Here is a 56,515-nt window from a genome sequence, read left to right as displayed (position 1 = left end):
CGCACGGCAATATTTCTCCGTACATCATGGCGTGGTTGATAACCGTGCTGATTCGTCTGGCAACCGGTCAGGGCGTGGTTTCAGCCATGACGGCGGCGGGAATTATCAGCGCAGCCATCCTCGACCCGGCAACCGGTCAACTGGTGGGCGTCGATCCGGCGTTACTGGTGCTGGCAACCGCGGCAGGCTCCAACACCCTGACCCACATCAACGATGCCTCGTTCTGGCTGTTCAAAGGCTACTTTGACCTGTCGGTGAAGGATACGCTGAAAACCTGGGGTCTGCTGGAGCTGGTGAACTCCGTGGTGGGCCTGATAATCGTGTTGATCATCAGCATGATTGCATAACGTATGTCCCGCTCTGGCCAGTCGCGCCAGAGCGGTTTTCCATCCTGTCTTAGCAATCCTCAATAATCAGATACACCGCCTTCACCGGGCCATGCACCCCAACCACCTTGATAAGCTCAATATCCGCAGTCGAACTGGGTCCACTGATAATGTTAATGCACGACGGCATCCGCTCACCGGCCTGCGCTTTCTGATGCAGTTTTTCTGCCAGTTGCGCTACGCGCGGCAGGATGGTGCTTTTACGCAGCACGAAAATCGACGACTCCGGCAACAGGCTCAGGGAACGCCCGCGCTCCGGTGCGGAAAACAGCACTACGCCGCCGGACTCGGTCAGGCCATACTCGGCATAGACCACGCCCACTTTCGCCTGCTCGGCCTGGGTAATATTGTCGCTACCGCGAGCCGGGTCCCAGACCACGGCGTTGCATGCCTGCTGCAAGCGTTCAGTGATGCCCAGTTCCACCAGGCGACTGTCGCCGCTCAGTACCACCGGTTGCGGCCCTAGCTCCTCGCACAGGCGTAACGCCGCTTCTGCGGCCTGGTCCTCGCGGGTCAGTTCGCAGCGGGCCAGCATCACCTCGCTGGCAAACTGGATAAACGCCTCGCAGCGCTGCTCGGGGCTCAGTTCGGTCAGGCGCTCGTTGGCATAGTTGTTAACCGGCGCGGCATCCGCTTGCGGTTCAATACGCAGCGGGCGACCCAGCGCCTGGGCGACGGTATTTAAAAATGCGGTACGGTTATCCATTCTTTTTCTCCTGCGCCTGATGTTTCTTAAACCAGCTGCGGAAACTCTCGCCGTCAGCATCAGGCAGATCGCGCGCCTCCATCCAGTCACCAATCGCGCCAACCTTAAGCGGCGTTTTACCGCCATTGATAAACCAGCTCGCCGCATGGGCTCCGGCCATCATACCGACCTTCCACAGTCCTGGATGGCTGTTGGCATAAGCGAACATTTTGATCGCCCGTCGCTCGGCTTTCGGTGTAATGCCCTCCTCGGCCATCACCCGGCGATGGCGCAGGATCAGTTTTGACAGCGGAATCCGCACCGGACAGACGCTGTCGCAGGCCGTGCAGAGCGAACAGGCGTACGGCAGATCTTTGAAATCTTTATAGCCACCGAGCAGCGGAGAGATCACCGCACCGATGGGACCTGGATAGATGGAGCCATAGCCGTGACCACCGATATGACGATACGCCGGACAGGTGTTCATACAGGCTCCGCAGCGGATGCAGCGCAGCACATCACGAAACGCTGAGCCCAGCACCTGCGAGCGCCCGTTATCGACAATCACCAGATGAAATTCTTCCGGTCCGTCAACGTTTTCCGCCTCGCGCGGGCCGGTCAGCCAGGTGTTGTAGCCCGTCAGACGTGCGCCCACGGCGCTGCGCGCCAGCATCGTGATCAGCACATCCACATCGGCAAACGTCGGTGCGATACGCTCCATACCCATCACCGCAATATGCGTTTTCGGCAGCGTGGTGCACATGCGCGCGTTGCCTTCGTTGGTCACCAGACACACCGAGCCGGTTTCCGCCACGGCAAAGTTGCAGCCGGTAATGCCGATTTCAGCACTGAGGAAATCCTCGCGGATCTTCTGGCGAATGAATAAGGTCATGGCTTCCGGTGTTTCCGGGCCGTCGTAACCCAGACGTTCGTTCAGCACACGGCGGATCTGATAGCGATCTTTATGAATAGCCGGGACCACGACATGCGAAGGCGGATCCTGATCCAATTGCAGGATGTACTCGCCAAGATCGGTTTCGATCACCTGAATTCCGGCATCCTGCAGCACATGGTTGACGCCGATCTCTTCGGTCACCATCGACTTGGACTTCACCACCTTCTTCGCATTTTTATTCTGCGCGACCTGCAGAATGTAGCGGGTGGCCTCTTCTTTGGTTTTGGCGAAATAGACGTGCCCGCCGTTTTGCGTCACTTTCTCGGAGAGTTGATACAGGTAAGCGTCGAGATTGCTCAGAACGTGATCGCGGATCTGACTGGCACGATCGCGCCAGTCTTCCCAGTGGCCTAACTCATCGACCATTTTTTGTCGATTCGCGCCGATACGCTCCTGCGCATTAGCCACGGCTTTGCGCATGATTGGGTCTTCAATCTGCTGACGAATGCGCAGTTTAAATTCTACATCGCTGGTTTTTATCGACATTTCTTTCCCCTCAGCGGCTCATCAGCACTTCAGCAATATGCATAACTTTGACCGGCTGACCTTCCCGTTGCAGTCGACCGCCAATGTTCAGCAGGCAGCTGACGTCTGCGCCAATCAAATATTCCGGCTTCGCATCCATCAGGTGAAAAACTTTCTCTTTCACCATCTCGCCGGATATTTCAGCCATTTTGACCGAGAATGTTCCGCCAAAGCCGCAGCAGGTGTCCTGATCGGCAAACGTCAGCAGCTCCAGCCCGCGCACGTTTTTCAACAGAGTGAGCGGCTCTTCCTTCACACCCAGCTTGCGGGTCAGGCTACAGGAGGGGTGATATACGGCGCGGCCCTGCAGACTGGCGCCGACATCCACCACGCCCAGTTTGTTGACGATAAAGGAGGTGAGATCCTGCATACGCGCGGCAACGTTCTCAGCACGGATAGCCCACTCAGGTTCATCGGCCAGATAGGTCGGGTAGCTTTTTACCGCATAGGTGCAGGAGCCAGCCGGAGAGATAATTGGATCGTCGTTGTCTTCCAGCGCGGCGATCAGGTTTTTCATTCCGGGGATCGCTTCTTTGATGTAACCGCTGTTGATGGCTGGCTGACCGCAACACCCTTGCTTCTCGGGGAAATTCACGCGGCAACCCAGTTTTTCCAGCAGCAATACGGAGTCTCGTGCCATCCGTGATTTCAGTGCGTCACCAATGCAGGTGACAAAGAAATTTACATTCACAATAACTACTCCATTGCTTCATTTCTGTTTATTGCGCTTGATAGTGCTGTATCAAGCAAAGGTTCAATCGCCTTTCACGCCCGGTTTTTCTGTTTGCTCGTTTTACTAATGCCCGGGTTCATGGTGGTGCTCAGATCGTTTTCCGTTGATGGCGACTCTCCGCCTCTTATATCAGGACAATCGTAAATGTCTGCATTTTCATTTGTATGACAAAACAAAATAATCCTCTAATCGACTGGTACATGCAATAGCCAGGTTTATTTATTTCGGCATCGCTCACATTTTTATATTTAAAACCACAGCATTTTGAACACCTTAAAAATAGTTTCAGGAGATAACTATTCTCGTCACTACCATTATCAAAGAGGTTGTTAAATAACTACTTATAAGTATTTCGCTTGCTCTTAAGTATATTTACCTGGCGATATATTTTAATTAAAAGATTACAATAGTTACAAAACCACAAATCATAATTACTTTATTTACTGAAGCGATTCAGTTTACAGCTTTTATTAATCCAGCCATGTAGCCTCCCCACCATAAATATAAATCAGGTTTAATGAACCAATCGGGAATAGCAATGAACGAATATTTTATGTTTGCCCTGGCACTCTCTCCGTTACTACTGATGGTATTTTTAATATTAAAACTGAAAATGCCCATCCATTATTCCGTGCTAATCTCTTTAGTTTTCACCGCCGCGCTATCGGCACTATTCTGGGAAATGCCTATACAGAATCTGAAAGCCGCAATAGGCTATGGCGCAGTGAAGGGATTATGGCCGATCGTGATAGTGATCCTCGGCGCCATCTTCAGTTATAACGTCATGCAGGCGACCAAAGCGCTGGATATTCTGCGCGATATTCTCGCCAGCATTAGCGAAGATAAGCGTATTCAGGTGCTGCTGATTTCATGGTGCTTTGGTGGATTTCTTGAAGCTGCAGCGGGTTATGGTACGGCGGTCGCCATTCCGATCGGTATTCTTATTGCGCTCGGATTCAATCCGCTGAAGGCGGCGATCGCCTCTCTGGTGGCAAATACCGTTCCCACCGCATTCGGCGCGGTCGGGATACCGGTTTCTATTCTGGCGGAACAGGTTAATCTGCCGGTTTATACTTTAGGCGGAACCATTATTTTGCAGCTGGCGCTGTTTAATATCCTGCTGCCGTTTGTCATTGTCTGCATAATTGGCGGCGGCCTGAAAGCCATTCGCGGCGTATTTCTGATCACGCTGATTTGCGGCATCACCACGCTGGTTCCGCAATATTATGTCGCTGTCCATCTTGGCGCGGAATTGCCCGCCTTTGCCGGGAGCCTGGTCAGCCTGCTTGCCGTGGCGATGGTCAGCCGCCTGCGCAAAGGGAAAACCGATCCCGAATGGCGCATTGAGGTCAGCCATACCCGCGAAACCACGCCGCGCTCGGCAAAAGTGTTGTTCCGCGTGGGCTCTATCTATCTGTTTATTTTTGTTTTTATCCTGCTGTGTTCGCCGCTGTTCCCGACGATAAAAGCTGCGGCGTCCCAACTGGCCTCGGTGCTGCATTTCACGTTGGCTGACGGTAAAACGCTGGCGCTGAAAGTTGAATGGGTGACCACACCGGGGATGCTGATCATCTTTGCGACCATTATCGGCGGTTTTATTCAGGGGGCATCGGCACGTGGGATGCTGGAAGTGTTTATCAAAACCATTTTCCAGCTTAAAAATTCCATAGTGGCGATTATGGCGATCGTCGCGCTGGCCACGGTGATGGATCTCAGCGGAATTATTTCCACGCTGGCCCAGTCGATTGTCGATCTGACCGGCAGCTCATACGTCTTCCTCGCCCCGGTGATTGGCGCGCTGGGCACGTTTGTGACCGGCAGCGATACCAACTCGAACATTCTGTTCGGTAAGCTGCAAACTATTGCCGCCAGCAAGCTGCATATCGATCCCAACTGGCTGGCAGCGGCCAACACCTCCGGCGCAACGGGCGGAAAAATGATATCGCCGCAGAGCATCGCCATCGCAGTTTCAGCCACCAAAATGGACGGTCAGGCCAACCAGATAATGTCTGGCACCATGAAATACTGCTGCGCCTACATTGTGATCCTCGGCCTGAAAGTCGGTCTGTTTTATTACTGGTTTATGGCGTAACCCGTTGTCAACCCCGCCGAATTCGCGGCAATCGTATTTGACGACGCGGTGACCATAAAGGTTTACACCGCCCCGGGATCGGAACGAGGCGACAGGCTTTACGATTTGTCGGCGCTGACTAAAATAGCGCCGATGTTTCAAATCGAGGATTGTTGTTATGTTGTTCTGGAAAAAGATGGTGAAGAAGTTCGACGCCTTTTCTGCGTTGATCCCACCACGCTACTTCCGCGTGTAATGCCTGATGGCGCTTCGCTTATCAGGCCTACGTTTCACGCTCATTTGTCGGCCGGATAAGGCGCAAGCGCCGCATCCGGCAACGAGTCCCCTTTCACTTACGCAGCCCGCACGCTCTTAACACCCTGACCCACAGACGAAGCCACGCAAAACGGTAGACCAGCGGATGCTGAAATCGTAGCAATGTCAGAAACATAACGCCCCCGTGCTAACGAAACGTTGGCAGCAGACCAAATACGTCCAGAACAACCGTCAGATAAACAATCGCCCCACAGACAATCACCAGATTGAGCACGGTGTTATTACACGGCGCGGTATAGCTGGCGGTCGGAAAACGTTTCCGCGCCGCTTTCACCAGGAACGGCGGCAGGATCACGCTCCAGATAGTAAAGGCCAGACCGGCGTAACCAATCGCGTGCACAAAACCGTTCGGGAAGAAGAAGCACACGGCGGCTGGCGGGAAGTAAGTCACCAGCGCGGTTTTCAGGCGGCCCATGCCGTCATCCGGGAAGTGAAAAAGATCGGCGATGTAATCGAACAGGCCAAGCGTCGCCGCCAGCAGGGAACTGGCTACCGCGAAGTTGCCGAAGAAGGTCAGGATCAGATCCATATAACGGCTGGTGAACAGCCCGCTGATGGCCTCGACAAACACGTCGATATTGCCGCCTTTGGCGATAATTGGCGGGAACGAGGAACGGCTAATGTTGCCCATCGTAACGCCCAACCAGAAGATATACAGCAGCAGGGCAAACAGCGTGCCGATGATAATAGAACGCGTAATATTCGAAATCCCGCTCCGGCCATATAGCTTGACCAGGCTCGGCACGTTACCGTGAAAACCAAACGAGATAATGCAGAACGGCAGCGTCATCAGGATATACGGCAGATACTGCGAGTTGGGCAGCGCCACCGCCACACTGTCGACGAGTTTTGCCACTTCGATATGGCCCACCAGTCCAGAGAAGGTGGCAAAAAACGCGACAAACTTACCGATAATCAGCACGGTAGTGATGCGTCCAACCAGCAAGGAGCTGTACCAGGCAATTGCCCCAACCAGCATACTGACGATAATCACCGAGATATTTGCCGGAAAGCGTACGCCACTGTATTTAAATACGGTTTGCGCCATCACCGCCGATGAACCGGAGATATAGGCATAGGTCAGAATATACAACACAAAGCCGAAAGCGATACCCACCACGATATTCCACTTACGGCCTAATAAATCCTGGGTAAAGGTATTAAAACTGGCACCAGCGCCATAATGCAGGTTAACTTCAACCAGCATCAGACCGGTTAATAACATCATGATGGCAATAAAGAGAAGAATAACCGACGCACCGGGGAACCATACGCCAGCCATCGCAATCGGCAGGGAAAACATTCCGCCACCCACTACGGTCGCGATAACCAACATGGTTCCGCTAATCAGTCCGGGGGTACTACTCTGTCGCTCAATGGCATTAATATCCATGATAAATGTTCCTGTAGACTATTCGTTATAATTACAGCTGTCATTTGTACATCATGCGGATAATAAAAATGTCGGAGTCAGGGTTTACTTTTTATAGTTATGTCACGGTAACGGGCACCGCAAAGGCTTCCTGTTCATGGAAAAAGAAGACAAAAAAGCCCCATCGCCAGATGGGGCCATAATGATTATTTAGATATAATCAAAGCGTGCAGTAAAGAAACGCAACTGCTTCGGCTCATAAATAAACTTCAGCCCGCGAATATCTTCTTTGTGCTGGTAAAGTTTAATAATACCGTCAGCCACGACATCCATATGCGCGTAGGTATAAACGCGGCGCGGAATCGTCAGACGCACGGTTTCCAGTTTCGGTCTGTGGTGTTCACCGGTCACGTTATTACGGCCCGCAGAGATAATTCCACGCTCCATACTACGTACGCCAGTTTCCACATAGATGCTGGCAGCCAGGCTTTGCGCCGGGAACTCGTCCTGCGTCAGATGCTCGCAGAAGCGGCGCGCATCGAGGAATACCGCGTGACCACCCACCGGTTCAACAATCGGTACGCCAGCGGCTTTCAGCTTGTCACCCAGGTAGCGAACCTGCTTCACGCGGTGCTCAATGTACTCATACTGCATGGCTTCGCGCAGGCCAATCGCCATAGCTTCCATGTCGCGTCCGGCGAGGCCGCCGTAGGATGGCATCCCTTCGTAGACCACGACTAATTCTTTGGCAGCAGAGAACATTTCGTCATCATTCATGCACAGGAAGCCGCCAATGTTCACCAGACAGTCTTTTTTACCACTCATGGTACAACCGTCTGCGTAGCTGAACATCTCATGCACGATCTCTGCGATGCTCTTGTTCTCAAAGCCCTGCTCTTGCTCTTTGATAAAGTAGGCGTTTTCTACGCAGCGGGTAGCGTCGTAGAACACTTTAATGCCGTGCGCTTGTGTCAGTTCACGTACCGCACGCATGTTAGCCATCGATACCGGCTGTCCACCCGCGAGGTTAACCGTCACCGCCAGGCAAATATAGGCAATATTCTCGGCACCTTTTTCATCAATCAGCTTTTGTAATTTTTTAAGATCGATATCACCTTTAAATGCAATATTCAGACCGGCATCGTGCGCTTCGTCACGAACGATATCGACAAACACCGCGCCATTTTTTTCCTGATGATAACGGGTAGTGGTGAAATACATATTCCCGGCAACATATTGCCCAGGTTTAATAGCCAGCTGCGATAACAGGTTTTCAGCGCCACGCCCCTGGTGAGTCGGAACAATATGTTTAAAGCCAAACAGTTCCTGAACCGTTCTTTCCAGATGGTAGAAGTTTTCGCTGCCCGCGTACGCTTCATCACCCATCATCATTCCGGCCCACTGCTTGTCGCTCATTGCGTTGGTGCCACTGTCGGTCAGCAGGTCAATATAAATATCTTTCGAATTTAACAGGAAAGTATTGTAACCCGCTTCCTGCATTTTCTTAAGGCGTTCATCACGCGGGATCATAGATACAGTTTCAACGCTTTTAATACGGAAGGGTTCTGCCGGATAATTCATTTTGTTTCTCCAGTAACAGTGGTCATGTACGTATTAATGTGAAGTAAAGCATACCTGGTTCATCAATAAAGCCTGATGAAATATAACTATTCGCCTCCTGAGTCAGGGGGAGAAATAATGTGAAGGCACTATGCAAGATTTAATTGATTATGGAAATAGTCCGAGCAACATTAATCACTGGCAATAATTCAAAAAGCTGTAAATGTGAGTGATGCAAATCACACGTCATTTTTTTACCTATTCATATTCAACAAGTTTTTTTTGCGTGTTGTTTTGTCGTTCGCTGTTGAGCGTTACCTGCGACGGAAAATACTGAAAACTTTACTTTCCAGGCTGTTCTCATTTTGTATTGGTGAATGAGTACACCCCATTTTGTGAGAGTCGGATCACTTCGCGGGTCACTATTTGTGATTCACATCACCAAAAGTGTAAAGCAAAGTGTACAAATTAGTGTTGTTTCAGAGTTTGCTATTTGCTTCAGTGAGTTAGATCGCATTTTTGCTCTGATACCGACAGGCGGTGTTTTCTGAAGCGTGGGGATATTCAGGCGTGTGAAAGATAATGAATAAATACGATGAATAATACCGGATTTATTGGGATGAAGGTGTTTTCTATTTATTCCGAAAGCGTGCTATTCGCGCTTATTTCATCTTATTTACATCTGGTCTTTCGCAAGATTACTGGGGTAATTCACAGGGGTTTTATTAGCGCGATGCGAAGGTGCGCCAACACCTGCGCATCGCTGATCGCAGTAACTATTAAAGGGAATAGTCACCATGACTGATACGCATTGTATTGCAGTTTCATTTGATCCAGAAGTGCACGCCGCAGATAACCGTTGCCTGAAAGTGGGTTATGCGAGCCGTTATCCTGATTACAGCCGTTTGCCGGTGAAGTACGTCCAGTTTCCATCCATCGTGATGAAGGGCCTGTGGCTGAAAGCCGCCGGATTCGACACCGGCACCCGCGTTGATGTGCGCGTAATGCAAGGCTGCATCGTGCTCACCGCCCTTGCCGTCGAATCCGAAGAGTCAGCGCTGATGAAGTCGCTGCGCAAAGTAGAAAAGTTGTCGGCACGCAAACAAAAGCAGGTGCTGGAGTTTATCACGGTGATTGCGGGGAAAGGGTCGAAGGGGTGAGAGTGTAATTGTCATTGAGGCGCCTGTGGGCGCCTTTATGAGTGGGTATTGCGTCATCTTTGTTATGCCGTAGTACGTTCGTTCCAGGCATCGGTATATTGAATATTGCCATCTACAATACACCAGGTGATTTTTTCATAGCGCAGTTGTACGCTTTCCAAATGCCCGGTTCCCGTTACCGTACGTGTGTCATGCACGATTGGTGTCACTGATACAACTTTTACACCTTCAAGCAGGGTATTAAAATATTCCACTTCCTGGCCTGCATCATTTATGTGAAAGAACTTAAGTTCCGCACTTTGAAGTGTTTGACCTGTCGCAACTGCTTTGTAAAGGTATGGGCTGGAGGAATCGATCTCCTTGTCAAATAGGAATGGGCCATGTTGGCGTGTACCGGTTAGCTTTCCAGTGGCACCATCGGTTGGAATGCTAAGGTTATGCGTTAAACCACGTAACTCAATACTGCCTTCACGTCCCCGGACATCCGAGCCTCCACGAATCATCGCGCCACCATCGTCTTTAAAAAATAAATGAACGGGTACAGCCATTTTCAACACTCCTTGTAATCAATCATATAACCAGTGACCTGCTCTGGCTGATTCTGCGAACATACGCACAGTAAGCGGTTTTGACACTTGCTTGATGGGTTCTTTGGTAAACCACTTTCGATAGACCGATTCTCTTTCCCACGGGTAATAGGCCTCGAAATTAATCACAGAAACATCAACGTTATATTTCTCTCCAAAATCTTCAATAGCATACGGTAACTCATCCCATTCAGCGTAACCTTGCAGCGGCGTATCAAGTTCAATCGGGATAGGTTTGAAAGTAAACGTTACCTCGAGAGATAACTCCCCCCGAAAAAATTCTAATACCTCGTTATCAGTCACCATACGCGATCATCCTCTCTGGCAATGGTGTTGTAGGTATTCAGCGTTTTATAGACAATTTGGGCGACATCACTTGCGAGTAATGCCCAACCAATCACAGGAATTGTTCGTCCAACGAATGCCCCCAGATTGTTAGTCATCATGGGTTTTAAATATTTGATACTGGCATTGGTGATGGTAGGAAGCCTGACGGGCAATCTTACGTTAAGAAACTCACGAGAATATTTCGAGGCAATTGATGTACCTTGTGTTGCCCCATATGGCTTACCCCGTGTTTTCAACAATGGTAGCCCAAGAATGATACATGACATTTCTACCACATCTTTAATTCCCCCAAATTGTTCATCAATCTTGTCGAGGAAAATCCAGAAAAATAGCTCACCTGCAGAAATGTTGCAGACCCCTTTATAAAAGTATGTTCCGTTAAGTTCCTCAACTGTGTCCACCAGAGATCCTTCGATATGCAATAATTTGCATACTTATCGTACTCCTGCGTACCCAGATGGGGGAACGGGAACTGCCGTGGCGTATGTGTTTTTCAGAAAACATAAAAGTGACGTCGATAGCGCATCTACCCGTCTTTTCTTGATCAGGTGATATTTTGCGAGCATCATCGCAATTATTTACCTGATAATGAAATCAATGACTTCCAGTAACCCCCTGCAACAGGCAATTGCCGACATCACCATCTGGCGTAAAGGCGAGCAACGTGCGCCGCACAAACCTCTGCTGCTGCTTCACGTGCTGGCGGGTTATCAGCAGGGCCATGGCCGCCTGTTTGATTACGGTTCAGAAGTTCGCGACCCCTTGCATAGCCTGCTGGAGCGATTTGGACCACAGCGCGCGCAGTACCGCCCGGATATGCCCTTCTGGCGCTTACAGGGCGATGGATTCTGGGAGCTCCAAAACGCCGAGCATTGTTCAACATCCGGCAGCAGCAAACAGCCCCCTGCCGGAGAACTGGTGGCGCATAACGTTGCAGGAGGTTTTGATGAACAGCATTTTGCCCTGCTGAAAAAGAGCAACAACCTCATTAACACCCTGGCACAGCAAATTCTCGAGGCTCACTTCACCGAAAGCATCCAGGAAGAGATCGCGGATGAACTGGGGTTTGATATCCTGCAAATCCGCAAACAGCGGGACCCATTGTTCCGCCAGCAGGTTCTGCGTGCCTATAACTATGAATGCGCCATTTGTGGCTTCAATATGCGCCACGACAGCACTTCGGTTGCCCTGGAAGCCGCCCATATCAAATGGAAACAGCACGGCGGTCCGTGCGAGATTTCAAACGGCCTGGCGCTGTGTGCAATCCACCATAAAGCATTTGATAAAGGTTCGATTGGGCTGGATGAGAGTATGCGAGTTCAGGTGTCACCCGCAGTGAATGGCAGCGGTATGGTGGGCAGACTGTTCTGGGATTTCGACGGTAAATCGATAGCGCTGCCGATGATGTGCGAGAATTATCCAAAAGAAGGGTTTGTGGAGTGGCACAGGAAAGAGGTGTTTAGAAGGTGAGTGCGAAGGCCGGACTCGAACATCGCAACTATCCTTATGATTTTTAGTGAATAAAGCATATTACATTAGCGAAGATACCATCATTCATACCAACAAAATTGGTTTGATTTACCAATTCTAATATGACCACATCATAACCAGATTAACAACCAGCTTCAAAACATAGCCTTCTATAGATCAAATAAGAAATTTGACCAGCAGAGCATTCTTAAAGACTATAAAGTTGTATTATTAGTCAAAATGAGCCGACACAATGGAAAGGGAGCTTATGGTCGTTGAAAATTTTTCAGGAAAATCAGTTGATTACCAAATTCACGTAGGGATTGACTATGCTAAAGTGGTTGACTTGCAGAGCAAATGGGGTGCCTATCGTGCTGATTTATTGTCAGCTCTAATTACTGCTAACCCCGGTATGGCCACTGATAACGAGTTAGCAAGGAAAATTCTGGCAGATAACAGCCTTTCTGATTGGCATTGGGACTGGTGCCGCAAGCTTTTGCAATGTAATGGTGATGATTATCAGTGGTTTTTTCTGCAAATAAACGACGCAGTTCAAGGTGTTTGTGTTCTTTACCATCCAAAAGAAAGTCGATTTGATAATAATAAAATTTTCTACGTGGATTATATTGCAACAGCATACTGGAATCGTCCTCGTCCTAACTTTACCCCTAAATATAGTGGAGTAGGCAAAGAGCTTATCCAACATACAATTAATTATGCCTGTTCAAACTGGGGGTATAGACCTGGTTTTTGCCTACATGCACTCCCAAGTGCAGAGGGTTTCTATAACCATCTTGGCATGACTGATTTTGGCGTCGACCATGAAAAAGAAAATCTCCGATTTTATGAGGCATCACAGGTTGTCGCATCAACTCTCGGAGGAATTTCAAATGCCGCATGAGAAAGATTTCTTTGTATCAAATCAGTTTAGTGAGTCTGATTTGGAAATTTTACTAAATTTCCAAAAGATAAAAAACAGCAAAAAAATAAAAGATATTATTTCCCGTAAACCAGAAATGGAAAACGAAAATCAATTCCTACTTGATGTAGCAAAAAATTTAACATTTAACAAAAATAAACTATTTAGAAAAAGAGATGATGCTAATTCTGAACTCATAAATTTATGGTTATCATTAATAGAAAAAAAGTCATTAAACACCTATTTAAAAGGAAATACAAAGGTCTTCACAGATCTGGATTTTGAAAATCTCGGAATAATTGCAAGTTTGAGCAGGGATGTACAATCTATTCATTATATTTCAAGAATCCTTAAAGAAGAATATGGTATTATTCTAATAATTGAAAAATCATTCAAAGGTATGAAGTTAGATGGCTGTACCTTTTGTTTACCAAATAAAACACCAGTCATAGGTCTAAGTTTAAGATATTCGAGATATGATTACTTTTGGTTTACATTAATGCATGAATTATCCCACATTGCTCTGCACTATGATAAATTAGATACGCCAATCCTCGATGATTTAGACATTGACACAGAAACAGACGTAGAGATTGAGGCTAACAGAGCCGCAGCTGATAGTCTGATACCCAGAGAAGCAAATAGAGCTGTCTTTCGGACATTTAATGAACCTGATAGTCTAATATCTGTCTGCGAAAGATTTAATATACACCCAATAATCGCTGCTGGTGCGGTAAGAAATAAACACAAAAATTATGTTATCTTCTCAAGTTTAGTCAATTCAATTGATGTCAGAAGGGAGCTTGGTTTCAATGAGTAAATATATCCCATTTTTAAAAGCAAAAAGCAACGAAACTCAAGCCCTCGAAGAGCTTTACAAAAAAGATGCTACAATCTTCACACAAATCACTCCATTCTTCGATATACCAAGAGAATCAAATAATCAAACAATGGAAAATGTTTTGAATAAAGCTCATTCTTTCAAAAAGAGATTGGATAATAAAGCTTTATTTAAAAACATGGAATTTTACATAGATAATTATGACCTGGATGATGAAATATTAATTGATGGAGTGGAGCAATACGAATATATACTATCTCTTTTTCGTGATTACTTATATATTCCTGTGATCGGTATCAACCGATTAGAGAAACACAATAAAAGTGTTTACGATAGCCTATCAATTAACGGAGGCAAATTAGCCATAAGGTTAGTTGCTGAAGATATTGAGAGCTATAAAATAACAAAAATGCATCTCTTGAAGATGATGGCAATCATTAGAAATCTGAAAGTAGAACAATTGCACTTAATTATAGATCTACGATACATTCAGCCAACTGACATAAAGCGACTAACTGACATGGCTGAATACTTTATTCTAAATGTAAATAAAGACTTTCACTTTGATAAGTGTATTATATCAGCCTCTTCGATACCGGCTAATATTTCCTCATTACTTGAAACCTATCAAAGAAAATCGTTCACGAGAGCGGAGTGGAAAATTTGGGACACATTAGTTAACGAAAAGAAAATTGGTAATATTATATACGGGGATTATGGAATTGTTAGCCCTGATTATTCTGATATAGATTTAGATCCGAAGCTATTTAGAAAAGTTTCCGCACCAAAAGTATTTTATACGTATAAGAATAATATGTTTTGTGTTAGAGGTGGATCTTTCCAGAATGATGAGAGAGGAAATGGTCAATATTATGATATTGCCACAATAATCCATGACCAAAAATTCTTCAGGGCAACTACATTCTCATATGGGGAACAATATGTTTATGATAGAAGTAGTTATTCGCCTAAAAAACCAGATAAAGCAGGTAATCCCTCATCCTGGATTAAAGCCATGCTGACTTCACACATTAAGTTTGTTTTACACTGCATCCCTTAATTTTAGTCGATTAGATATGATGCTTTGTATAGTTTGCAAAGCATCACTTTTCTTAAGCGAACTACTAAGCATTTCGGCTATTTCCATCCTCGTGTGTGATCTTTTAACTGGTACAGAGGCTTCATTTGCTACCTTCAACATTTCGTCCTTCCATAACATCATGAAAGCATTTTCTTTTCTGAAGAAAATATTATCTTTAGCCCCCCTTATATATTTGAAAGTAATGTTATTATCTTTTAATTCTACTAATATGATTCCCCAGAAGGATGGGGAACGCTTTAATGCCCATGTTAAATGATTTTTTGTAGTTACAAGTGTAATTTTGTTGAAAGAAGTATTATAATAATTAGCTTGAGTAAGGATTCTTCCAATTGAATCAGTCTCTCCTTTAATCTCGTAGCAATGCAAATAACTATATGCTGCTACGACATCAGCTATTGCTCTTCCGTTCTCGATATGCAATTCTTCAATAATCCTTTCTGGCGCTGGTTTTTTAGCCAGTAAAAAATTTATTAATGCAGTGCGAATTTTATTATCATTGAGCATGTATACCTCCATCCCTCTTAGGATTCATTTTATATTAAAAAGAGATTTTGGTCAATATTGTTAAAGCAAGGGCTAACTCAACGAAGCGCTACGCTGCTTCATTGAGTTTCCCCTTGTTTTTTCGCCTTTCAGTTGAAAAAAGTTAAAATCAATATAATACATGTATATTGACATCTGACCATTTTATTATATAAATAAAATAATATTTTTATTTATATATTTAAAAAGGGGTTAATATGGTCAGTAATAATAATTTCAATAAGACCATTATAAATACGCGAGCTTCCTGTAGAAGCTCTTGCGAAACGAAGCTTTCACGCAAGCAAATTCGTAATCATTGCGTCAGTGTCAGGCTTAATGATAAAGAGCTGACGCTTCTAAATGAAAAACGTGGCCAGCATCGCAAAGGGGAATGGCTTCGTTTATCTTTTCTTAATGCGCTTCCTGGTGTTGTTCCAGCTATTAATATAAAAGCATGGAGATCTTTAGCTGACCTTTCACAGAAACTAAATAAAATTGTTGCCCACCTTGATAACAAAAGTACCGGAAGCCACCTGACAAAAACGGAACTATTTGCAGTGAAGCGACAAATTGCCGATCTTCGCTTACATCTCATCACCGCCGACTTGTGGGGAGACTCCGATGAAGGGAATGCAAAAGATCCGCAGAGGTAAGAATTTTATCGGGATCGTCCTCTATACGTTAAAACCAGATTCTCATCATAGGGTAGCTCCTGTCGTGATCGGGGGAAATATGGATGGGTGTGCAGCGAAAGATCTGATCACTGAATTCAATCTAACAAAAACGCTTCGCCCTGATGTGGATAAACCTGTTTGGCACAATTCGCTTCGTTTACCAAAGGACGAAGTGCTAACCGATGCTCAGTGGTCCGCTATAGCTGATGACTATATGAAGCGCATCGGCTTCTCGGAAACGCATCTCAGATGCTACGTGTTGCATGACGATGCGGTCGGTCAACACATCCACATTATCGCCAGCCGCATAGACCGTATTACAGGCAAACTCTATCTCGGAAAAAATGAAAACCTGATTAGTACACGCATTATCCAACAGCTTGAACACGACTATTCGCTACTAAGAACCAAAGGCCCTAAAACAAAAACCTCTTTAGCATTGCCCTGCCCTAAACTAAAACGAAAAAAAACACGAAATGAAGCGATGCAAGAGAAAAGGACAGGTGAACAATGCCCAAAAACCATCATCCAGAACGCTTTAGAGACGTTAGTTTCTAAAAGAGTATCGACCACTGAGTTTGTCCAACAGCTTTTTGAACAAAATATTAATGCATTACCCAATATCACATCTACAGGTAAAATGAATGGTTTCTCATTCGAATACGCCGGGATTGCTTTCAAAGCTTCGCAATTAGCTAAGTGTTATTCATGGTCGACCTTGCAGGGTAAACTCGATTATAGACCGGAACGCGATAACGGCTTTCTGTTTGACCTAAAAGCAACTATCACTAAAGCGAATGCAAACGAAATATTAAAGGAAAACGTTAAAAACTCCTTCGAAGCATTTATTATTGATAGGCATGCAGGTAAAGACGAAAGTGCTGTCGCTTATGTAGAAGAGAAGTGTTCCTCGGAAGCTTTAGCAGGGAGTAAGAAAGCGATAGCAACTATAGCCGTAAAAGAGATGCCTAATCAAAGCTACGAGGTCTCAGCATTCAGATGGATGGAAACCATCCCTTACCTTGATACGATTTATCGTCTGCTGAGACAACTTAAAATCCCAATTCTTAGACGCCCCGCAAAGCACCAAGTCATCACTGAAGCGATGAAGATAGAAATCCATCCCATCAATCCCAACAACACTTTTGTGGAGCCTTTACTTGACGGCAATTTAGTGCCGCCAAGGCAACATTACCACCTTACATGTAGATTTTAGTAAGCAACATACCCCTAAAATTGATCGTTTATACCGATCGATAAAGATAGGTTGATAGCTATAATCTATCATTATTTGTTAATCGATCGGTACAAGTGATTTGAGTTTCCTGTAAACCTAGTCAAAATGTTAGTTCACACTGCAATGCTAACATTATGATTTTACTAGTCTATATCCTTTTCATTAATGCACCGGTACTGGAAATGGCAGACATTATTCCATCTTTGGAAGTGAACGATTTCATACATCATCGAATCTGATTTCATCTTAAACATAGGAATTTGTATGAGCAGCTCCATCAAGAAAAACTGCAATGAAGAAGTTAACATTGACCCGTTAAGTCGCCGGGAAACGAAAGCAGAGATGACAACACCTAAATTCGAGTTGTTCGGCGAAACCTACATGTTCGTTGAGACCTTTTCTGCTACTGTCATCAGTCCCCTCCCAATTACTGACCAAGTTTGGGTTAAAACCGATACGGGGGATGAGACACAGATTCCAGCCTTTGGTATCACATTTATAAAATCTCACAAAATTTGTAAATACGAGCTTCGCCAGTATAGAGTTAATGGTTCATTTAGTGTCTTCAAAGATGCTCTCATTGTTAATGCAACCACTGGTGAATACGAAGTCAACTTAAATAGAAAGACAATTATTCTCCCTGCGTTTCTCACCGTACTTTTCCCTAACGCTTCGATGGCATTTTATTATAGGGCGATGCCTGTTCCTAAGCTTTTTTCCACCATATTTATCTTGCTTTGTTGCATTGCAGTTATTTCATTTTTTGTATTGCCATGGGGGTTTAAATCTGGATATATTTTTGACGAACACAAATATATGTGGTTAGCCTATTTTTCCTCACGACTTGGAAGCTTTACCTGCATTAAATGGATAAAAAGAAGAAGCCAAAGATTTGATAACGCACTCAGAAGCGTTATTAAGTCAATACAATTTTAAAATTAAAATCTTGAACGAGAAAATCACGAATAGAATATGTTAACATTCTTGTCGAATCTTACAGCCTGAGCCCTTCTGGCAGCAAAGATAAATTTTTATACAGTAAGCATAACGGTCAGTCCCAGACAACGATATACATCCCTGTCATCGGTACTCCGTGGAAACAACGAAACAATCACGATTATGCTTAAAGGAGATGAAGTTGATTTCTAAATTGCTTGTGCTGAAGCAAGCTATGTAAGTTTTGGCATTTTTCATGTAGGCATCTGATAATAAGTTGAAAGCATTAAATTCAAATCACGGAAGTTTTCATATTGTTATAGACCATATTTTTTCCTTTTATTCTTTACTGATAAATCCCTTTTCATTGTAAAAGATTTGTAGTTCTTTTTTTCCTGCACATAAATTTTTTCTGTCTGACTACCATTATCGACAATGAAATTAATAAGTAATGAACACGTTCTTCTCATTCTTACTTTATCAATTAAATTATTATCTAACTCATTAATATAATTGTAGTATGAAAATAATAGAAATGTTAAAACAACATCTTTATTTGAGAATGTCAGCCTTTCAATTTCTTGCTGGTACTTAATATAATACCCAGCACAAAACAGATACGACCTCTCGATCAATTGTTGTTCAGAAACTCCTGATTCGATAATTTTATCGACAAACTTATCGAGCAGTATCAAATATCTCTCCATAATATTAAATTTTGTATTCTGCATAGTTCCACCATTAAATTTAACTATATCAATTTAAATAGTTATATATGCTTTATTTAAATTGTCAACTAATAAACCATATCAACAAAATAAAATTTGCCACAGATATTAATTATAAAAAAATTAACTTATACATTCTATATCTCCTAAAGTTAAAAATATTGCTGTTATAAATTCAAAATATCTTCTTTGTATATAAAGGAAGTTGAAGTTTAACAATACAAAATTTGACAAGGTCAGATTATTGAATTAATAATTAAATTAAAAGACCTGCGATCAATATTTAGTTTTTATCAGATAAAAAGCAATCATATTACAGTATGCAACTATGATTTATGATCCGCACTTAAAAAATCGCTATCATCATTTATATTGTTATTGAAGCACTTCCCTTTTGTTATTATAACCCTACAAGAAACACCTAATATCTGATATGGCTTTTAGACACTTGACAAACTTTTAAAATCACTTATTAAATAATTATAAAAATAACACGTATCTCCTTTTTAGAAAAATACAATAAAATGGAGAACACAATAAGGAGATCAGAAATGTTAAATAACGAAAATATATATAATGTAGAAAAATACAAACTGCAAATTCAAAAATATGCTTTATGCTGTGATGATTTTAGAGATGGAGTATACAGAGCCCCTAAAGACAAAGCCCTTCTAAAGAAATATATTTGTTTTAATAACAAATCTTTTATTAACGGTTTGGTTTTTGATGTAGATCACAAATATGGAGCAGTCGCATGGGACTTAGTTGGTTTACCAATACCAAATACGATCATACAAAACATAAAAAATGGCCATGCTCATTTACTTTATGCTTTAAAAAGTCCGGTATTAAAAACAGACATGGCAAGAGATAAGCCTTTAAAGTTGGCCGCTATTGTTCAGAGTGGATTTACAGAAAGGTTAGATGCAGACAGAGCTTATGCTGATGTTTTAATGAAAAACCCTCTCAACATGCATGAATGGAGAACGACATGGACAAATACTTCAGCATATGATTTACAATACCTCTTAGATTTTATCCCAGACAAGATAAGAATTTCGAGTAAAAAGAAAAGTGTTATACATGGGCTGGGCCGCAACGTTAACTTGTTCGAAGATCTGAGAATTATTGCTTATAAAGAAGTATTAAGTTTTAAAAAGAGTAAAAACTATCGTTGTTTTTTTTATGATATGCTATCAAAAGCGACTTTACTTAATAATCATAGCAACCCTCATAATCCATTATCTCATGAAGAGACAAAACAAATTTGTAGCAGTATTTGTAAATGGACATGGCGTAATTTTTCAATTCAGAAATTTTCTACAATACAATCAATAAGAGCAAAGAAAACAAGAAAAACGCAAAAAAAATTAGAAATAGCATTGGAGACATTATCATGATAATTAATGGGAAATTAATTAAAGCAAAAGACTTAGCTAAGGCTGCAGGTGTATCTCGTTCAACAGTGATTAAATATTATGGCATTAGCCGTGAGAATTACGAAAGGGTAGCAACTGAAAGAAGGAAGCTTGCTTTTGAACTAAGAGCATCAGGTTTAAAATGGAAAGAAGTTGCTGAAAAAATGAACACGACAAAATATAGCGCAATTGCATATTATAGACGATATTTAGCATTAGAGAAAAACAAATAAAGCATATCATTTCTAATGTAGAGCATACCAATATAATCTTTTATATCAAATATATAAGGAATAGACCATTTGTTTTGAATCAAAAATCAGCATATATTCATCAACAATTTAATACCTGAATGCAAACGACTAAATATTCATAAGTAAAATCTAATGAAAACGGATTGCTCACTCTTATACATTACGGTGATCACCAAATTTAATATGTTAAGGAAGTTGACATTTAAAGAAAGAACCACAATAACCATTTTTAAAATAAGAAAGGTATTTTCTTATTAATTAGTTAATATTTCGAATAACTATGCGTAATTGCTTCTAAATCGACCCTCTTTTAATAACCCATTGTCTAAAATGGCTTCAATCTCATAAATTATATTAATAACCATAATAGTCTCTTAATTAACATCAATCCTCAGCTCTAACAATTTGTGTTCATATTTTTCATTTATTTCCTAAGAAAATTTATTTCTCGAAGAATTAATCGTTTCATGAATCCAGTTATCTACTTCGCTTTCTACAAAGGCTACTGCACGAAGACCAATTTTTACTGGTTGAGGAAAACATCCCTTGCTGATAAGCCTATAGATCCACGCTTTACCAAATCCAGTTTTCTTCATGACTTCTGGTAAACGGATGAGACGAGCTTGATTTTCCATATGTATGTCCTCTGTTGTTTCTACAGGGATAGAATACAAATGAATTTCAAATGGATGAAGCGAGATTACGAACACCAGAGCCATCCTTGGCTCGAAACTATGAGTCTATGGAGATTCATATCACTCAGAGTCTGAGAGTTTCATAACATCCGAAACCCTCATTTCTTTAACGTGCTGATTTCTATTGATAAAAAAATTAAACTGCCTAAGAAAATCAGTTTCTACAGTTTTCATTGCGAAAGGGCGATCCGCATCCCTAATATGATATCCTTGGCGAATTGCCTTATCATCGTCTTCATCCGTGTATAGCAATCGGGATAGTCTATCGTCTGACAGAAGTACTTTTTTTCTTTCTGACCATGCAAGCAAATCAAGCATGGGGATTATTCGATAGCTAATTAATTTTTTTATTGCCCCATAACCAAACCTGACTGCATCAAGTGGTGCAGGTTTAACGCCCTTTACTTTTCGCCATTGCGGTAATGATACTCGCAGGGCTTCGGCTATCTCATCATCGCTTCCACCCGCAAGATCGATTTCTAACATAATGGTAGTAGGAAATTGTTCAGGAATTACTTCGGATATGTATTCATTCTCAATAGTGGAATCAATTTTATATTGTTCTGTATTTGCTCTTATGAATAAAGCCTTTCTCATGCAAGCAAAACTGATATTTGCTATTCGATCAACAGTAGTAATAAAAAAGTATGGGGGTTGATATGATTTATTTTCGGAATTCATATAATTTAAGTGCTTCTCTTTGATAAGAAAAGGATCACCATCCAATATCTGCATATAGTTTTTCAATACCGTTTTCTGCATTCCTTCTTCTATTACTGGTTTGAAGAAATATGTTCTCGCCCATATTTCATGGTAAAGCATATTAATAGAAATGTTTTCAAACTCGCGATATTTGTCTAAATCAAACCACGTTTTCACTGCTTTAGTGTCTTCTGATGTCCAACTATTCATTTTTACCCAAGATTTCATTAATGCCACTCCGTTGTAAAAAGTCTTACTTCGTAATAGCACATAAATCGCAAATAAAAAAATGGCGTTTCAATTGGTTATTGAATACGCCATTATATTTATAAAAATCAGTTAGTTATCAAAATCAAATGGTGCAATTCTTCTCTTAGTTGTTTCATCAAGATAATCAGCCCACCACTGCAACATAAGCTTTCTCTCATCGAGGTGTTCTGCTTTATGAATGTAGGCAGCACGAACGGAGTTTCGCTCTTGGTGGCTCATCTGCCGTTCAACAGCATCCCTTGACCATTTTCCTGATTCGATTAAGGCACTACAAGCCATCGCCCTGAATCCATGCCCACATACCTCAACGGTTGTGTCATAACCCATCGACCTTAGTGCCTTGTTCACTGTGTTCTCGCTCATAGGTTTTCTGAAATCATGATCGCCAATGAATACAAGGTCGCATTCACCACTGATTTCTCTGATCGTTTTTAGAAGTTCTAAAGCCTGACGACTTAACGGCACGAGGTGTGGGGTCTTCATTTTTGAGCCTCGATGGGAATGTTTGACCCCTGGTAATGGCTCGCGTTCTCCAGGGATAGTCCACATCGCATTTTCAAAGTCGATCTCCGACCATCTTGCGAATCGGAGTTCACTGGAACGGATAAAAATGAGCAATGTCAGCTTCACAGCTAATTTAGTAAGTTTCCTACCTTTAAAGCCCTCGATGCGCTCTAAAAGCTCTGAGAACCTATCAAATGGTAATGCTGGCCTGTGGGTTCGTTTCGCAACAGCAATTGCTCCAGACATCTCTTGTGCTGGATTATAGTCAATTAAGCCATTCTGGACGGCATATCGCATTATTGCTGTGGTTCTTTGTTGCAGACGAGCAGCTACTTCTAGTCGTCCAGAAGCCGCAACAGTTTTGACTGGAACGAGAAGATCCTTAGTTTTAAGCTCGGCTATTTTTCTCTGTCCTATGGAAGAGAAAAGGTTGTCTTCAAGGCTCTTTAAAACCCTTTCACTATGAGAATCTGACCATTTTCTTTTACAGGCAGTATGCCAGTCCCTCGCAACAGCTTCGAATGTCAGGGCTTCGCTTTGCTCAATCTTATCTGCTTTTTTCTTCTCAGAAGGGTCGATACCATCAGATACCAACTTTTTGGCTTCATCTCGCTTCCTGCGGGCTTCACCAAGAGAGACCATTGGATAAACACCCAATGCTAAAACTTTCTGTTTACCCCCGAAACGGTACTGTAATCGCCAGTACTTCGAGCCGTTAGGATTGATCAGCAGGTGCATACCCTGCCCATCTGTGAGTTTGAAGGGTTTGTCGGAGGGCTTGGTAGTTCTAACTTTGATATCGGTGAGAGCCATCAGTTGATACCTCCAGTGTTGGTACCAAAATCAATCGAACCGGGAATACCATCAGTTATACCATCATCAGTTGGTATATGTTCAAGGAATTGAGTAGACGTGGACAGACTAAGAAAAGCCAGAAACCTGCTTAACTCACTGTTTTCATGGACTAAAGTAGACGTTAGTAGACTTGAAAAAAGCTTTGTATGGTGCCGAAGGCCGGACTCGAACCGGCACGTATTTCTACGGTTGATTTTGAATCAACTGCGTCTACCGATTTCGCCACTCCGGCACGGAAGGGATGCGGAAAACGTTGTGGATTATACCTGTCATGCGCCACCATGCAAGCGCCAGCGTGCGTCTGGCTCGCTAAGTGTTGAAAATTTCAGCATTACCGCTCGCACCTGCAATCACCATCACAGTTTGCCCACTCCTTAATCCCCCCTTCTGCGAAGCGTCCCGTTTCCCCATGCTCTACACTTCCAGTTCAACACCACACTGAGGGAAACACGATGTCGATGATAAAAAGCTACGCCGCAAAAGCGGCGGGCAGCGAACTCGAACTCTATGAATATGATGCGGGCGAGCTTAAGCCGGAAGATGTCGAGGTGCAGGTCGATTACTGCGGTATCTGCCATTCCGATTTGTCGATGATCGACAACGAATGGGGGTTCTCTCAGTATCCGCTGGTTGCCGGGCATGAGGTGATTGGTCGCGTGGCGGCGCTGGGCAGCGCGGCGCAGGATAAAGGTCTGAAAGTTGGTCAACGCGTCGGCATTGGCTGGACAGCGCGCAGCTGCGGGCACTGCGATGCCTGTATCAGCGGTAATCAGATTAACTGCCTGGAAGGCTCCGTGCCCACCATTCTCAATCGCGGTGGCTTTGCTGAGAAACTGCGGGCCGACTGGCAGTGGGTGATCCCGCTGCCGGAAAGCATCGACCTGGCGGCGGCCGGTCCCTTGCTGTGCGGCGGCATCACGGTGTTCAAACCTCTACTGATGCACCACATCACCGCCACCAGCCGCGTTGGGGTGATCGGCATCGGCGGCCTGGGGCATATCGCCATTAAGTTGTTACACGCGATGGGTTGCGAAGTCACCGCGTTCAGCTCCAATCCAGCGAAAGAGCAGGAAGTGCTGGCGATGGGGGCGGATAAGGTGGTCAACAGCCGCGATCCGGATGCGCTAAAAGCGCTGGCTGGCCAGTTCGATCTCATTATTAACACGGTTAACGTCGATCTCGATTGGCAGCCCTATTTTGAAGCGCTGGCCTACGGCGGTAACTTCCACACCGTCGGTGCGGTGCTGAAGCCGCTGCCGGTGCCGGCGTTCACCTTAATTGCCGGCGATCGCAGCATCTCCGGTTCGGCGACCGGTACCCCCTTCGAGCTGCGTAAGCTGATGAAGTTTGCCGGGCGCAGCAAGGTGTCACCCACCACCGAACTGTATCCGATGTCGCAAATTAACGAAGCGATCCAGCACGTGCGTGACGGCAAGGCCCGCTACCGCGTGGTGCTGAAAGCCGACTTCTGATGCCGGGCTCAGTCCCGCAAGGGGCTGGGCCTATTGCCCGCTACGAAACGCGAGCACTGCCAGGCGGCACTGTTCCGTCACATGTTCGATGTCATGGTTCACATCGATGCGAGCAATATCGCGTTCATCTTCCTGCGGACACTCCAGCGCGTCGAACTGGCTTTTGAGTAATCCCACCGGCATAAAATGCCCTGCCCGACGCTGCATACGTGCCAGAATGGTCTCGTAATCACCGTCCAGCCACAGAAAATGCACATTCGGGCTGCCCTGCCGCAATATATCGCGGTACTGTTTTTTTAATGACGAGCAGACAATAAACCCGGTCTCATTCTTTTTATATAAACTGTATGAGGCGTCATTCAATCGCGTTAACCAGGGAAGCCTGTCTTCATCGGTTAATGGAATACCTTCAGACATTTTATCAATATTTTTGGCTGGATGAAGATCGTCACCATCAATAAATTTAGCCGATAATACCGCGGCAACTTTGCTACCAATTAAAGATTTACCGCTCCCCGAAACGCCCATCAAAATATAACTTTCCCCGGCCATCGAAAAACTCCAGATTTATATTCCATGACGCGATACTACGCCTTGCATAGTGCAGAATTCACCTTTTTTCGGCGCAAACGCACAGATTTACAAGGCGCATCACGTTATGCGTAACATTGTAGTGTAACAATTTTCCATCGTGACTTACTTCACAAATAATAATAATTAAAACCGCTTAAATGCTGCCGAGGTTACTACCTGACCAGTGAGGCATTTATGCAAGTCAAAACCCAATCCTGCGTTGTCGCGGGTAAGAAAACTGTTGCCATTACCGACCAAAATATTGAATGGGATAATAAAGGAACACTAGTAAAAATTACCCGCGGCGGTATTTGTGGTTCCGATTTACATTATTATCAGGAAGGAAAAGTCGGTAATTTCACTGTTAAAGCGCCGATGATTTTAGGCCATGAAGTTATTGGCAAAGTGGTGCACAGCGACTCAAAAGAATTACATGAAGGTCAGTCGGTGGCGATTAATCCGTCGAAGCCGTGCGGACATTGTAAATACTGTTTGCAGCACGAAGAAAACCAGTGCACGGAAATGCGCTTTTTTGGCAGCGCCATGTATTTTCCCCACGTCGACGGCGGTTTTACCCGGTTTAAAACCGTCGATACTGCGCAGTGCATCCCTTACCCGCAAGAGGCTGATGAAAAAGTCATGGCCTTTGCCGAACCGCTGGCGGTAGCGATCCACGCCGCGCATGAAGCGGGCGACCTGCAGGGCAAGCGCGTGTTTATCTCCGGCGTCGGTCCTATCGGCTGTCTGATCGTCAGCGCGGTGAAAACGCTCGGCGCAGCAGAGATTGTCTGTGCTGATATCAGCCCGCGCTCGCTGTCGCTTGCCCAGCAGATGGGGGCTGACACGCTGATTAACCCGCAGCAGGACTCGCTCGAGGAGTGGAAAAAAGAGAAAGGCTACTTCGACGTCAGCTTCGAAGTCTCCGGTCATCCATCCTCAATCACCACCTGCCTGGAAGTGACCCGCGCAAAAGGCGTGATGGTGCAGGTCGGCATGGGCGGCGCGGTGCCGGACTTCCCGATGATGATGCTGATCGGCAAAGAGATCGCGCTCAAAGGTTCGTTCCGCTTTACCACCGAGTTCAACACCGCGGTGTCGTGGCTGGCGAATAACGTTATCGATCCGCTGCCGTTACTCAGCGCCGAATATCCGTTTACCGAGCTTGAACAGGCGCTGATCTTCGCCGGGGATAAAACCCAGGCGGCGAAAGTCCAGCTCGTTTTTGCAGAAACAAAATAAGGAACAACATGATGAACGATCTTTTTTCACTGGACGGCAAAAACATTCTGATCACCGGTTCGGCCCAGGGTATTGGTTATTTACTGGCGACCGGGCTGGGTAAATATGGCGCGCAGATTATCGTCAATGATATTACGCCAGAGCGCGCGGAGGCCGCCGTCGCCAAACTGCAGCAGGAAGGGATCCGCGCCGTTGCCGCGCCGTTCAATGTTACGCATAAACAGGACATTGATACCGCCATCGAGCATATCGAAAAAGACATTGGCCAAATTGATGTGCTGGTGAATAACGCCGGTATCCAACGCCGCCATCCCTTTACCGAGTTCCCGGAACAGGACTGGAACGATGTGATTGCCGTTAACCAGACGGCTGTGTTCCTGGTCTCGCAGGCGGTAACGCGTCGCATGGTGGAACGCCAGGCCGGGAAGGTCATCAACATCTGCTCGATGCAGAGTGAACTGGGCCGCGACACCATCACGCCGTACGCCGCCTCCAAAGGCGCGGTAAAAATGCTTACCCGAGGGATGTGCGTTGAGCTGGCGCGCCACAATATCCAGGTTAACGGTATCGCGCCGGGCTACTTTAAAACCGAAATGACCAAAGCGCTGGTCGAGGATGAAGCCTTCACCTCCTGGCTGTGCAAACGTACGCCAGCTGCTCGCTGGGGCGACCCGCAGGAGCTGATCGGCGCGGCGGTATTCCTCTCTTCCAAAGCATCCGATTTTGTTAACGGGCACCTGTTGTTCGTCGATGGCGGCATGCTGGTCGCCGTCTGATACAACACAACGCAACATCACGCAGCGCCCAGGCGCTGCATTTTTGGCACCCACCCGAAATCATTCGAGTTGCAGGATGACGGGGATATAAGAGAAACGATTATGCCATTAATAATAATTGCGGCAGGCGTCGCGCTGCTCCTGGTCCTGATGATTGGCTTTAAAGTTAACGGCTTTATTGCGCTGGTCCTGGTGGCGGCGGTCGTCGGTTTTGCCGAAGGGATGGATGCACAGGCCGTTCTGCACTCTATACAAAATGGGATCGGCGGCACGCTCGGCGGGCTGGCGATGATCCTCGGGTTTGGCGCGATGCTCGGTAAGCTGATTTCCGATACCGGCGCGGCTCAGCGCATCGCCACCACGCTGATTGGCACGTTCGGTAAGAAACGTGTGCAGTGGGCGCTGGTGATCACCGGTCTGGTCGTCGGTCTGGCGATGTTCTTCGAAGTCGGCTTTGTTCTGCTGCTGCCGCTGGTATTTACGGTGGTGGCCTCTTCCGGTCTGCCGCTGCTGTATGTCGGCGTACCGATGGTGGCAGCACTCTCCGTGACCCACTGTTTTCTGCCGCCGCATCCGGGGCCCACCGCGATTGCCACCATTTTCGAGGCCAATCTCGGCACCACCCTGCTGTATGGCTTTATTATTACCATCCCGACGGTAATTGTCGCCGGGCCGCTGTTCTCCAGGCTGCTGACCCGCTTTGAGAAAGCGCCGCCGGAAGGATTATTCAACCCGCATCTGTTCACCGAAGAAGAGATGCCGTCGTTCTGGAACAGTATCTTTGCGGCGGTTATCCCGGTCATACTGATGGCGGTCGCCGCGGTGTGTGAAATTACGCTGCCGAAGACTAACAGCGTGCGGGTATTCTTTGAGTTTATCGGCAACCCTGCGGTCGCCTTGTTTATCGCCATCGTGCTGGCCATTTTTACCCTTGGTCGCCGTAACGGACGGACGATCGAGCAAATTATGGATATCATTGGCGACTCTATCGGCGCGATCGCGATGATTGTGTTCATCATCGCTGGGGGCGGTGCGTTTAAGCAGGTACTGGTCGACAGCGGCGTGGGGCAATACATCTCGCACCTGATGACCGGCACGTCGCTCTCTCCGCTGCTGATGTGCTGGACGGTCGCCGCGTTGCTGCGCATCGCACTCGGCTCAGCCACCGTGGCGGCGATCACCACCGCAGGCGTGGTGCTGCCGATTATTAACGTCACGCATGCCGACCCGGCGCTGATGGTGCTGGCTACCGGAGCAGGCAGCGTGATTGCCTCCCACGTTAACGATCCGGGATTCTGGCTGTTTAAAGGCTATTTTAATCTCAGCGTTGGGGAAACGTTGCGTACCTGGACAGTGATGGAAACGCTGATTTCCATTATGGGTCTGCTGGGCGTTCTGGCGCTGAACGCCATCCTGCATTAAGACGGTCATCACCGGGGAGCACAGGCCAGCGCTCCCCGGCACTGGAGAGAAAATGAGGAACCACAGAATTTCTTTGCAAGACATCGCCACGCTGGCGGGTGTGACCAAAATGACGGTGAGCCGCTACATTCGCTCGCCGAAAAAGGTCGCAAAGGAAACCGGTGAACGCATTGCGCAGATTATGGAGGAGATTAATTACATCCCCAACCGCGCGCCCGCGATGCTGCTGAATGCGCAAAGCTATACGCTCGGCGTGCTGATCCCCTCGTTTCAAAACCAGCTGTTCGCTGACATTCTGGCCGGTATTGAGTCGGTCACCTCGGACCATAACTATCAGACGCTGATAGCCAACTACAATTACGACCGGGAATCCGAGGAAGAGTCAGTAATCAACCTGCTGTCGTACAATATCGACGGTATTATCCTGTCCGAGAAATATCACACTCTGCGCACGGTTAAATTTCTGCGTTCAGCCAACATTCCGGTGGTCGAGCTGATGGATATTCAGGGTGACCGTCTGGACATGGAGGTGGGCTTTGATAACCGTCAGGCGGCGTTTGATATGGTCAGCACCATGCTGGATAAACGCCCGCGCCACAAAATCCTCTATCTGGGTTCGAAAGACGACGTGCGCGATGAACAGCGCTATCACGGCTATTGCGATGCCATGACGTGTCGGGGCCTGTCGCCGCTGCGCGTCAATCCGCGTTCTATTTCGTCCATCCATCTTGGCACCCAGATGATGCGTGACGCGCTCGCCGCGCATCCGGATTTAGACGGTGTCTTTTGCACCAACGACGATATTGCGATGGGCGCGCTGCTGCTGTGCCGCGAACGCGAGCTGGCCGTTCCGGAGCAGATCTCGATTGCTGGTTTTCACGGGCTGGAAATGGGTCGACAGATGATCCCAAGCCTCGCCAGCGTGATCACCCCACGTTTCGACATTGGCCGTATGGCGGCGCAGATGTTACTGAGCAAAATCAAGAACAACGACCATAACCACAACACCGTGGATTTGGGTTATCAGATTTATCACGGCCATACGCTTTAAGATTTTTTATCTCCCTTGCTCATACTTTCTTTCATTCATATTGCCTATACTCCAGGCAGGATAAATGGAGGAAATCTCAATGAGCGCACCCCTGCTAATCGCCCGCACGCCGGACACCGAACTGTTTTTACTCCCAGGCATGGCCAACCGTCACGGGCTGATTACCGGCGCGACCGGGACCGGTAAAACCGTCACGCTACAGAAACTGGCCGAATCGCTGTCTGAGATTGGCGTGCCGGTATTTATGGCCGACGTGAAAGGTGACTTGACCGGCGTAGCCGAGGAAGGACAAGCCTCTGAAAAGCTGCTCGCCCGCCTGAAAAACATCGGCATTACCGACTGGCAACCGCATGCGAATCCGGTCACGGTGTGGGATATCTTCGGCGAAAAAGGCCACCCGGTGCGGGCCACGGTGTCTGACCTCGGGCCGCTGCTGTTGGCGCGTCTGCTGAACCTCAACGACGTGCAGTCCGGCGTGCTGGATATTATCTTCCGTATTGCCGATGACCAGGGGCTGTTGCTGCTCGATTTTAAAGACCTGCGCGCCATCACTCAGTACATTGGCGATAACGCCAAATCCTTCCAGAATCAGTACGGCAATATCAGCAGCGCCTCGGTCGGGGCCATCCAGCGCGGACTGCTGTCGCTGGAGCAGCAGGGGGCGGCGCACTTCTTTGGCGAGCCGATGCTGGATATCAAAGACTGGATGCGCACCGACGCTAGCGGCAAAGGGGTTATCAACATCCTCGGCGCCGAAAAGCTCTACCAGATGCCCAAACTGTACGCCGCCAGCCTGCTGTGGATGCTCTCCGAACTGTACGAACAACTGCCGGAAGCGGGCGATCTGGAGAAGCCAAAACTGGTGTTCTTCTTCGATGAAGCGCACCTGCTGTTCAACGATGCCCCGCAGGTGCTGCTGGATAAAATTGAACAGGTAATCCGTCTGATCCGCTCGAAAGGGGTCGGCGTGTGGTTCGTCTCGCAAAACCCGTCCGATATTCCGGACAACGTACTCGGGCAGTTGGGGAACCGCGTGCAGCACGCTCTGCGCGCGTTCACGCCGAAAGATCAGAAAGCGGTGAAAACCGCGGCGCAAACCATGCGCGCCAATCCGGCATTTGATACCGAAAAAGCCATTCAGGAGCTGGGCACCGGCGAGGCGCTAATTTCCTTCCTCGATGCCAAAGGTAGCCCGTCGGTGGTGGAACGGGCGATGGTGATTGCGCCGTGCTCACGTATGGGACCGGTGACGGAAGACGAGCGCAACGGGCTGATTAATCACTCCTCATTGTACGGAAAATATGAGGAAGAAATCGACCGTGAGTCCGCCTATGAGCGTTTACAGCAGGGCGTACAGGCCAGCACCGAGCAGCAAAATACACCTCCCGCCAACGGTAAAGCGATCGACGTGGATGGCGGTATTCTCGGTGGGTTGAAAGATATTCTGTTTGGCAGCACCGGACCACGCGGCGGTAAACGCGATGGCGTAGTACAGAGCGTGGCGAAAAGCGCGGCGCGACAGGTCACTAATCAGATAATTCGCGGCATGTTGGGAAGTTTGATGGGCGGCAGAAAACGCTAGCAGTGAAATGCCCCTCCCGCACTACGGGAGGGGCGGATATTATGACTTACGCAGCATCAGCCACAGGCTTATCAGGAAGAAGCTGGCGCTTGGCAGCAGCGCGCCGATAATCGGCGGAATGCCGTACACCAGCGTTAATGGGCCAAAGATTTGGTCCAGCACATAGAACACAAAACCGAAGCTAATACCTGTCACCACGCGAACGCCCATCGGGACGCTACGCAGCGGGCCAAAGATAAACGACAGCGCCATCAGCATCATGACCGCCACTGACAGCGGCTGGAAGACTTTGCTCCACATATTGAGCTGGTAACGTCCGGCGTCCTGGCCGCTCGACTTCAGGTACTTCACGTAGTTATGCAGACCGCTAATCGAGAGCGCATCAGGGTCCAGCGCGACAACGCCGAGCTTGTCCGGCGTAAGGTTGGTTTTCCAGGTCCCGCTAACCATCTGCGAACCGGTGATTTGCTTTGGATTGGTCAGGTTAGATTCATCCACCTGCGACAGACGCCAGACCTTCTGCTCCGGGTCAAACGTCGCGCTCGCAGCATAGCGAACGGACTGCAAACGACGCTTATCGTTAAAGGAGTAGATGCTAATCCCGCCTAATTCGGCGTCGCCTTTCACCCGCTCGATGTAGACAAAGCTGTCACCATCTTTCGCCCACAACCCCTGCTGGGTAGAGAGCAGCGAGCCACCGTACATCTGCTGGGCACGGTAGTTACGCGCCATCTGTTCGCCCTGCGGCGCTACCCACTCACCGATGGCCATCGTCAGCAGCACCAGCGGAATCGCGGTTTTCATCACCGACAGCGCCACCTGCATACGGGTAAAGCCGGAAGCCTGCATCACCACCAGTTCACTGCGCTGGGCCAACATGCCCAGCCCCAATAACGCGCCGAGCAGCGCCGCCATCGGGAAGAAAATCTGGATATCTTTCGGTGCGCTGAGCAGGGTATACAGCCCGGCGCCCATCGCATCGTAGCTCCCCTGCCCGGCTTTTTTCAGCTGGTCGACAAACTTGATGATCCCGGAGAGCGACACCAGCATGAACAACGTCATCATGATGGTGGTGAAAATGGTTTTACCGATATAGCGGTCAAGTACACCAAAGGGCTGCATTATACCGCTCCTTTACGCATAAAACGGGCACGCAAGCGGCGCATCGGCACCGTATCCCAGAGGTTAAGCACAATCGCCAGCGCCAGATACGCCAGGTTAACCGTCCACATCCAGAACACCGGATCCAGCTTACCTTTGCCGCCATTCGACTTCAGCGATGTCTGGACCAGGAAGAACAGCAAATAGAGTAGCATTGCGGGCAGCATAGACAGTACGCGCCCTTGACGTGGATTCACCACGCTCAGCGGTACAACCATCAGCGCCATCATAAATACAGTGAATACTAACGTGATACGCCAGGTCAGCTCCGCGCGGGCACGATCGTTGTCGGTCGTCCACAGCGTACGCATATCCATCTGGTCGGTATCGTTTGGATCCAGCGCCACAGCCTGATGGCCAATAATCGCCTGATAATCCTGGAAGTCAGTGATGCGGAAATCACGCAGCAGCGCGGTCCCTTCAAAGCGCGTACCCTGGTTCAGTGTCACGACCTGGGAGCCATCGCGCATTTGGGTAAGATGTCCGGAATCAGCCACCACCACCGAAGGACGGGCATTACCTTTCGGGCGGATTTGCGCGAGGAACACATCTTTGAAGTTGCTGCCGTCAACGCTTTCGATAAACAGCACCGAACCGCCGTTAGTCGCCTGCTGGAATTGCCCCTGAGCAAGCGCAGCCATGCCGGGGTTAGCTTTCGCTTCCGCCAGCACTTCGTCCTGATGCCTGGAGGACCACGGTCCGGCCCACATCACGTTAACCGCCGCAATAATACTGGTAAACAACGCCAGCACCATCGCCGCTTTCACGAGCACAGCCTTGCTCAGCCCACAGGCGTGCATGACCGTAATTTCACTTTCGGTATACAGTTTGCCCAGCGTCATCAGCAGCCCGAGGAACAGGCTTAAGGGCAAGATAAGTTGCGCCATTTCTGGCACGCCCAGCCCCAGCAGCGAGAGCACCAGATTCGCCGGGATATCACCGTCAACCGCCGCACCCAGGATCCTGACTAACTTTTGACAAAAGAAGATCAAAAGCAGGATGAAGAGGATCGCAAGTTGGCTTTTGAGCGTTTCCCGAACCAGATATCTTATGATTATCACTTTAAATACGCCCGTAAAAACCCGTCTTTTGCCGGAATTTAGCTTGTTTCATGGCTTAAACGTCATTTATTCTCTTGAGTCGTCGAAATCGTCGCTAAGATCATTATACTCAACGGATCCACCTCTCAGAAATTGTTCTGACGTGCCAATGCCGTAATAACGTTAAGATTAACACGAAGTCACCGCAACAGCGGGTATGAGTTACGAAAGCTTGCAATTCTATCCGTAGCCACCGCCGTTGTCTTTAAGATTCAGGAGCGTAGTGCATGGAGTTCAGTGTAAAAAGCGGTAGCCCGGAGAAACAGCGGAGTGCCTGCATCGTCGTGGGCGTCTTTGAACCACGCCGCCTCTCTCCGATTGCAGAGCAGCTCGACAAGATCAGCGACGGGTACATCAGCGCACTGCTGCGTCGTGGCGAACTGGAAGGCAAACCGGGTCAAACCCTGTTGCTGCACCATGTTCCTAACGTCCTGTCTGAGCGAATTCTCCTCATCGGTTGTGGTAAAGAGCGTGAGCTTGATGAACGTCAGTATAAGCAGGTCATTCAGAAAACTATAAATACCCTGAATGATACAGGCTCAATGGAAGCCGTCTGCTTCCTGACTGAGCTGCACGTTAAAGGTCGCAATAACTACTGGAAAGTACGTCAGGCCGTTGAGACGGCACAGGAAACGCTGTACAGCTTTGATCAGTTGAAAACCAACAAAAGCGAACCACGTCGTCCGCTGCGTAAAATGGTCTTCAACGTGCCAACCCGCCGTGAGCTGACCAGCGGTGAACGTGCCATTCAGCACGGCCTGGCGATTGCCGCCGGGATCAAAGCGGCAAAAGACCTCGGTAATATGCCGCCGAATATCTGTAACGCCGCCTACCTGGCCTCTCAGGCGCGTCAGTTGGCTGACAGCTATAGCAAAAATGTTGTCACCCGCGTCATCGGTGAGCAGCAGATGAAAGAGCTGGGCATGCACTCCTATCTTGCGGTCGGCAATGGTTCGCAAAACGAGTCGCTGATGTCGGTGATTGAGTATAAAGGTGTCGAATCCGAAGACGTACGCCCGATCGTGTTGGTGGGTAAAGGGTTAACCTTTGACTCCGGCGGTATCTCCATCAAACCTGCCGAAGGCATGGATGAGATGAAATACGATATGTGCGGCGCGGCGGCAGTTTACGGCGTGATGCGCATGGTGGCAGAGCTACAGTTGCCAATAAACGTCGTCGGCGTACTGGCCGGCTGCGAGAACATGCCGGGTGGGCGCGCGTATCGCCCAGGCGATGTGCTGACGACCATGTCTGGTCAAACCGTTGAAGTGCTGAACACCGATGCTGAAGGCCGTTTGGTACTGTGCGACGTGTTAACCTACGTCGAGCGTTTTGAACCCGAAGCGGTCATTGACGTGGCAACGTTGACCGGCGCCTGCGTGATTGCATTGGGCCATCACATCACCGGCCTGATGTCGAACCACAATCCGCTGGCGCACGAGCTGATCGGCGCGTCCGAGCAGGCGGGCGACCGCGCGTGGCGTCTACCGTTGGGTGATGAATTCCAGGAACAGCTGGAGTCCAACTTTGCAGATATGGCTAACATCGGCGGCCGTCCTGGTGGTGCGATCACCGCGGGTTGCTTCCTGTCGCGCTTTACCCGTAAATATAACTGGGCGCACCTGGACATCGCGGGTACCGCATGGCGTTCCGGTAAAGCCAAAGGCGCCACCGGTCGTCCGGTAGCGCTGCTGTCGCAGTTCCTGCTCAATCGCGCCGGATTTAACGGCGACGAGTAATGTGTAAATGCCGGATGGCGCTACGCTTATCCGGCCTACAAAGCAGCATGCAGTAGGCCGGATAAGACGCGCGAGCGTCGCCATCAGGCGATAAGGCCGGGTCACCTGGCCTTGTATTTAAATCCACCACAAGAAGCCCCATATATGAAGAATGCGACGTTCTATCTTCTGGATAATGACACTACCGTTGATGGCTTAAGCGCCGTCGAGCAATTGGTGTGTGAAATTGCCGCAGAACGTTGGCGTGCTGGCAAGCGCGTGCTGATCGCCTGCGAAAACGAAAAGCAGGCCTTTCGCCTTGATGAAGCCCTGTGGGCAAGACCTGCGGACAGCTTCGTGCCGCATAATCTGGCGGGTGAAGGTCCAAGAGGCGGCTCGCCGGTAGAAATTGCCTGGCCGGAAAAACGCAACAGCAGCCCGCGCGACCTGCTCATCAGTTTACGCGTTGGCTTTGCAGATTTTGCCACCGCTTTCACAGAAGTGATAGACTTCGTCCCTTACGAAGATTCTTTGAAACAATCGGCACGCGATCGCTACAAAGCTTACCGCGTGGCTGGTTTTAACCTGAATACGGCAACCTGGAAATAATGGAAAAGACATATAACCCACAAGATATCGAACAGCCGCTTTACGAGCACTGGGAAAAGCAGGGCTATTTCAAACCTAACGGCGATGAAAGCAAAGAGTCCTTCTGCATCATGATCCCGCCGCCGAACGTCACCGGCAGTTTGCATATGGGTCATGCTTTCCAGCAAACCATCATGGACACCATGATCCGCTACCAGCGCATGCAGGGCAAAAACACCCTGTGGCAGGCCGGTACCGACCACGCGGGTATCGCAACCCAGATGGTGGTTGAGCGTAAGATTGCCGCTGAAGAAGGTAAAACCCGTCACGACTACGGTCGCGATGCGTTCATCGACAAAATCTGGCAGTGGAAAGCGGAATCCGGCGGCACCATTACCCGTCAGATGCGCCGTCTCGGCAACTCCGTTGACTGGGAGCGCGAGCGCTTCACGATGGACGAAGGTCTTTCCAATGCCGTGAAAGAAGTCTTCGTTCGCCTGTACAAAGAAGACCTGATTTACCGTGGCAAACGCCTGGTAAACTGGGACCCGAAACTGCGTACCGCGATCTCTGACCTGGAAGTGGAAAACCGCGAGTCCAAAGGCTCAATGTGGCACATCCGCTATCCGCTGGCCGACGGCGCGAAAACCGCAGATGGTAAAGATTACCTGGTTGTCGCCACCACCCGTCCGGAAACCATTCTGGGCGATACCGGCGTCGCCGTTAACCCGGAAGATCCGCGTTATAAAGATCTAATCGGCAAATTCGTGATGCTGCCGCTGGTTGACCGCCGCATTCCGATTGTTGGTGATGAACACGCCGATATGGAAAAAGGCACCGGCTGCGTGAAGATCACCCCGGCGCACGACTTTAACGACTACGAAGTTGGCCGTCGTCACGGCCTGCCGATGATCAACATTCTGACCTTTGACGGCGACATCCGCGAAACCGCGGAAGTGTACGATACCAAAGGCGAAGAGTCTGACGTTTACTCCAACGCGATTCCGGCGGAATTCCAGAAACTGGAACGTTTTGCCGCGCGTAAAGCCATCGTCGCAGCCGTTGACGCCCTTGGCCTGTTGGAAGAGATCAAACCGCACGACCTGACCGTTCCTTACGGCGACCGTGGCGGCGTGGTTATCGAACCGATGCTGACCGACCAGTGGTACGTGCGTGCCGACGTGCTGGCAAAACCGGCGGTGGAAGCAGTTGAGAACGGCGACATCCAGTTCGTGCCGAAGCAGTACGAAAACATGTACTTCTCCTGGATGCGTGATATTCAGGACTGGTGTATCTCTCGTCAGCTGTGGTGGGGTCACCGTATCCCGGCATGGTACGACAACGACGGCAACGTCTACGTTGGCCGTACCGAAGATGAAGTGCGTCAGGAAAACAACCTCGGTGCCGACGTTGCGCTGCGTCAGGACGAAGACGTTCTCGATACCTGGTTCTCCTCCGCGCTGTGGACGTTCTCCACCCTCGGCTGGCCGGAAAACACCAACGCCCTGCGTCAGTTCCACCCGACCAGCGTGATGGTCTCCGGCTTCGATATCATCTTCTTCTGGATTGCCCGCATGATCATGATGACCATGCACTTCATCAAAGATGAAAACGGCAAGCCGCAGGTTCCGTTCCATACCGTCTACATGACCGGTCTGATTCGTGACGATGAAGGCCAGAAGATGTCCAAATCCAAGGGTAACGTTATTGACCCGCTGGATATGGTCGACGGCATCTCCCTGCCGGAGCTGCTGGAAAAACGTACCGGCAACATGATGCAGCCGCAGCTGGCTGAGAAGATTGCCAAGCGTACCGAGAAGCAGTTCCCGAACGGTATCGAGCCGCACGGCACCGACGCCCTGCGCTTTACCCTGGCGGCGCTGGCCTCCACCGGTCGCGATATCAACTGGGATATGAAGCGTCTGGAAGGTTACCGTAACTTCTGTAACAAGCTGTGGAACGCCAGCCGCTTCGTGCTGATGAACACGGAAGATCAGGATTGCGGCTTCAATGGTGGCGAAATGACCCTGTCGCTGGCGGACCGCTGGATCCTGGCTGAATTCAACCAAACCGTTAAAGCGTACCGCGAAGCGCTGGATAACTTCCGCTTCGACATCGCCGCGGGCATTCTGTACGAGTTCACCTGGAACCAGTTCTGCGACTGGTATCTGGAGCTGACCAAGCCGGTGATGACCGGGGGTTCCGAGTCTGAACTGCGCGGCACCCGCAATACGCTGGTCACCGTGCTGGAAGGTCTGCTGCGCCTGGCGCACCCGATCATCCCGTTCATCACTGAAACCATCTGGCAGCGCGTGAAGGTAATCTGCGGCAACACCGCCGACACCATCATGCTGCAGCCGTTCCCGGAATATAACGCCGCGCAGGTTGTTGAAGCTGCGTTGGCCGATACCGAATGGCTGAAGCAGGCGATCGTTGCCGTGCGTAACATCCGTGCGGAAATGAACATCGCGCCGGGCAAACCGCTGGAGCTGCTGCTGCGTGGTTGCAGCAAAGATGCGGAGCGTCGTGTGAACGACAACCGTAGCTTCCTACTGAATCTGGCGCGTCTGGAAAGCATCACCGTGCTGCCTGCCGATGACAAAGGTCCGGTTTCCGTAACCAAAATCATCGACGGCGCCGAGCTGCTGATCCCGATGGCTGGCCTCATCAACAAAGAAGATGAGCTGGCGCGTCTGGCGAAAGAAGTGGCGAAAATCGAAGGCGAGATTGCCCGTATCGAAGGCAAACTCTCCAACGAAGGTTTCGTCGCTCGCGCGCCGGAAGCGGTGATCGCCAAAGAGCGTGAGAAGCTGGACGGTTACGCGGAAGCAAAAGCGAAGCTGATTGAGCAGCAGGCGGTTATCGCCGCGCTGTAACACTGCTTGCCGGATAAGCGTAGCGCATCCGACACCACAGACGACAAAAGCCTCTGAGGCATATGCTCAGAGGCTTTTTATTGAATTATCATCGCTTGCACTTCCCCACACCGCAGTGTTATTAACTGCATATGTTCCACGTTTCTGTCACGAGTTTGCTATGAGTGTTATCACACCTGTCTCAACGACGCTGCGCCGCATTACCGCCGACGACAACGCCGCTATTGCCCGCGTTATCCGTCAGGTTTCCGCCGAATACGGGCTTACCGCTGATAAAGGCTATACCGTTGCCGACCCTAACCTGGACGAACTATTCCAGGTTTACAGCCAGCCGGGCGCGGCTTACTGGGTGGTGGAGCAAAATGGTGAAATCGTGGGCGGCGGCGGTGTTGCGCCGTTAGGATGTAGCGAACCGGACATTTGCGAGCTGCAAAAGATGTACTTCCTGTCGAGCGCACGCGGTCAGGGGCTGGCGAAAAAGCTGGCGCTGATGGCGCTGGATCACGCCCGTGAGCAGGGTTTTAAGCAGTGCTATCTGGAAACGACCGCGTTTCTGACTGAAGCTATACGCCTGTATGAACACTTAGGCTTTGAGCACATCAGCGAAGCGCTGGGCTGTACCGGGCACGTGGATTGTGAAGTGCGGATGTTAAAGCCCCTCTGACCTTACGCCGAGGGGCCATGGCGACCTTACTGCATCTCAGCTGAGAGCATCAGACGAATCACGCCAGCCGCACGCGCGGTCGGCAGCTTCAACACCTGTGACCAGAGATCCTGCACTATCTCACAGGCAATCTTCTCTTTGCCGACAGCTTTAGTCGGATCGGCCATGATTTGAATATCCGGTCCATAGCGCTGTACCAGGCCAGGGCTGATGCTTTGCAGGTCCTGAAGCGCCAGTTGCTTTTCCTCTGCCGTGACCGTATGTTTTTTCGGTCCGTGAGAGGCGTACATCATGCTCATGTCACTCGCCATACGACGATCCATAATCTCACGCGGAACAAGACGTGCCGGGTTAATCCCTCCTTTTACCGCCGGAAACAGGAAGCGGAAGCATTCGTCATCACCTATTTTGGCCACGGCGGCGATCTGCTCAAGATTAATTTTCATATATTCAATGACATTGGCATCAGGAGCTTGCTGCAATCGTGCCATCTGCAACTGAAGAATCTGCGGCTGTATCGCGTCGATAACCTGCTGTTCACTGCTCCCTGCTTTCTTCATCTGCGCTGCCTGGCTGATAATTTTTTGTGTCAGCGCAGGCTCCTGTTCTTTAATCACCTGAAACGCCGGATTAGAGAGCATCGCCTTTTCAAACTGCTGCTCTTCGGTCAGACCATAATCCGGGTTTTCACGTGGGATCAGGTAGTGCACATCAAACAGATTCCACGCAATAATCGCCACCACAAAGACCACCGCGCCAGAGATCTTGCCCAGCCAGCCTTTTTTACGAAACATGCCAACGACGATGGCAATCACCACCCCGATATAGCCCGCTAACAATACGTGTGCCCAGTTCATTAACCATCCTTATGCAAAACAATCTCTGGTAAGGGGATATATTTCCCCCTTCGTGTGTTTTGATTATTACGGCAGCGGCGAGCGATTTCCAGCCACCAGATTTTGCTAGCGGAAATGGGGAAGAGGTAAAACGCGCGATGATTGAACACCGCACGTCACAGAAGGAATCAAGCCGGTACGCCGCTATGAAAGCGGAACTCGTCGTCAGGAGAGGTGATCAGCGCGGCTTCGACTTGGCCAAAAAATCGCACCCGATCGCCGATATCGTCAGCAGAAATCTGCTGCGCCAGCGCCAGATAATCCTGATAGTGCCGTGCCTCGGATCGCAGCAGCGACAGATAAAACGCCTGTAAATCCTCATCCAGATACGGCGCCAGCGCGGCAAACCGTTCACAGGAACGGGCTTCGATATACGCCCCGCAAATCAGCTTGTCGATCAGCGTCAGCGGCTCGTGGGTGCGTACCTCTTTGAGCATGCCTTTGGCGTAACGACTGGCGGTAATTTTGATGTAAGGGATATTGCGGCTCAGCATCGCCTCGCGTACCTGCGAGAAGTGATGCAGCTCTTCTTTGATCAGCAACACCATGCTGTCGATAAGCTTGCGTCCCCACGGGTCGTCGGTTTGCGGCATGACGCTTTTGCTTATCTGTTTATTCAGCGCGATAAAATCCGGCTCATCCCCTTCCCTGAAAGCAAAGGCCTCATAGGGTTTTAGCCAGTCCAGCAGCGCCTGCGATCCCTGTTTATCCGCGACATACTTACGCACCAGCAGCATTGCCGTTTGCGCCGCTTTCAGTTCACAGACGAGATGATCGGTCAGTAACAGCGGCAGATTCGCCGGGTCTCGCGCTTTATCAAGCCAGTCCTGAGGCGTTTTACAGTGCAGGAAGTTGTAGATCGGGGAGAGTATTTGCGGGTAATCCATACGTTGTCCTTGGCCTGCGGCAGCCTGGGCTACCGCAGGTCAGCAGATGACTTAGTGACGCACGCCGTCATCATCTTCGTCGACGAGATCTTCATCGTCGCCGTCTTCACCTTCTTCGCCGTTCGGGTCTTCAAAATAGGTGCCCCAACCGTCGTATTCCACTTCAAATTTTTCAGCCAGGTTCATCAGTTGCTCAACCTGAGCGTCAATCAGCTCAGCATTCAGGGCGCATTCGCTGAGGATGTCACAGCAAATAACCGTGTCGCCTTCTTCGACTTCCAGCTCTTCCGGCTCGGTCACTTCGTAACCCAGCTTGAAGGCTTCTACTGCCGCTTTTTCCAGGGTTTCAAAGTCGTCCGCGGAAAGGTGATGCTCGATGGTGTACAGCGCGTCTGGATCGCTGCCATCTTCGAGTAACTCTTCAATAATCAAGCGTGTTTCTTCACGCTGCTCTTCCAGTAGTTCCGGGTTTGCCATGGCTCGTTCCTCATAATGTCCTGCCGATACTCTTATTGTCACATACCGCTGTCATTGCCTCCACCTTTCCAGGAAAGATTTGTTAAACAAGGTTGCAAATGAATAAACATCCATATAAATTGAATTTTAATTCAATAAATGGCTTAAGCCATGTGAGGAAACCATGTCTACGTTTTATCAGAAGCACTTTTTGAAATTGCTCGATTTTACCTCTGCTGAACTCACGTTACTGCTCAAGCTCGCCGCGCAGCTCAAGGCAGATAAGAAAAACGGCACCGAGGTCGCTCAACTCACCGGTAAAAATATCGCGCTCATCTTCGAAAAAGACTCGACTCGTACTCGTTGCTCTTTCGAAGTTGCCGCATACGATCAGGGTGCTCGCGTAACGTATCTCGGGCCAAGCGGCAGTCAGATAGGGCATAAAGAGTCGATTAAAGATACCGCCCGCGTACTCGGCCGTATGTACGACGGTATTCAGTATCGGGGTCACGGTCAGGAAGTGGTGGAAACGCTGGCGGAATATGCCGGGGTGCCGGTGTGGAATGGATTAACTAACGAGTTTCATCCCACCCAGTTACTGGCGGATCTGTTAACTATGCAGGAACACCTGCCCGGTAAAGCATTTAATGAGATGGCGCTGGTCTACACTGGCGATGCCCGTAACAATATGGGTAATTCAATGCTGGAAGCCGCCGCGTTAACCGGGTTAGATCTGCGTCTGGTTGCACCGCAGGCCTGCTGGCCGGAAGAGAGTCTGGTGGCAGAATGCAAAGCCCTGGCACAGAAAAACGGTGGCAATATTACGCTGACCGAAGATGTCGCCACGGGCGTAAAAGGTGCGGACTTCATCTACACCGACGTTTGGGTGTCAATGGGCGAAGCGAAAGAGAAGTGGGCCGAGCGTATTGCGCTGCTGCGCAAATATCAGGTTAACAGCGCGATGATGGCGCTCACCGGCAATCCGCAGGTGAAATTTCTGCACTGCCTGCCCGCGTTCCATGACGATCAAACCACGCTTGGCAAACAAATGGCGCAACAGTACGGTTTGCACGGCGGGATGGAAGTGACCGACGACGTCTTTGAGTCCCCCGCCAGCATCGTATTTGATCAGGCAGAAAACCGGATGCACACCATTAAAGCGGTAATGGTGGCGACGCTTGCCAAATAATAGCGTTGCGTGATTGATTTGCCGGATGGCGATGCTCAGCATCTTATCCGGCCTACAACCGCGCTCCCGTAGGCCGGGCAAGGCGAAGCCTCCCCCGGCAAACACGCTTATTCCACCCGCATTTTCACCACCGCTTTGCGTACCAGCGCCGGAGCGCCGACTGCGCACAGCGGTTTATGCACTTCACCCGGATAGAACACCACAAAGTCACCCTCGTTCAACACCACCGTTTTCTCCTGTACCCCTTCCGGCAGGAAGGCAATATCTTTATCCGCCAGCCAGTCAGTTTCCGGCGCACCCGCAGGCTGCGTACTGAAGGTCATGCCTTCCTGACCTTTGAGCAGGATCTGAATATCCAGATAGCGGGCATGATATTCGGCACGGCGCTGCGCAAACGGCTCCGTCATATCTTCGGCAATCAGATAAAACAGGCGATCGCCATCGATGTCGTGCTTACCCTTTTCCGTCGCATCCGTCACATGCGTTTTAATGTGCTCAATCGCCTGACGCAGCTCTTCCGGCAGCCAGGCATCCAGGTTGTGAATATTGCCGACAATCATCTCAAACCCCTTAATTAAAACATCGTTTCATTTTGGTTGTTATACGAAAAAACGGCCTGCCATACCACTCCTAATTACCGATATTTTGCGTCAACGCATGTTTATCGCTGGTGATGTTAGATAATTGTTAAACCAGCGCATCAGATTATGCATAAGCACTGCATAACTCTCGCCGCCTCTTTTTTCTCTTTGGCAATAACCTACTGTTTTTGAAAGTGTTATGATAAAAACCAGCAGTCGATCACAATTTGTACCTGCTTCGCTCTCTTTGTCCGCTACCATATTTATTTGGTAATAAACTTCCCCATACAAATAATAGAATCACAGAACCGCATAAACATTCACACCATAATAAAAAAGACATAAAAATTAATAAGTTATCAAATTCGTAAATTTTGAAATATGTACATAAAATTAACAAAAATAAATAACAAGACATATTCATGCGTAGCAATTCAGTTATCTTATTTGTTATTTTTTAAAATCTCAGAGCTATCTCATATATTAGGAAAGCAAATTCAAATATCGAACCGACTGTGAAACAAATCACGTTTCCGTATCAAATAAGATCTAAATATAGATTCTGAAATCAGCTGAAAAATCATGACTGCAATAAATTGCATTTGCAGCCATCTCCTCTTTATTTTTTAAAATCGTATTAAAGGAATAATGATGGAAAAGCATTATGTCGGTTCTGAAATCGGTCAATTACGTAGCGTGATGCTGCATCGCCCTAATCTCAGCTTAAAAAGGCTGACGCCGTCTAACTGTCAGGAGCTGCTTTTTGATGATGTGCTTTCGGTAGAACGTGCAGGTGAAGAGCACGACATTTTCGCCAACACGCTGCGCCAGGAGGGAATTGAGGTTCTGTTACTCACTGATTTATTGACACAAACCCTGGATATTCCCGACGCTAAAAGCTGGCTGCTGGATACGCAAATTTCTGATTATCGCCTTGGACCCACTTTCGCCGCCGATGTCCGCGCCTGGCTTGCAGACATGCAACACCGGGAACTGGCACGGCATTTAAGCGGTGGGCTGACCTATGGCGAAATCCCAGCATCAATCAAAAATATGGTGGTGGATACTCACGATATTAATGATTTTATTATGAAGCCATTGCCCAACCATTTATTTACCCGCGACACCTCCTGCTGGATATATAACGGTGTATCGATTAACCCGATGGCTAAAACCGCGCGTCAGCGAGAAACTAATAATCTGCGGGCGATTTACCGTTGGCACCCGCAATTTGCCGATGGTGAATTTATTAAATACTTCGGTGATGAAAATATTAATTATGACCACGCCACATTAGAAGGCGGAGATGTGCTGGTCATTGGTCGCGGCGCAGTGCTTATTGGCATGTCTGAGCGCACCACGCCACAGGGAATCGAGTTCCTTGCCCAGTCACTCTTCCACCATCGCCAGGCAGAGCGCGTTATCGCGGTCGAACTGCCTAAGCATCGTTCCTGTATGCATCTCGACACCGTGATGACCCACATCGATATCGATACCTTCTCTGTCTACCCGGAAGTGGTGCGCCCGGACGTACAGTGCTGGACTCTGACGCCAGACGGGCGCGGCGGCCTGAAACGGACGCAGGAAAGTACGCTGGTCCATGCCCTGGAAAAAGCGCTGGGGCTCGATCACATTCGCCTGATTACCACCGGAGGTGACGCCTTCGAAGCCGAACGTGAACAGTGGAATGACGCCAACAACGTCCTGACGCTACGCCCCGGCGTTGTGGTGGGTTACGAGCGCAATATCTGGACCAACGAGAAATACGACAAAGCCGGTATCACCGTTTTACCCATTCCTGGTGACGAACTTGGACGCGGACGCGGCGGTGCACGCTGCATGAGCTGCCCACTGGAACGCGACGGTATTTAAGGAGACGTCATGGAAAATAAACCGACCCTGGTTGTGGCTCTGGGCGGCAACGCGCTGCTTAAACGCGGCGAGCCGCTGGAAGCTGACATCCAACGTAAGAATATTGAGCTGGCGGCAAAAACCATCGCCCGGCTTACGCAACAGTGGCGTGTGATTCTGGTACACGGCAATGGCCCACAGGTTGGACTGCTGGCGTTACAAAACAGCGCTTACGCCAGCGTCACCCCCTATCCGCTCGACATTCTCGGCGCGGAAAGCCAGGGGATGATTGGCTATATGTTGCAACAGGCGTTGAAAAACCAGCTTCCACAGCGAGAAATTAGCGTCCTGCTGACTCAGGTTGAAGTCGATGCCCGCGATCCAGCCTTCAGCAATCCCACCAAATATATCGGGCCAATTTACGACCAAACCCAGGCCAGTGCATTGCAGGTAGAAAAAGGCTGGGTTTTCAAAGCCGATGGTAAAGCGTTCCGTCGCGTTGTGCCCTCTCCGCAGCCCAAACGCATTGTTGAAAGTGACGCGATCCAGGCGTTGATCGCCCGCGATCATCTGGTCATCTGCAACGGCGGCGGCGGTGTGCCGGTCGTGGAAAAAGCCGATGGCTACCACGGCATTGAAGCCGTGATCGACAAAGATCTCTCCGCCGCCCTACTCGCCAGCCAGCTTCATGCTGATGCGTTGCTCATCCTGACCGACGCCGACGCGGTGTACCTCGACTGGGGCAAACCCACCCAGCGGCCTCTGGCTCAGGTCACCCCCGAGCGACTCGGCGAGATGCAGTTCGACGCCGGTTCTATGGGTCCGAAAGTTACCGCCTGCGCGAATTTTGTCTCTCAATGCCAGGGGATAGCAGGCATCGGCTCGTTGACCGACGGTCCGGCCATTCTGTCGGGAGAGAAAGGCACATTGATTCGGCCCGAAACCATTGCTTACGACGCGTGACCCATTTTTGCCGGATGGCGGCTGCGCCTTATCCGGCCTACATAAGGACATTCTCATGACTGTTAACTTAAAAAATCGCAATTTTCTTAAACTGCTCGACTACACCCCGGCAGAGATCCAGTACCTGATCGATCTGGCTATCGAATTAAAAACGGCGAAAAAGGCCGGACGCGAAAGACAGACGCTGGTCGGTAAAAATATCGCGCTAATCTTCGAAAAAACCTCAACCCGCACCCGCTGCGCCTTTGAAGTTGGCGCTTTTGATCAGGGCGCACAGGTAACCTACCTCGGCCCAAGCGGCTCACAGATTGGTCACAAAGAATCGATGAAAGATACCGCCCGCGTGTTAGGCCGCATGTACGACGGCATCGAATATCGCGGATATGGCCAGGAGATTGTGGAAGAGCTGGGGCAGTTCGCCGGTGTTCCGGTATGGAACGGGCTGACCAACGAATTTCACCCTACGCAGATCCTCGCGGATCTGATGACCATGCTGGAACACGCGCCGGGCAAAACCTTACCTGAACTGAGCTTCGCCTACCTTGGTGACGCCCGCAATAACATGGGTAATTCACTGATGGTTGGCGCAGCGAAAATGGGGATGGACATCCGCCTCGTCGCCCCGAAATCCTTCTGGCCGGATGAAGCGCTGGTTGCCGAATGCCGTGAAATCGCCAGCGTGACAGGCGCACGCATTACGCTCACAGAGGATGTTGAGGAAGGCGTTTACGACGTGGATTTCCTCTATACCGATGTCTGGGTCTCCATGGGCGAACCCAAAGAGGCATGGGCAGAACGCGTAAGCCTGATGACGCCTTATCAGATTAATCAGCAAGTCATCAACGCAACCGGCAACCCCAATGTGAAATTTATGCACTGTCTGCCCGCCTTCCATAACGAACACACCAAAGTGGGGCGTGAAATCGAAGCGGCTTACGGCCTGAAAGGGCTTGAGGTTACGGAAGAGGTGTTCGAGTCAGCACACTCCATCGTCTTCGACGAAGCAGAAAACCGGATGCATACCATTAAAGCGGTCATGGTAGCGACACTCGGCGACTAACCCCTGCGGGCATATGTCGCCTGACGGCATATGCCCGAGCTATCCGGAGAACATCATGGGCAAATTCAAATTTCCCAGCGCGTATACCATCCTGTTTATTCTTATTGCACTCGTCGCTGTTATGACCTGGATTGTCCCGGCAGGGAAATACCAGATGGCGATGAATGCGACCCTAGGTAAAGAAGTGCCGGTTGCCGGGACTTATGCCCCCACCGAGGCGCATCCACAAGGTATTACCGCGGTACTGCTGGCGCCGATTGACGGTCTTTATAATCACGAGACCTACACCGCTGGCGCCATTGATGTGGCGCTGTTTGTCCTGATCATCGGCGGTTTTCTCGGCGTGGTAAACAAAACGGGCGCCATCGACGCCGGTATCGAGCGCGTGACGGTCAGGCTTAACGGCAAAGAAGAGTGGATGATCCCCATCCTGATGGGACTTTTCGCCGCCGGAGGTACGATTTACGGGATGGCGGAAGAGTCACTTCCTTTTTACACGCTGCTCGTCCCGGTGATGATGGCGGCCCGCTTTGATCCACTGGTTGCTGCTGCGACCGTTTTGCTCGGCGCAGGTATCGGCACACTCGGTTCGACAATTAACCCGTTCGCCACGGTTATTGCTGCCAACGCTGCCGGGATCCCCTTCACCCAGGGAATGCTGATGCGCATTCTGCTGCTGGTCGTCGGCTATGTGATCTGCGTAGTGTGGGTCATGCGCTATGCCCGAAAAGTGCGCAGCCATCCTGAGCTGTCTATCGTGGCCGATAAAATGGAGGAAAACCGCGCCCATTTTCTCGGTAGTCGCGCTAATACCAATCTGGAATTCACGGCAACGCGGAAATGGATCCTGCTGATTTTCGCCGCCGCCTTTGCGGTAATGATCTATGGGGTGGCGGTACTCGGGTGGTGGATGGCAGAAATATCCGGTGTCTTTCTGGCTGCTGCGATTATCGTCGGCGTAATCGCCCGCATGAGTGAAGAGGCATTTACCAGCACGTTCATTGACGGTGCGCGGGATCTGCTTGGCGTGGCGCTGATTATCGGTATTGCGCGCGGCATCGTCGTGGTGATGGATAACGGCATGATCACCCACACCATTCTGCACAGCGCCGAAAATTTAGTCTCCGGCCTTTCCACCACCATTTTCATCAATGTGACCTATTGGCTGGAAGTTTTGCTCTCCTTCCTGGTCCCATCGTCCTCTGGGCTGGCGGTCCTCACCATGCCCATTATGGCCCCGCTGGCCGACTTCGCGCATGTACAGAGGGATCTGGTCGTCACCGCATATCAATCCGCTTCCGGCATTGTGAATCTGATCACCCCCACCTCTGCGGTTGTGATGGGTGGGCTGGCCATCGCGCGCGTGCCCTATGTGCGTTACCTGAAATGGGTCGCTCCGTTACTGCTCATTTTGACGTTACTGAACATGGTCGTCCTGAGTATCGGCGCGATGCTGTAGCCCTTTTAGCCGTCGGATACCGACGGCTTTTTTGACCGTTCTCTCGTTTTTCTGCACAACCGCCCGTTTGAGCCGTTATTGATACTGCAAATGTGGTGAATTTCGCCATCGCATTGATACAGATAATAAATATAAGGTGATTTTATGAAGGAATTCGATGATTACTCTGCCAAAGAGCAAAAACAGCTGGCGATGTGTCAGCGCCTGATTAGCGAAAAAAGCTACCTGTCCCAGGAAGCGCTGCGCCGCGACCTGCAAAGCCACGGCTTTACCAGTATTAGTCAGTCAACGGTGTCGCGTCTGCTGAAGTTGCTCGGAGCCATAAAAATAAGAAATACAAAAGGGCAAAAAATTTATTCTGTAAATCCTCAGTCACGACCCGCTCCAGATGCCGCGCGATCGATCGCTGAAATGGTGGTCAGCATAGAACACAATAGCGAGTTTATCCTCATTCACACCGCAGCAGGATATGGTCGCGCGGTTGCCAGAATCCTCGATTATCACGCTTTACCGGAAGTTCTGGGCGTCATTGCCGGCAGCAGTATCGTCTGGGTCGCGCCGCGCGTCGTGCAGCGAACGGGCCTGGTTCACAAGCAGATTAATTATCTCTTTAAAATGAATTAAAATTCAGAAGAACCGTTTGCGATGAATAAATCGTGCATTTTTCGCTTGATCCCATAACGTAGCTGAGTATAATCGCGGACAATTTGCCGGGAGGATGTATGGTTCAGTGTGTACGACATTTTGTCTTACCGCGTCTGAAAAAGGACGCTGGCCTGCCGTTTTTCTTTCCGTTGATCACCCATTCCGAGCCCCTCAATTGAGGGGCTTTTTTTTTGCCCAGGCGTCAGGAGATAAACATGGCTAACCCGCTCTATCAAAAACACATCATTTCCATAAACGACCTCAGCCGCGATGACCTCAATCTGGTCCTCGCAACGGCGGCGAAATTAAAAGCGAACCCACAGCCGGAGCTGTTAAAGCATAAGGTCATCGCCAGCTGTTTCTTTGAGGCGTCCACCCGCACCCGTTTATCCTTTGAAACCTCTATGCACCGTCTGGGTGCCAGCGTGGTAGGTTTCTCTGACAGCAGTAACACGTCTCTGGGCAAAAAAGGCGAAACGCTGGCTGACACCATTTCCGTCATCAGCACCTATGTCGACGCCATCGTCATGCGTCATCCGCAGGAAGGCGCCGCGCGTCTGGCAACAGAATTCTCTGGTAACGTTCCGGTTCTTAACGCGGGCGACGGCTCTAACCAGCATCCAACCCAAACGCTGCTGGATCTGTTTACCATCCAGGAGACACAGGGCCGCCTGGACAATCTGCAAATCGCCATGGTGGGTGATCTGAAATATGGCCGCACTGTCCACTCTTTAACCCAGGCGCTGGCGAAATTTGAAGGCAACCGCTTCTACTTCATTGCCCCGGATGCCCTGGCCATGCCGCAATACATTCTGGATATGCTGACTGAAAAAGGCATCGCCTGGAGCCTGCATGGCACTATCGAAGAGGTGATGGCGGAGGTCGATATCCTCTACATGACCCGCGTACAAAAAGAGCGTCTGGACCCATCCGAATACGCCAACGTGAAAGCACAGTTTGTCCTGCGCGCCAGCGATCTGAACGGTGCCAGAGCCAACATGAAGGTACTGCATCCGCTGCCGCGTATTGATGAAATCACCACCGACGTCGATAAGACGCCGCACGCCTGGTATTTCCAGCAGGCTGGCAACGGCATCTTCGCCCGCCAGGCGTTACTGGCACTGGTACTGAATAGCGAACTGGCACTGTAAGGGAGAAAAAGAGATGACACACGATAACAAACTGCAGGTTGAAGCCATCAAACGTGGCACCGTGATTGACCATATTCCCGCACAGGTTGGTTTTAAATTGCTGACGCTGTTCAAGCTGACAGAAACCGACCAGCGAATCACCATCGGTCTGAACCTGCCGTCCGGTGAAATGGGTCGTAAGGACCTGATTAAAATTGAAAACACCTTCCTGACCGATGAGCAGGTTAACCAGCTCTCTCTGTATGCCCCGCAGGCAACGGTGAACCGCATTGACGATTACGATGTGGTGGGTAAATCACGTCCGAGTCTGCCAGAGCGCATCGACAACGTGCTGGTGTGCCCGAACAGCAACTGTATCAGTCATGCTGAGCCGGTTTCTTCCAGTTTTGCAGTGAAAAAGCGTGCTGATGACATCGCACTCAAATGCAAATACTGTGAAAAAGAGTTTTCGCATTATGTGGTGCTGGCCAACTAATTTGGGTTGGTTATGAGATACCCGCTCCCTATAATGAGCGGGAACATTCTATTACCGCTGTAATTCAGGAGAAATCATGAGCAAGACTATCGCGACGGAAAATGCACCAGCAGCAATCGGCCCATACGTACAGGGTGTTGACCTGGGTAGCATGGTAATCACTTCCGGTCAGATCCCGGTCGATCCGAAAACCGGTGCCGTAGCGGAAGACGTGTCCGCTCAGGCACGTCAGTCGCTGGAAAACGTAAAAGCTATCGTTGAAGCAGCTGGTCTGAAAGTGGGTGACATCGTAAAAACGACCGTCTTCGTGAAAGACCTGAACGATTTCGCTACCGTCAACGCCACCTACGAAGCGTTCTTCACCGAGCACAACGCGACCTTCCCGGCGCGTTCTTGCGTGGAAGTTGCCCGTCTGCCGAAAGACGTGAAAATCGAGATTGAAGCGATCGCCGTTCGTCGCTAAATCTGCTTGTGCCGGATGGCGGCTTCGCGTAATCCGGCCTACGCAAGCGTAGTTTGTAGGCCCGGTAAGCGCGAGCGCCACCGGGCATTTATCACATCACGCCAAACAGTTTCGGCAGGAATAGCGAAATCGCCGGAATGTACGTCACCAGCATCAGCACCAGGAACAGCACCAGGTAGAATGGCAGCATCGCCTTCACCACCTGCTCTATTTTCTGCTTACTCACCGCACTGGCCACAAACAGCACCGAACCCACCGGTGGCGTAATCAGGCCGATCCCTAAGTTCACCAGCATGATCATGCCAAAATGGACCGGATCAATGCCGAGCGCGTTGGTCACCGGTAGTAGCACCGGCGTCAGGATCAGGATCAGCGGCGCCATATCCATCAGCGTACCGATCAGCAGCAGCATGATGTTAATGCACATCAGGATTACATATTTGTTATCCGAGATGCTGGTGAAGGCTTCGGTAATCCGCATCGGCAACTGCATATAGGTCATGACGGCCCCAAACGCGGCGGCAAAGCCTATCAGGATCATGACGATGGTGACCGTTTTCACCGTGCGGAACATCAGCTTCGGCAGCTCAGACCATTTATAGTCACGATAGATAAACATGGTGACAAAGAAGGCCCACAGACAGGCAATCGCCGCGGATTCCGTGGCGGTAAAAATACCTGACAGGATCCCGCCCATGATGATCACGACCGTCATTAATCCCCACAGCGTATCGACGAATATCTTCAGCGCCTGGCGAAACGGTACGCGCTCCCCTTTTGGATAACCGCGTTTATGGGCAAAAGCCACGCACATCACCATCAGGCTGAAGCTTAACAGCAGGCCCGGCAGGATCCCGGCGATAAACAGCGCGGCAATCGACACCGTCCCGCCCGTTGCCAGCGAATAGATAACCGAGTTATGGCTGGGCGGCGTGAGGATCGCCTGCACCGAGCCGCTGGCCGTTACCGCCGCGGCAAAGTCGCGCGGGTAGCCTTTTTTGTCCATCTCCGGGATCATCACTGAACCGATAGACGCGGTATCGGCCACCGACGATCCTGAAATTGCGCCAAAAAAGGTTGAGGCGACGATATTTACCAGCGACAGCCCGCCGCGGATAAAGCCCACAAAAATATAGGCAAAATTCACCAGTCGGCGCGCTATTCCCCCTTCAGCCATAATTGCCCCGGCCAGAATAAAGAACGGGATCGCCAGTAGCGAAAACTTGTTTACTCCGCTGGTCAGTTGGATCATCACGGCTTCCAGCGGAATATCAATATACCAGGCTCCAATGATGGCGCTAATGCCAACCGCGTACGCTACCGGTACCCCAATCGCCAGCATAATGCCAAGCGTAAAGACGAGAATAAATGCATCCATCTGCTTTCCTTAATGAAATGGGGGCGGTAACTAGCTGGTTGAACCCAGCATGACAACGGGACGTTGATACTGCGGGCCGCGAAATATCTTTTCTGCGATAAACAACAGCGTGATAGCGGAGCCAATCGGCAACGGCAGATAGTTTTGCCCGGCGCTTAAAAGCGGGAATTCCGCTACGGGCTGGTCCCACAGCTCAAGACACAGATTGGTTCCATACCAGAGAATAAACAGGCTGATAGCCACCAACATGATATCGGCGACAATCGAGCAGTAACGACGGGCGGACTCCCCCAGACGGTCAATCACCATGCTCACCGCGATATGCGAACCTGCGCGATAGCTCACCGCCGCGCCAATAAAGGTGAACGTCACCATACAAAGAATGGCGACCGGTTCAGGCCATGACAGGGCATTGTTCAGGACATAGCGTGCAAATATGCCAATGGGGATAATGGCGACCATAACCAATAATGCGACACCGGCAATCCACATAGAGACCCGATAAAGAAAATCCATTACCGATGAATAGCATTCACCCATAATTATCACCTCGAATTAATCAAAAGACTCAGGCAGAGGATTGCCTCCCTCCGCCTGATGAATTACTTCACATCCTGAATACGTTTGATCAAATCCTGGTGGTCTTTACCGTAATTATCCCGCACTGGCTGCGTGGCTTTATAGAAATAGTCAGTATCAATATCGTGGAACTGAACGCCATTGGCTTTCATGGTCTCCAGAGATTTCGCATTATATTCTTGCCAAAGTTTGCGTTGTTCAATCTGCGCTTCTTTAGCGAGCTTAATAATGAGTTCCTGGTCTTCTTTTTTCAATTTATCCCATTTGGCTTTGGAGAACAGAAAAAGCTCAGGAATAATAAAGTGTTTGCTCCAGGTATAGTTTTTAACGACCGGTAAATAGTTGTGCGCAACAAATGTTGGCGGATTATTTTCCGTGCCATCAATAACGCCGGTCTGCATCCCGCTAAACACTTCGCTGACGCCCATCACGATGGCGTTAGCCCCCATCGCTTTTAGGGTATCCAGCGCTATCGGGCTCCCTTGAACGCGGATTTTCATACCGTGTAAATCTTCCGGTTTCACCACCGGATTTTTGGTAATCAGGTTGCGCGTTCCGGCATCCATCCAACCAAGAAATACCAGCCGCGATTTCGTATTAGCCGTCAGGCGGTCGCCAATCTCCTGACCGATCATGCCGTCAAGGACCTTATGCAGATGGTCTTCATCGCGAAAGATATACGGCAGGGTAAACACGTTAATTTCAGGAAGAATGGCGGCAACAGGCGTCATTGAGACGCGAATAATATCGATAGCGCCTAATTGCGCCTGTTCAATCATCTGTTTTTCATCACCTAACACGCCACCTGGAAATGTTTTAATTTCCAGACGTCCATCGGTCGCGGCGCTGAGTTTCTCCCCCATATGTTTCACTGCGACGACGTTCGGGTAATCAGCCGGATGCACATCCGCGGCGCGAAAAGTTTGTGCCAGCGTTGCATGACTCGCCAGTAATACGGACGCGCCAATACACAGACTTAACAGGTTTTTTGTCAGTTTCATTTGTCCTTCTCCAGAAGTTCATAATATCCATTAACAGGAATAGCTTGCAGAGCAAATGACTGCCGGAATTAAAACGGGCAGCGAGAAACTTTCTTAACGACGTTACCTGTGCAGACTAGCTGGTGTAACAATTTATTTCGATGACTGCGTTCACAAAAAATCGCAGATGCTAATAATTTTTAGCACAGTGTTTCATTTTTGCAACGCAGATCGTTTTCTTGATAAAAAAACAACGCAAGGAAGGCGATTTGATACTAATTCCCCCCATTAGCATTTCAATAAAAATAAAACACTAATATCTCGCGGGAATATCTTTCGAATGAAAAAGAGAAATGCAGGATAGTATTTACACCATCCTGCTGAGAAGTTTGATGTTTACTGCCAACCGTAGCGACGGCTATAAAAACCTTTCACTAATTGGGTCAATGTCATGTAGCCCGCCAGAATCGCAATCAGCCACGGGAAGTAGCTCAGCGGCAGCGCCTGCAATTGCAGATAGCTGGCCAGCGGCGAGAACGGCAATGCAATGCCCACCACCATCACCACCAGCGTCATTAGCATCAGCGGCCATGCGGCACGACTTTGGATGAATGGCACGCGACGGGTACGGATCATATGCACAATCAGCGTTTGCGACAGCAGGCCCACCACGAACCAGCCCGACTGGAACAACGTCTGATGTTCTGGCGTATTGGCATGGAAAACAAACCACATCAGGCAAAAGGTCAGAATGTCAAAGATCGAACTGATCGGCCCAAAGAAGATCATAAAGCGGCCCAGTTCGGCAGGATTCCAACGCTGTGGCTTTTTGATCTGCTCTTCGTCGACGTTATCAAACGGAATCGCCACCTGGGATACATCATACAGCAGGTTCTGAATCAGTAAGTGCAGCGGCAACATCGGCAGGAACGGTAAAAAGGCGCTCGCCACCAGCACGCTAAACACGTTACCGAAGTTAGAACTGGCCGTCATTTTGATGTACTTCAACATGTTAGAAAAAGTACGGCGTCCTTCGATCACCCCTTCTTCCAGCACCATCAGGCTCTTTTCCAGCAGGATAATATCCGCCGCTTCACGCGCAATATCGACCGCGCCATCAACGGAGATACCGATGTCCGCCGCGCGCAGCGCCGGGGCGTCGTTGATGCCATCGCCCATAAAGCCTACCACATGGCCTTCACGCTTGAGCAGCGTGACAATGCGCTCTTTGTGCATCGGCGTCAGGCGGGCAAACAGCGTGGTGCGCTGAGCAAGCGTTGCCAGTTCGTCATCGCTTAACCCTTCAATGCTGCTGCCAATCACCACATCGCCCGCATCCAGCCCCACTTCATGGCACACTTTTGCCGCCACCAGCTCGCTATCGCCGGTGAGGATTTTCACCGTAATACCGCTGGCTTTCAGCGCCTTCAGC

General features: G+C 49.3%; 60 protein-coding genes and 1 tRNA gene (2 of these 61 running past the window's edge). 34 read left to right on the top strand and 27 right to left on the bottom strand.

Going from position 1 to position 56,515, the window contains the following annotated elements; translation table 11 throughout:
• On the top strand, positions 1-347 hold the final stretch of the coding sequence (gene gntP / locus ACVXHP_RS15370) for a gluconate permease GntP (protein WP_003033260.1). It extends 997 nt beyond the left edge of the window; the window shows 347 of its 1,344 coding nt (coding positions 998-1,344); its start codon lies beyond the left edge, outside the window; the stop codon is at positions 345-347.
• A 49-nt stretch (positions 348-396) separates the two neighbouring features.
• Here the strand turns inward: gntP and ACVXHP_RS15365 are convergent, their stop codons facing one another.
• The 3 genes from ACVXHP_RS15365 to ACVXHP_RS15355 are packed head-to-tail and all read right to left on the bottom strand — an operon-like array spanning position 397 to position 3,242.
• Positions 397-1,092: a LutC/YkgG family protein gene (locus ACVXHP_RS15365; protein ID WP_447571762.1), complete on the bottom strand. Its 696-nt coding sequence runs from the start codon at positions 1,090-1,092 to the stop codon at positions 397-399.
• Positions 1,085-2,512, bottom strand: coding sequence for a LutB/LldF family L-lactate oxidation iron-sulfur protein (locus ACVXHP_RS15360; RefSeq protein WP_447571761.1), 1,428 nt, complete (start codon positions 2,510-2,512; stop codon positions 1,085-1,087). The genes ACVXHP_RS15365 and ACVXHP_RS15360 overlap by 8 nt, the downstream gene beginning before the upstream one ends.
• A gap of 10 nt (positions 2,513-2,522) precedes the next feature.
• Positions 2,523-3,242, bottom strand: coding sequence for a (Fe-S)-binding protein (locus tag ACVXHP_RS15355; RefSeq protein ID WP_137350409.1), 720 nt, complete (start codon positions 3,240-3,242; stop codon positions 2,523-2,525).
• Positions 3,243-3,822: 580 nt separating this feature from the next.
• Here ACVXHP_RS15355 and ACVXHP_RS15350 point away from each other — a divergent pair.
• Positions 3,823-5,376 (top strand): L-lactate permease, encoded by a 1,554-nt coding sequence (locus ACVXHP_RS15350; protein ID WP_447571760.1) that lies wholly within the window; start codon positions 3,823-3,825, stop codon positions 5,374-5,376.
• 442 nt (positions 5,377-5,818) lie between these two features.
• On the opposite strand, the gene ACVXHP_RS15345 is transcribed toward ACVXHP_RS15350, so the two are convergent.
• The gene (locus ACVXHP_RS15345) at positions 5,819-7,084 is read right to left on the bottom strand and encodes an aromatic amino acid transporter (RefSeq protein WP_447571759.1); all 1,266 of its coding nucleotides are present in this window, start codon (positions 7,082-7,084) and stop codon (positions 5,819-5,821) included.
• Positions 7,085-7,273: 189 nt separating this feature from the next.
• Positions 7,274-8,644, bottom strand: a complete 1,371-nt coding sequence (locus ACVXHP_RS15340; protein WP_200008385.1) for a tyrosine phenol-lyase — start codon at positions 8,642-8,644, stop codon at positions 7,274-7,276.
• A gap of 776 nt (positions 8,645-9,420) precedes the next feature.
• On the opposite strand from ACVXHP_RS15340, the gene symE reads away from it, so the two are divergent.
• The gene (gene symE / locus ACVXHP_RS15335; protein WP_447571758.1) at positions 9,421-9,783 is read left to right on the top strand and encodes an endoribonuclease SymE; all 363 of its coding nucleotides are present in this window, start codon (positions 9,421-9,423) and stop codon (positions 9,781-9,783) included.
• Positions 9,784-9,845: 62 nt separating this feature from the next.
• On the opposite strand, the gene ACVXHP_RS15330 is transcribed toward symE, so the two are convergent.
• Genes ACVXHP_RS15330 through ACVXHP_RS15320 form a run of 3 tightly spaced genes read right to left on the bottom strand, consistent with a single transcriptional unit; the run spans position 9,846 to position 11,119 of the window.
• Positions 9,846-10,331 (bottom strand): Hcp family type VI secretion system effector, encoded by a 486-nt coding sequence (locus ACVXHP_RS15330; RefSeq protein ID WP_447571757.1) that lies wholly within the window; start codon positions 10,329-10,331, stop codon positions 9,846-9,848.
• An 18-nt stretch (positions 10,332-10,349) separates the two neighbouring features.
• Positions 10,350-10,676 (bottom strand): DUF1493 family protein, encoded by a 327-nt coding sequence (locus ACVXHP_RS15325; protein ID WP_447571756.1) that lies wholly within the window; start codon positions 10,674-10,676, stop codon positions 10,350-10,352.
• Entirely contained in the window at positions 10,670-11,119 is a 450-nt protein-coding gene (locus tag ACVXHP_RS15320) for an STM2901 family protein (RefSeq protein WP_447571755.1), read from the bottom strand. The genes ACVXHP_RS15325 and ACVXHP_RS15320 overlap by 7 nt, the downstream gene beginning before the upstream one ends.
• 196 nt (positions 11,120-11,315) lie before the next feature.
• On the opposite strand from ACVXHP_RS15320, the gene ACVXHP_RS15315 reads away from it, so the two are divergent.
• The 4 genes from ACVXHP_RS15315 to ACVXHP_RS15300 all read left to right on the top strand — a co-directional run bounded on the left by ACVXHP_RS15315 (position 11,316) and on the right by ACVXHP_RS15300 (position 15,008).
• A complete protein-coding gene (locus ACVXHP_RS15315) occupies positions 11,316-12,188 on the top strand; it encodes a phosphorothioated DNA-binding restriction endonuclease (RefSeq protein ID WP_447571754.1) in 873 nt (290 codons plus the stop codon).
• Positions 12,189-12,456: 268 nt separating this feature from the next.
• Positions 12,457-13,089: a GNAT family N-acetyltransferase gene (locus ACVXHP_RS15310; protein WP_050437352.1), complete on the top strand. Its 633-nt coding sequence runs from the start codon at positions 12,457-12,459 to the stop codon at positions 13,087-13,089.
• Positions 13,079-13,927, top strand: coding sequence for an ImmA/IrrE family metallo-endopeptidase (locus tag ACVXHP_RS15305; protein WP_050437351.1), 849 nt, complete (start codon positions 13,079-13,081; stop codon positions 13,925-13,927). Before ACVXHP_RS15310 ends, ACVXHP_RS15305 begins: the two co-directional genes overlap by 11 nt.
• The gene (locus ACVXHP_RS15300) at positions 13,920-15,008 is read left to right on the top strand and encodes a beta family protein (RefSeq protein ID WP_228299632.1); all 1,089 of its coding nucleotides are present in this window, start codon (positions 13,920-13,922) and stop codon (positions 15,006-15,008) included. Before ACVXHP_RS15305 ends, ACVXHP_RS15300 begins: the two co-directional genes overlap by 8 nt.
• Here ACVXHP_RS15300 and ACVXHP_RS15295 read toward each other — a convergent pair.
• Entirely contained in the window at positions 14,991-15,554 is a 564-nt protein-coding gene (locus tag ACVXHP_RS15295; RefSeq protein WP_032330846.1) for a sce7726 family protein, read from the bottom strand. The two genes, ACVXHP_RS15300 and ACVXHP_RS15295, sit on opposite strands and share 18 nt — an antisense overlap.
• Positions 15,555-15,790: 236 nt before the next feature.
• Here ACVXHP_RS15295 and ACVXHP_RS15290 point away from each other — a divergent pair, with 236 nt between their 5' ends.
• The 3 genes from ACVXHP_RS15290 to ACVXHP_RS15280 all read left to right on the top strand — a co-directional run bounded on the left by ACVXHP_RS15290 (position 15,791) and on the right by ACVXHP_RS15280 (position 18,422).
• Positions 15,791-16,228: a hypothetical protein gene (locus ACVXHP_RS15290; protein ID WP_032330847.1), complete on the top strand. Its 438-nt coding sequence runs from the start codon at positions 15,791-15,793 to the stop codon at positions 16,226-16,228.
• Entirely contained in the window at positions 16,197-17,465 is a 1,269-nt protein-coding gene (locus tag ACVXHP_RS15285) for a relaxase/mobilization nuclease domain-containing protein (RefSeq protein ID WP_192972672.1), read from the top strand. Before ACVXHP_RS15290 ends, ACVXHP_RS15285 begins: the two co-directional genes overlap by 32 nt.
• A 285-nt stretch (positions 17,466-17,750) precedes the next feature.
• On the top strand, positions 17,751-18,422 hold the full coding sequence (locus ACVXHP_RS15280) for a hypothetical protein (RefSeq protein ID WP_192972673.1): 672 nt from the start codon (positions 17,751-17,753) through the stop codon (positions 18,420-18,422).
• A gap of 317 nt (positions 18,423-18,739) precedes the next feature.
• On the opposite strand, the gene ACVXHP_RS15275 is transcribed toward ACVXHP_RS15280, so the two are convergent.
• Positions 18,740-19,153 carry a hypothetical protein gene (locus ACVXHP_RS15275; RefSeq protein ID WP_447571753.1) on the bottom strand — a complete coding sequence of 138 codons (414 nt, stop codon included), beginning with the start codon at positions 19,151-19,153 and terminating at the stop codon, positions 18,740-18,742.
• A 548-nt stretch (positions 19,154-19,701) separates the two neighbouring features.
• Between ACVXHP_RS15275 and ACVXHP_RS15270 the strand changes: the two genes are divergently transcribed.
• The gene (locus tag ACVXHP_RS15270) at positions 19,702-20,550 is read left to right on the top strand and encodes a replication initiation protein (RefSeq protein WP_032330851.1); all 849 of its coding nucleotides are present in this window, start codon (positions 19,702-19,704) and stop codon (positions 20,548-20,550) included.
• A complete protein-coding gene (locus tag ACVXHP_RS15265; protein WP_000586154.1) occupies positions 20,547-20,801 on the top strand; it encodes a hypothetical protein in 255 nt (84 codons plus the stop codon). Before ACVXHP_RS15270 ends, ACVXHP_RS15265 begins: the two co-directional genes overlap by 4 nt.
• A 452-nt stretch (positions 20,802-21,253) precedes the next feature.
• Here ACVXHP_RS15265 and ACVXHP_RS15260 read toward each other — a convergent pair whose 3' ends face one another.
• The 4 genes from ACVXHP_RS15260 to ACVXHP_RS15245 form a co-directional block, all read right to left on the bottom strand.
• On the bottom strand, positions 21,254-21,457 hold the full coding sequence (locus ACVXHP_RS15260; RefSeq protein WP_192975833.1) for a helix-turn-helix transcriptional regulator: 204 nt from the start codon (positions 21,455-21,457) through the stop codon (positions 21,254-21,256).
• A gap of 120 nt (positions 21,458-21,577) precedes the next feature.
• Positions 21,578-22,447, bottom strand: a complete 870-nt coding sequence (locus ACVXHP_RS15255) for a DUF6387 family protein (RefSeq protein WP_192975835.1) — start codon at positions 22,445-22,447, stop codon at positions 21,578-21,580.
• Positions 22,448-22,558: 111 nt separating this feature from the next.
• On the bottom strand, positions 22,559-23,806 hold the full coding sequence (locus ACVXHP_RS15250; protein WP_058110504.1) for a tyrosine-type recombinase/integrase: 1,248 nt from the start codon (positions 23,804-23,806) through the stop codon (positions 22,559-22,561).
• Between the two features lie 189 nt (positions 23,807-23,995).
• Positions 23,996-24,080: transfer RNA gene (locus ACVXHP_RS15245), tRNA-Leu, on the bottom strand.
• A gap of 220 nt (positions 24,081-24,300) precedes the next feature.
• Between ACVXHP_RS15245 and ahr the strand changes: the two genes are divergently transcribed.
• Complete coding sequence (gene ahr / locus ACVXHP_RS15240) at positions 24,301-25,320, top strand: NADPH-dependent aldehyde reductase Ahr (protein ID WP_003839634.1); 1,020 nt, start codon at positions 24,301-24,303, stop codon at positions 25,318-25,320.
• Between the two features lie 30 nt (positions 25,321-25,350).
• Here the strand turns inward: ahr and idnK are convergent, their stop codons facing one another.
• Complete coding sequence (idnK, locus tag ACVXHP_RS15235) at positions 25,351-25,872, bottom strand: gluconokinase (RefSeq protein WP_447571752.1); 522 nt, start codon at positions 25,870-25,872, stop codon at positions 25,351-25,353.
• A gap of 216 nt (positions 25,873-26,088) precedes the next feature.
• Between idnK and idnD the strand changes: the two genes are divergently transcribed.
• The 5 genes from idnD (at position 26,089) to ACVXHP_RS15210 (ending at position 31,963) form a co-directional block, all read left to right on the top strand.
• Entirely contained in the window at positions 26,089-27,132 is a 1,044-nt protein-coding gene (gene idnD / locus ACVXHP_RS15230) for an L-idonate 5-dehydrogenase (protein WP_038636800.1), read from the top strand.
• Between the two features lie 11 nt (positions 27,133-27,143).
• Positions 27,144-27,908: a gluconate 5-dehydrogenase gene (idnO, locus tag ACVXHP_RS15225; protein WP_043018256.1), complete on the top strand. Its 765-nt coding sequence runs from the start codon at positions 27,144-27,146 to the stop codon at positions 27,906-27,908.
• A 102-nt stretch (positions 27,909-28,010) separates the two neighbouring features.
• Positions 28,011-29,330, top strand: coding sequence for a gnt-II system L-idonate transporter (idnT, locus tag ACVXHP_RS15220; RefSeq protein WP_316129205.1), 1,320 nt, complete (start codon positions 28,011-28,013; stop codon positions 29,328-29,330).
• Positions 29,331-29,382: 52 nt separating this feature from the next.
• Positions 29,383-30,381, top strand: a complete 999-nt coding sequence (gene idnR / locus ACVXHP_RS15215; RefSeq protein ID WP_447571751.1) for a DNA-binding transcriptional regulator IdnR — start codon at positions 29,383-29,385, stop codon at positions 30,379-30,381.
• 79 nt (positions 30,382-30,460) lie between these two features.
• Positions 30,461-31,963, top strand: coding sequence for a helicase HerA-like C-terminal domain-containing protein (locus ACVXHP_RS15210; RefSeq protein WP_447571750.1), 1,503 nt, complete (start codon positions 30,461-30,463; stop codon positions 31,961-31,963).
• Positions 31,964-32,002: 39 nt separating this feature from the next.
• Here ACVXHP_RS15210 and lptG read toward each other — a convergent pair whose 3' ends face one another.
• From lptG to ACVXHP_RS15195, 3 genes are all read right to left on the bottom strand, one after another.
• A complete protein-coding gene (lptG, locus tag ACVXHP_RS15205; RefSeq protein ID WP_042312673.1) occupies positions 32,003-33,085 on the bottom strand; it encodes an LPS export ABC transporter permease LptG in 1,083 nt (360 codons plus the stop codon).
• Positions 33,085-34,185: an LPS export ABC transporter permease LptF gene (gene lptF, locus ACVXHP_RS15200; RefSeq protein WP_038636786.1), complete on the bottom strand. Its 1,101-nt coding sequence runs from the start codon at positions 34,183-34,185 to the stop codon at positions 33,085-33,087. Before lptF ends, lptG begins: the two co-directional genes overlap by 1 nt.
• A gap of 62 nt (positions 34,186-34,247) precedes the next feature.
• Positions 34,248-34,298 (bottom strand): hypothetical protein, encoded by a 51-nt coding sequence (locus tag ACVXHP_RS15195; RefSeq protein ID WP_212723231.1) that lies wholly within the window; start codon positions 34,296-34,298, stop codon positions 34,248-34,250.
• A gap of 153 nt (positions 34,299-34,451) precedes the next feature.
• Between ACVXHP_RS15195 and pepA the strand changes: the two genes are divergently transcribed.
• The 4 genes from pepA (at position 34,452) to ACVXHP_RS15175 (ending at position 40,070) form a co-directional block, all read left to right on the top strand.
• Positions 34,452-35,963 carry a leucyl aminopeptidase gene (pepA, locus tag ACVXHP_RS15190; protein ID WP_038636783.1) on the top strand — a complete coding sequence of 504 codons (1,512 nt, stop codon included), beginning with the start codon at positions 34,452-34,454 and terminating at the stop codon, positions 35,961-35,963.
• A 144-nt stretch (positions 35,964-36,107) separates the two neighbouring features.
• Complete coding sequence (gene holC / locus ACVXHP_RS15185) at positions 36,108-36,551, top strand: DNA polymerase III subunit chi (RefSeq protein WP_200008341.1); 444 nt, start codon at positions 36,108-36,110, stop codon at positions 36,549-36,551.
• Positions 36,551-39,406 (top strand): valine--tRNA ligase, encoded by a 2,856-nt coding sequence (locus tag ACVXHP_RS15180; RefSeq protein ID WP_447571749.1) that lies wholly within the window; start codon positions 36,551-36,553, stop codon positions 39,404-39,406. The genes holC and ACVXHP_RS15180 overlap by 1 nt, the downstream gene beginning before the upstream one ends.
• Positions 39,407-39,566: 160 nt before the next feature.
• Entirely contained in the window at positions 39,567-40,070 is a 504-nt protein-coding gene (locus tag ACVXHP_RS15175) for a GNAT family N-acetyltransferase (RefSeq protein ID WP_316128852.1), read from the top strand.
• A 26-nt stretch (positions 40,071-40,096) separates the two neighbouring features.
• Here ACVXHP_RS15175 and ACVXHP_RS15170 read toward each other — a convergent pair whose 3' ends face one another.
• The 3 genes from ACVXHP_RS15170 to rraB all read right to left on the bottom strand — a co-directional run bounded on the left by ACVXHP_RS15170 (position 40,097) and on the right by rraB (position 42,330).
• On the bottom strand, positions 40,097-40,927 hold the full coding sequence (locus ACVXHP_RS15170; RefSeq protein WP_447571748.1) for a topoisomerase II: 831 nt from the start codon (positions 40,925-40,927) through the stop codon (positions 40,097-40,099).
• Positions 40,928-41,094: 167 nt separating this feature from the next.
• Positions 41,095-41,853 carry a tRNA isopentenyl-2-thiomethyl-A-37 hydroxylase MiaE gene (gene miaE, locus ACVXHP_RS15165; RefSeq protein WP_447571747.1) on the bottom strand — a complete coding sequence of 253 codons (759 nt, stop codon included), beginning with the start codon at positions 41,851-41,853 and terminating at the stop codon, positions 41,095-41,097.
• Positions 41,854-41,904: 51 nt separating this feature from the next.
• Positions 41,905-42,330, bottom strand: a complete 426-nt coding sequence (gene rraB, locus ACVXHP_RS15160; protein ID WP_042312689.1) for a ribonuclease E inhibitor RraB — start codon at positions 42,328-42,330, stop codon at positions 41,905-41,907.
• Between the two features lie 98 nt (positions 42,331-42,428).
• Between rraB and argL the strand changes: the two genes are divergently transcribed.
• Both argL and argF (ACVXHP_RS15150) read left to right on the top strand, forming a co-directional pair.
• Positions 42,429-42,524, top strand: coding sequence for a putative translational regulatory protein ArgL (gene argL / locus ACVXHP_RS15155; RefSeq protein ID WP_371414783.1), 96 nt, complete (start codon positions 42,429-42,431; stop codon positions 42,522-42,524).
• A complete protein-coding gene (argF, locus tag ACVXHP_RS15150; protein ID WP_316128855.1) occupies positions 42,494-43,498 on the top strand; it encodes an ornithine carbamoyltransferase in 1,005 nt (334 codons plus the stop codon). Before argL ends, argF (ACVXHP_RS15150) begins: the two co-directional genes overlap by 31 nt.
• A gap of 107 nt (positions 43,499-43,605) precedes the next feature.
• Here argF (ACVXHP_RS15150) and ACVXHP_RS15145 read toward each other — a convergent pair whose 3' ends face one another.
• Complete coding sequence (locus ACVXHP_RS15145) at positions 43,606-44,058, bottom strand: YhcH/YjgK/YiaL family protein (protein ID WP_447571746.1); 453 nt, start codon at positions 44,056-44,058, stop codon at positions 43,606-43,608.
• Between the two features lie 672 nt (positions 44,059-44,730).
• Between ACVXHP_RS15145 and arcA the strand changes: the two genes are divergently transcribed.
• The 5 genes from arcA to ACVXHP_RS15120 all read left to right on the top strand — a co-directional run bounded on the left by arcA (position 44,731) and on the right by ACVXHP_RS15120 (position 50,036).
• Positions 44,731-45,951, top strand: coding sequence for an arginine deiminase (gene arcA, locus ACVXHP_RS15140; RefSeq protein WP_316128889.1), 1,221 nt, complete (start codon positions 44,731-44,733; stop codon positions 45,949-45,951).
• 9 nt (positions 45,952-45,960) lie between these two features.
• Positions 45,961-46,893 carry a carbamate kinase gene (gene arcC, locus ACVXHP_RS15135; RefSeq protein WP_447571745.1) on the top strand — a complete coding sequence of 311 codons (933 nt, stop codon included), beginning with the start codon at positions 45,961-45,963 and terminating at the stop codon, positions 46,891-46,893.
• A 55-nt stretch (positions 46,894-46,948) separates the two neighbouring features.
• The gene (gene argF, locus ACVXHP_RS15130; protein WP_447571744.1) at positions 46,949-47,953 is read left to right on the top strand and encodes an ornithine carbamoyltransferase; all 1,005 of its coding nucleotides are present in this window, start codon (positions 46,949-46,951) and stop codon (positions 47,951-47,953) included.
• Positions 47,954-48,008: 55 nt separating this feature from the next.
• Positions 48,009-49,412: a YfcC family protein gene (locus ACVXHP_RS15125; protein WP_137360180.1), complete on the top strand. Its 1,404-nt coding sequence runs from the start codon at positions 48,009-48,011 to the stop codon at positions 49,410-49,412.
• Positions 49,413-49,556: 144 nt separating this feature from the next.
• Positions 49,557-50,036, top strand: coding sequence for an arginine repressor (locus ACVXHP_RS15120; protein ID WP_042312701.1), 480 nt, complete (start codon positions 49,557-49,559; stop codon positions 50,034-50,036).
• Here ACVXHP_RS15120 and ACVXHP_RS15115 read toward each other — a convergent pair.
• Positions 50,033-50,155: a hypothetical protein gene (locus tag ACVXHP_RS15115; RefSeq protein WP_087857458.1), complete on the bottom strand. Its 123-nt coding sequence runs from the start codon at positions 50,153-50,155 to the stop codon at positions 50,033-50,035. The genes ACVXHP_RS15120 and ACVXHP_RS15115 overlap by 4 nt on opposite strands.
• Between ACVXHP_RS15115 and pyrL the strand changes: the two genes are divergently transcribed.
• The 5 genes from pyrL (at position 50,135) to ridA (ending at position 52,146) form a co-directional block, all read left to right on the top strand.
• Positions 50,135-50,236: a pyr operon leader peptide gene (gene pyrL / locus ACVXHP_RS15110; RefSeq protein WP_003025819.1), complete on the top strand. Its 102-nt coding sequence runs from the start codon at positions 50,135-50,137 to the stop codon at positions 50,234-50,236. The genes ACVXHP_RS15115 and pyrL overlap by 21 nt on opposite strands.
• Positions 50,217-50,270: a pyrBI operon leader peptide gene (locus ACVXHP_RS15105; RefSeq protein WP_106875647.1), complete on the top strand. Its 54-nt coding sequence runs from the start codon at positions 50,217-50,219 to the stop codon at positions 50,268-50,270. The genes pyrL and ACVXHP_RS15105 overlap by 20 nt, the downstream gene beginning before the upstream one ends.
• A 2-nt stretch (positions 50,271-50,272) precedes the next feature.
• Positions 50,273-51,208, top strand: a complete 936-nt coding sequence (gene pyrB, locus ACVXHP_RS15100; protein WP_038636743.1) for an aspartate carbamoyltransferase — start codon at positions 50,273-50,275, stop codon at positions 51,206-51,208.
• Positions 51,209-51,221: 13 nt separating this feature from the next.
• Positions 51,222-51,683 (top strand): aspartate carbamoyltransferase regulatory subunit, encoded by a 462-nt coding sequence (gene pyrI / locus ACVXHP_RS15095; RefSeq protein WP_003025816.1) that lies wholly within the window; start codon positions 51,222-51,224, stop codon positions 51,681-51,683.
• Positions 51,684-51,759: 76 nt separating this feature from the next.
• Positions 51,760-52,146, top strand: a complete 387-nt coding sequence (ridA, locus tag ACVXHP_RS15090) for a 2-iminobutanoate/2-iminopropanoate deaminase (RefSeq protein ID WP_000047544.1) — start codon at positions 51,760-51,762, stop codon at positions 52,144-52,146.
• A 91-nt stretch (positions 52,147-52,237) separates the two neighbouring features.
• Here the strand turns inward: ridA and ACVXHP_RS15085 are convergent, their stop codons facing one another.
• From ACVXHP_RS15085 to mgtA, 4 genes are all read right to left on the bottom strand, one after another.
• A complete protein-coding gene (locus ACVXHP_RS15085; RefSeq protein WP_003839607.1) occupies positions 52,238-53,524 on the bottom strand; it encodes a TRAP transporter large permease in 1,287 nt (428 codons plus the stop codon).
• Positions 53,525-53,554: 30 nt separating this feature from the next.
• Positions 53,555-54,064 (bottom strand): TRAP transporter small permease, encoded by a 510-nt coding sequence (locus ACVXHP_RS15080; protein WP_079225607.1) that lies wholly within the window; start codon positions 54,062-54,064, stop codon positions 53,555-53,557.
• Positions 54,065-54,126: 62 nt separating this feature from the next.
• Positions 54,127-55,104: a TRAP transporter substrate-binding protein gene (locus ACVXHP_RS15075; protein WP_447571743.1), complete on the bottom strand. Its 978-nt coding sequence runs from the start codon at positions 55,102-55,104 to the stop codon at positions 54,127-54,129.
• A 375-nt stretch (positions 55,105-55,479) separates the two neighbouring features.
• A protein-coding gene (gene mgtA / locus ACVXHP_RS15070) for a magnesium-translocating P-type ATPase (protein ID WP_447571742.1) crosses the window boundary here: on the bottom strand, positions 55,480-56,515 show its 3' end. The gene runs 1,673 nt beyond the window's last position; only the last 1,036 of its 2,709 coding nucleotides appear in the window; its start codon lies beyond the right edge, outside the window; its stop codon occupies positions 55,480-55,482.

It is taken from the genome of Citrobacter freundii complex sp. 2025EL-00176 (genome assembly GCF_053309355.1).
The sequence above is the reverse complement of the archived record's forward strand: the minus strand, read 5'-3'. Positions and strand labels throughout refer to the sequence as shown.

Bases quoted from the DNA above. Each gene is read 5' to 3' on its own strand.
- ACVXHP_RS15365 (WP_447571762.1), bottom strand. From the start codon at position 1,092: ATGGATAACCGTACCGCATTTTTAAATACCGTCGCCCAGGCGCTGGGT.
- ACVXHP_RS15360 (WP_447571761.1), bottom strand. From the start codon at position 2,512: ATGTCGATAAAAACCAGCGATGTAGAATTTAAACTGCGCATTCGTCAG.
- ACVXHP_RS15350 (WP_447571760.1), top strand. From the start codon at position 3,823: ATGAACGAATATTTTATGTTTGCCCTGGCACTCTCTCCGTTACTACTG.
- ACVXHP_RS15345 (WP_447571759.1), bottom strand. From the start codon at position 7,084: ATGGATATTAATGCCATTGAGCGACAGAGTAGTACCCCCGGACTGATT.
- ACVXHP_RS15340 (WP_200008385.1), bottom strand. From the start codon at position 8,644: ATGAATTATCCGGCAGAACCCTTCCGTATTAAAAGCGTTGAAACTGTA.
- symE (WP_447571758.1), top strand. From the start codon at position 9,421: ATGACTGATACGCATTGTATTGCAGTTTCATTTGATCCAGAAGTGCAC.
- ACVXHP_RS15330 (WP_447571757.1), bottom strand. From the start codon at position 10,331: ATGGCTGTACCCGTTCATTTATTTTTTAAAGACGATGGTGGCGCGATG.
- ACVXHP_RS15325 (WP_447571756.1), bottom strand. From the start codon at position 10,676: ATGGTGACTGATAACGAGGTATTAGAATTTTTTCGGGGGGAGTTATCT.
- ACVXHP_RS15315 (WP_447571754.1), top strand. From the start codon at position 11,316: ATGACTTCCAGTAACCCCCTGCAACAGGCAATTGCCGACATCACCATC.
- ACVXHP_RS15310 (WP_050437352.1), top strand. From the start codon at position 12,457: ATGGTCGTTGAAAATTTTTCAGGAAAATCAGTTGATTACCAAATTCAC.
- ACVXHP_RS15305 (WP_050437351.1), top strand. From the start codon at position 13,079: ATGCCGCATGAGAAAGATTTCTTTGTATCAAATCAGTTTAGTGAGTCT.
- ACVXHP_RS15300 (WP_228299632.1), top strand. From the start codon at position 13,920: ATGAGTAAATATATCCCATTTTTAAAAGCAAAAAGCAACGAAACTCAA.
- ACVXHP_RS15295 (WP_032330846.1), bottom strand. From the start codon at position 15,554: ATGCTCAATGATAATAAAATTCGCACTGCATTAATAAATTTTTTACTG.
- ACVXHP_RS15290 (WP_032330847.1), top strand. From the start codon at position 15,791: ATGGTCAGTAATAATAATTTCAATAAGACCATTATAAATACGCGAGCT.
- ACVXHP_RS15285 (WP_192972672.1), top strand. From the start codon at position 16,197: ATGAAGGGAATGCAAAAGATCCGCAGAGGTAAGAATTTTATCGGGATC.
- ACVXHP_RS15280 (WP_192972673.1), top strand. From the start codon at position 17,751: ATGAGCAGCTCCATCAAGAAAAACTGCAATGAAGAAGTTAACATTGAC.
- ACVXHP_RS15275 (WP_447571753.1), bottom strand. From the start codon at position 19,153: ATGCAGAATACAAAATTTAATATTATGGAGAGATATTTGATACTGCTC.
- ACVXHP_RS15270 (WP_032330851.1), top strand. From the start codon at position 19,702: ATGTTAAATAACGAAAATATATATAATGTAGAAAAATACAAACTGCAA.
- ACVXHP_RS15265 (WP_000586154.1), top strand. From the start codon at position 20,547: ATGATAATTAATGGGAAATTAATTAAAGCAAAAGACTTAGCTAAGGCT.
- ACVXHP_RS15260 (WP_192975833.1), bottom strand. From the start codon at position 21,457: ATGGAAAATCAAGCTCGTCTCATCCGTTTACCAGAAGTCATGAAGAAA.
- ACVXHP_RS15255 (WP_192975835.1), bottom strand. From the start codon at position 22,447: ATGAAATCTTGGGTAAAAATGAATAGTTGGACATCAGAAGACACTAAA.
- ACVXHP_RS15250 (WP_058110504.1), bottom strand. From the start codon at position 23,806: ATGGCTCTCACCGATATCAAAGTTAGAACTACCAAGCCCTCCGACAAA.
- ahr (WP_003839634.1), top strand. From the start codon at position 24,301: ATGTCGATGATAAAAAGCTACGCCGCAAAAGCGGCGGGCAGCGAACTC.
- idnK (WP_447571752.1), bottom strand. From the start codon at position 25,872: ATGGCCGGGGAAAGTTATATTTTGATGGGCGTTTCGGGGAGCGGTAAA.
- idnD (WP_038636800.1), top strand. From the start codon at position 26,089: ATGCAAGTCAAAACCCAATCCTGCGTTGTCGCGGGTAAGAAAACTGTT.
- idnO (WP_043018256.1), top strand. From the start codon at position 27,144: ATGAACGATCTTTTTTCACTGGACGGCAAAAACATTCTGATCACCGGT.
- idnT (WP_316129205.1), top strand. From the start codon at position 28,011: ATGCCATTAATAATAATTGCGGCAGGCGTCGCGCTGCTCCTGGTCCTG.
- idnR (WP_447571751.1), top strand. From the start codon at position 29,383: ATGAGGAACCACAGAATTTCTTTGCAAGACATCGCCACGCTGGCGGGT.
- ACVXHP_RS15210 (WP_447571750.1), top strand. From the start codon at position 30,461: ATGAGCGCACCCCTGCTAATCGCCCGCACGCCGGACACCGAACTGTTT.
- lptG (WP_042312673.1), bottom strand. From the start codon at position 33,085: ATGCAGCCCTTTGGTGTACTTGACCGCTATATCGGTAAAACCATTTTC.
- pepA (WP_038636783.1), top strand. From the start codon at position 34,452: ATGGAGTTCAGTGTAAAAAGCGGTAGCCCGGAGAAACAGCGGAGTGCC.
- holC (WP_200008341.1), top strand. From the start codon at position 36,108: ATGAAGAATGCGACGTTCTATCTTCTGGATAATGACACTACCGTTGAT.
- ACVXHP_RS15180 (WP_447571749.1), top strand. From the start codon at position 36,551: ATGGAAAAGACATATAACCCACAAGATATCGAACAGCCGCTTTACGAG.
- ACVXHP_RS15175 (WP_316128852.1), top strand. From the start codon at position 39,567: ATGAGTGTTATCACACCTGTCTCAACGACGCTGCGCCGCATTACCGCC.
- ACVXHP_RS15170 (WP_447571748.1), bottom strand. From the start codon at position 40,927: ATGAACTGGGCACACGTATTGTTAGCGGGCTATATCGGGGTGGTGATT.
- miaE (WP_447571747.1), bottom strand. From the start codon at position 41,853: ATGGATTACCCGCAAATACTCTCCCCGATCTACAACTTCCTGCACTGT.
- rraB (WP_042312689.1), bottom strand. From the start codon at position 42,330: ATGGCAAACCCGGAACTACTGGAAGAGCAGCGTGAAGAAACACGCTTG.
- argL (WP_371414783.1), top strand. From the start codon at position 42,429: ATGAATAAACATCCATATAAATTGAATTTTAATTCAATAAATGGCTTA.
- argF (WP_316128855.1), top strand. From the start codon at position 42,494: ATGTCTACGTTTTATCAGAAGCACTTTTTGAAATTGCTCGATTTTACC.
- ACVXHP_RS15145 (WP_447571746.1), bottom strand. From the start codon at position 44,058: ATGATTGTCGGCAATATTCACAACCTGGATGCCTGGCTGCCGGAAGAG.
- arcA (WP_316128889.1), top strand. From the start codon at position 44,731: ATGGAAAAGCATTATGTCGGTTCTGAAATCGGTCAATTACGTAGCGTG.
- arcC (WP_447571745.1), top strand. From the start codon at position 45,961: ATGGAAAATAAACCGACCCTGGTTGTGGCTCTGGGCGGCAACGCGCTG.
- argF (WP_447571744.1), top strand. From the start codon at position 46,949: ATGACTGTTAACTTAAAAAATCGCAATTTTCTTAAACTGCTCGACTAC.
- ACVXHP_RS15125 (WP_137360180.1), top strand. From the start codon at position 48,009: ATGGGCAAATTCAAATTTCCCAGCGCGTATACCATCCTGTTTATTCTT.
- ACVXHP_RS15120 (WP_042312701.1), top strand. From the start codon at position 49,557: ATGAAGGAATTCGATGATTACTCTGCCAAAGAGCAAAAACAGCTGGCG.
- pyrL (WP_003025819.1), top strand. From the start codon at position 50,135: ATGGTTCAGTGTGTACGACATTTTGTCTTACCGCGTCTGAAAAAGGAC.
- ACVXHP_RS15115 (WP_087857458.1), bottom strand. From the start codon at position 50,155: ATGTCGTACACACTGAACCATACATCCTCCCGGCAAATTGTCCGCGAT.
- pyrB (WP_038636743.1), top strand. From the start codon at position 50,273: ATGGCTAACCCGCTCTATCAAAAACACATCATTTCCATAAACGACCTC.
- pyrI (WP_003025816.1), top strand. From the start codon at position 51,222: ATGACACACGATAACAAACTGCAGGTTGAAGCCATCAAACGTGGCACC.
- ridA (WP_000047544.1), top strand. From the start codon at position 51,760: ATGAGCAAGACTATCGCGACGGAAAATGCACCAGCAGCAATCGGCCCA.
- ACVXHP_RS15085 (WP_003839607.1), bottom strand. From the start codon at position 53,524: ATGGATGCATTTATTCTCGTCTTTACGCTTGGCATTATGCTGGCGATT.
- ACVXHP_RS15080 (WP_079225607.1), bottom strand. From the start codon at position 54,064: ATGGGTGAATGCTATTCATCGGTAATGGATTTTCTTTATCGGGTCTCT.
- ACVXHP_RS15075 (WP_447571743.1), bottom strand. From the start codon at position 55,104: ATGAAACTGACAAAAAACCTGTTAAGTCTGTGTATTGGCGCGTCCGTA.